Source organism: Achromobacter sp. EG18 (genome assembly GCF_059759395.1).
The window spans coordinates 3150192-3203832 of sequence record NZ_CM186213.1 but is presented as its reverse complement, the minus strand read 5'-3'; the positions used below and the strand labels follow the sequence as shown (position 1 = coordinate 3203832).

At 68.9% G+C, this 53641-nt stretch carries 58 protein-coding genes (2 of these 58 only partly in view); 27 read left to right on the top strand and 31 right to left on the bottom strand.

The features are described from left to right. A protein-coding gene (locus AC6CR5_RS14585; protein ID WP_150101785.1) for a lytic transglycosylase domain-containing protein crosses the window boundary here: on the top strand, window positions 1–619 show its 3' portion. The gene continues 200 nt to the left of window position 1, outside the view; 619 of the gene's 819 nt are visible here — the last part of the coding sequence; its start codon lies beyond the left edge, outside the window; its stop codon occupies window positions 617–619. A 30-nt stretch (window positions 620–649) separates the two neighbouring features. On the opposite strand, the gene AC6CR5_RS14580 is transcribed toward AC6CR5_RS14585, so the two are convergent. The 3 genes from AC6CR5_RS14580 to AC6CR5_RS14570 form a co-directional block, all read right to left on the bottom strand. Next, window positions 650–1759 carry a hypothetical protein gene (locus tag AC6CR5_RS14580; RefSeq protein ID WP_498084648.1) on the bottom strand — a complete coding sequence of 370 codons (1110 nt, stop codon included), beginning with the start codon at window positions 1757–1759 and terminating at the stop codon, window positions 650–652. A gap of 318 nt (window positions 1760–2077) precedes the next feature. After that, the gene (locus AC6CR5_RS14575) at window positions 2078–2371 is read right to left on the bottom strand and encodes a hypothetical protein (protein WP_047993278.1); all 294 of its coding nucleotides are present in this window, start codon (window positions 2369–2371) and stop codon (window positions 2078–2080) included. A 218-nt stretch (window positions 2372–2589) separates the two neighbouring features. Continuing rightward, complete coding sequence (locus tag AC6CR5_RS14570) at window positions 2590–3750, bottom strand: pyridoxal phosphate-dependent aminotransferase (protein WP_020926685.1); 1161 nt, start codon at window positions 3748–3750, stop codon at window positions 2590–2592. A 44-nt stretch (window positions 3751–3794) separates the two neighbouring features. Between AC6CR5_RS14570 and AC6CR5_RS14565 the strand changes: the two genes are divergently transcribed. The 4 genes from AC6CR5_RS14565 to AC6CR5_RS14550 all read left to right on the top strand — a co-directional run bounded on the left by AC6CR5_RS14565 (window position 3795) and on the right by AC6CR5_RS14550 (window position 8799). Continuing rightward, on the top strand, window positions 3795–4691 hold the full coding sequence (locus AC6CR5_RS14565) for an FAD-binding protein (protein ID WP_150101787.1): 897 nt from the start codon (window positions 3795–3797) through the stop codon (window positions 4689–4691). Between the two features lie 139 nt (window positions 4692–4830). After that, window positions 4831–7119, top strand: coding sequence for an NADP-dependent malic enzyme (locus AC6CR5_RS14560; RefSeq protein WP_498084647.1), 2289 nt, complete (start codon window positions 4831–4833; stop codon window positions 7117–7119). Beyond that, window positions 7100–8335: a patatin-like phospholipase family protein gene (locus AC6CR5_RS14555; RefSeq protein WP_020926688.1), complete on the top strand. Its 1236-nt coding sequence runs from the start codon at window positions 7100–7102 to the stop codon at window positions 8333–8335. Before AC6CR5_RS14560 ends, AC6CR5_RS14555 begins: the two co-directional genes overlap by 20 nt. Next, window positions 8332–8799: a barstar family protein gene (locus AC6CR5_RS14550; protein ID WP_006385613.1), complete on the top strand. Its 468-nt coding sequence runs from the start codon at window positions 8332–8334 to the stop codon at window positions 8797–8799. The genes AC6CR5_RS14555 and AC6CR5_RS14550 overlap by 4 nt, the downstream gene beginning before the upstream one ends. A 27-nt stretch (window positions 8800–8826) precedes the next feature. On the opposite strand, the gene AC6CR5_RS14545 is transcribed toward AC6CR5_RS14550, so the two are convergent. After that, window positions 8827–9558 carry a 16S rRNA (uracil(1498)-N(3))-methyltransferase gene (locus AC6CR5_RS14545; protein WP_047993268.1) on the bottom strand — a complete coding sequence of 244 codons (732 nt, stop codon included), beginning with the start codon at window positions 9556–9558 and terminating at the stop codon, window positions 8827–8829. Window positions 9559–9662: 104 nt separating this feature from the next. Next, entirely contained in the window at window positions 9663–10163 is a 501-nt protein-coding gene (locus AC6CR5_RS14540; RefSeq protein ID WP_024070159.1) for a hypothetical protein, read from the bottom strand. 259 nt (window positions 10164–10422) lie between these two features. Here AC6CR5_RS14540 and tkt point away from each other — a divergent pair, with 259 nt between their 5' ends. From tkt to AC6CR5_RS14525, 3 genes are all read left to right on the top strand, one after another. Next, complete coding sequence (gene tkt, locus AC6CR5_RS14535; RefSeq protein WP_006385609.1) at window positions 10423–12459, top strand: transketolase; 2037 nt, start codon at window positions 10423–10425, stop codon at window positions 12457–12459. A gap of 15 nt (window positions 12460–12474) precedes the next feature. Next, window positions 12475–13485 (top strand): type I glyceraldehyde-3-phosphate dehydrogenase, encoded by a 1011-nt coding sequence (gap, locus tag AC6CR5_RS14530; protein WP_006385607.1) that lies wholly within the window; start codon window positions 12475–12477, stop codon window positions 13483–13485. Between the two features lie 97 nt (window positions 13486–13582). Beyond that, window positions 13583–14776: a phosphoglycerate kinase gene (locus AC6CR5_RS14525; protein ID WP_172999864.1), complete on the top strand. Its 1194-nt coding sequence runs from the start codon at window positions 13583–13585 to the stop codon at window positions 14774–14776. Between the two features lie 88 nt (window positions 14777–14864). On the opposite strand, the gene AC6CR5_RS14520 is transcribed toward AC6CR5_RS14525, so the two are convergent. Then, window positions 14865–15848, bottom strand: a complete 984-nt coding sequence (locus AC6CR5_RS14520; protein ID WP_020926695.1) for a Bug family tripartite tricarboxylate transporter substrate binding protein — start codon at window positions 15846–15848, stop codon at window positions 14865–14867. 297 nt (window positions 15849–16145) lie between these two features. Between AC6CR5_RS14520 and AC6CR5_RS14515 the strand changes: the two genes are divergently transcribed. Then, window positions 16146–17837 carry a SulP family inorganic anion transporter gene (locus AC6CR5_RS14515; RefSeq protein ID WP_498085730.1) on the top strand — a complete coding sequence of 564 codons (1692 nt, stop codon included), beginning with the start codon at window positions 16146–16148 and terminating at the stop codon, window positions 17835–17837. 29 nt (window positions 17838–17866) lie between these two features. Here the strand turns inward: AC6CR5_RS14515 and fabI are convergent, their stop codons facing one another. The 8 genes from fabI to AC6CR5_RS14475 all read right to left on the bottom strand — a co-directional run bounded on the left by fabI (window position 17867) and on the right by AC6CR5_RS14475 (window position 25506). Further along, window positions 17867–18640 carry an enoyl-ACP reductase FabI gene (gene fabI, locus AC6CR5_RS14510; protein WP_006385602.1) on the bottom strand — a complete coding sequence of 258 codons (774 nt, stop codon included), beginning with the start codon at window positions 18638–18640 and terminating at the stop codon, window positions 17867–17869. Next, the gene (locus tag AC6CR5_RS14505) at window positions 18637–19821 is read right to left on the bottom strand and encodes an acetate/propionate family kinase (RefSeq protein WP_026385196.1); all 1185 of its coding nucleotides are present in this window, start codon (window positions 19819–19821) and stop codon (window positions 18637–18639) included. The genes fabI and AC6CR5_RS14505 overlap by 4 nt, the downstream gene beginning before the upstream one ends. A 77-nt stretch (window positions 19822–19898) precedes the next feature. Next, complete coding sequence (locus AC6CR5_RS14500; protein WP_024070154.1) at window positions 19899–20843, bottom strand: phosphate acetyltransferase; 945 nt, start codon at window positions 20841–20843, stop codon at window positions 19899–19901. Next, window positions 20840–23242 (bottom strand): DUF3141 domain-containing protein, encoded by a 2403-nt coding sequence (locus AC6CR5_RS14495; protein WP_054438508.1) that lies wholly within the window; start codon window positions 23240–23242, stop codon window positions 20840–20842. The genes AC6CR5_RS14500 and AC6CR5_RS14495 overlap by 4 nt, the downstream gene beginning before the upstream one ends. A 184-nt stretch (window positions 23243–23426) precedes the next feature. Then, window positions 23427–23828, bottom strand: a complete 402-nt coding sequence (locus AC6CR5_RS14490) for a VOC family protein (protein WP_148319232.1) — start codon at window positions 23826–23828, stop codon at window positions 23427–23429. A 19-nt stretch (window positions 23829–23847) separates the two neighbouring features. Continuing rightward, a complete protein-coding gene (yfcF, locus tag AC6CR5_RS14485) occupies window positions 23848–24483 on the bottom strand; it encodes a glutathione transferase (protein WP_020926702.1) in 636 nt (211 codons plus the stop codon). Between the two features lie 158 nt (window positions 24484–24641). After that, the gene (locus AC6CR5_RS14480) at window positions 24642–24971 is read right to left on the bottom strand and encodes a DHCW motif cupin fold protein (RefSeq protein WP_053499157.1); all 330 of its coding nucleotides are present in this window, start codon (window positions 24969–24971) and stop codon (window positions 24642–24644) included. Between the two features lie 49 nt (window positions 24972–25020). Next, entirely contained in the window at window positions 25021–25506 is a 486-nt protein-coding gene (locus AC6CR5_RS14475; RefSeq protein ID WP_035181972.1) for a GNAT family N-acetyltransferase, read from the bottom strand. 190 nt (window positions 25507–25696) lie between these two features. Here AC6CR5_RS14475 and AC6CR5_RS14470 point away from each other — a divergent pair, with 190 nt between their 5' ends. From AC6CR5_RS14470 to AC6CR5_RS14460, 3 genes are all read left to right on the top strand, one after another. After that, window positions 25697–26647, top strand: coding sequence for a DnaJ C-terminal domain-containing protein (locus AC6CR5_RS14470; protein WP_035181969.1), 951 nt, complete (start codon window positions 25697–25699; stop codon window positions 26645–26647). A gap of 2 nt (window positions 26648–26649) precedes the next feature. After that, on the top strand, window positions 26650–26967 hold the full coding sequence (locus AC6CR5_RS14465) for a chaperone modulator CbpM (protein ID WP_327761660.1): 318 nt from the start codon (window positions 26650–26652) through the stop codon (window positions 26965–26967). 124 nt (window positions 26968–27091) lie between these two features. Continuing rightward, a complete protein-coding gene (locus AC6CR5_RS14460) occupies window positions 27092–27706 on the top strand; it encodes a glutathione S-transferase family protein (protein WP_006385592.1) in 615 nt (204 codons plus the stop codon). Here the strand turns inward: AC6CR5_RS14460 and AC6CR5_RS14455 are convergent, their stop codons facing one another. The 4 genes from AC6CR5_RS14455 to AC6CR5_RS14440 form a co-directional block, all read right to left on the bottom strand. Continuing rightward, on the bottom strand, window positions 27707–28354 hold the full coding sequence (locus tag AC6CR5_RS14455) for a DsbA family protein (protein WP_020926706.1): 648 nt from the start codon (window positions 28352–28354) through the stop codon (window positions 27707–27709). A gap of 99 nt (window positions 28355–28453) precedes the next feature. Beyond that, complete coding sequence (locus tag AC6CR5_RS14450; protein WP_006385590.1) at window positions 28454–29929, bottom strand: inorganic phosphate transporter; 1476 nt, start codon at window positions 29927–29929, stop codon at window positions 28454–28456. A 155-nt stretch (window positions 29930–30084) separates the two neighbouring features. After that, window positions 30085–30210: a hypothetical protein gene (locus AC6CR5_RS14445; RefSeq protein WP_020926707.1), complete on the bottom strand. Its 126-nt coding sequence runs from the start codon at window positions 30208–30210 to the stop codon at window positions 30085–30087. Window positions 30211–30253: 43 nt separating this feature from the next. Further along, window positions 30254–31378, bottom strand: coding sequence for a D-alanyl-lipoteichoic acid biosynthesis protein DltD (locus AC6CR5_RS14440; protein ID WP_024070150.1), 1125 nt, complete (start codon window positions 31376–31378; stop codon window positions 30254–30256). Window positions 31379–31642: 264 nt separating this feature from the next. Between AC6CR5_RS14440 and mog the strand changes: the two genes are divergently transcribed. The 3 genes from mog to AC6CR5_RS14425 are packed head-to-tail and all read left to right on the top strand — an operon-like array spanning window position 31643 to window position 33561. Next, window positions 31643–32290 carry a molybdopterin adenylyltransferase gene (gene mog / locus AC6CR5_RS14435; protein WP_006385588.1) on the top strand — a complete coding sequence of 216 codons (648 nt, stop codon included), beginning with the start codon at window positions 31643–31645 and terminating at the stop codon, window positions 32288–32290. A 39-nt stretch (window positions 32291–32329) separates the two neighbouring features. After that, window positions 32330–32677 carry a hypothetical protein gene (locus AC6CR5_RS14430; protein WP_006385587.1) on the top strand — a complete coding sequence of 116 codons (348 nt, stop codon included), beginning with the start codon at window positions 32330–32332 and terminating at the stop codon, window positions 32675–32677. Continuing rightward, window positions 32677–33561, top strand: coding sequence for a peptidoglycan DD-metalloendopeptidase family protein (locus tag AC6CR5_RS14425; protein WP_020926709.1), 885 nt, complete (start codon window positions 32677–32679; stop codon window positions 33559–33561). Before AC6CR5_RS14430 ends, AC6CR5_RS14425 begins: the two co-directional genes overlap by 1 nt. A 14-nt stretch (window positions 33562–33575) precedes the next feature. Here AC6CR5_RS14425 and AC6CR5_RS14420 read toward each other — a convergent pair whose 3' ends face one another. The 5 genes from AC6CR5_RS14420 to AC6CR5_RS14400 all read right to left on the bottom strand — a co-directional run bounded on the left by AC6CR5_RS14420 (window position 33576) and on the right by AC6CR5_RS14400 (window position 36225). After that, the gene (locus tag AC6CR5_RS14420) at window positions 33576–33902 is read right to left on the bottom strand and encodes a hypothetical protein (protein ID WP_006385585.1); all 327 of its coding nucleotides are present in this window, start codon (window positions 33900–33902) and stop codon (window positions 33576–33578) included. Between the two features lie 162 nt (window positions 33903–34064). Next, entirely contained in the window at window positions 34065–34328 is a 264-nt protein-coding gene (gene infA, locus AC6CR5_RS14415) for a translation initiation factor IF-1 (protein WP_006385584.1), read from the bottom strand. Window positions 34329–34845: 517 nt separating this feature from the next. After that, the gene (locus AC6CR5_RS14410) at window positions 34846–35385 is read right to left on the bottom strand and encodes an SRPBCC family protein (RefSeq protein WP_498085729.1); all 540 of its coding nucleotides are present in this window, start codon (window positions 35383–35385) and stop codon (window positions 34846–34848) included. After that, window positions 35382–35741 carry an ArsR/SmtB family transcription factor gene (locus AC6CR5_RS14405; RefSeq protein WP_006385582.1) on the bottom strand — a complete coding sequence of 120 codons (360 nt, stop codon included), beginning with the start codon at window positions 35739–35741 and terminating at the stop codon, window positions 35382–35384. Before AC6CR5_RS14405 ends, AC6CR5_RS14410 begins: the two co-directional genes overlap by 4 nt. A 52-nt stretch (window positions 35742–35793) precedes the next feature. Next, window positions 35794–36225, bottom strand: coding sequence for a GFA family protein (locus AC6CR5_RS14400; RefSeq protein ID WP_047993260.1), 432 nt, complete (start codon window positions 36223–36225; stop codon window positions 35794–35796). Between the two features lie 198 nt (window positions 36226–36423). Here AC6CR5_RS14400 and phnC point away from each other — a divergent pair, with 198 nt between their 5' ends. From phnC to phnE, 3 genes are all read left to right on the top strand, one after another. Then, window positions 36424–37266, top strand: a complete 843-nt coding sequence (gene phnC / locus AC6CR5_RS14395; protein ID WP_006385580.1) for a phosphonate ABC transporter ATP-binding protein — start codon at window positions 36424–36426, stop codon at window positions 37264–37266. Window positions 37267–37295: 29 nt separating this feature from the next. After that, complete coding sequence (phnD, locus tag AC6CR5_RS14390; protein ID WP_006385579.1) at window positions 37296–38276, top strand: phosphonate ABC transporter substrate-binding protein; 981 nt, start codon at window positions 37296–37298, stop codon at window positions 38274–38276. A 77-nt stretch (window positions 38277–38353) separates the two neighbouring features. Continuing rightward, window positions 38354–39148 carry a phosphonate ABC transporter, permease protein PhnE gene (phnE, locus tag AC6CR5_RS14385; protein ID WP_026383187.1) on the top strand — a complete coding sequence of 265 codons (795 nt, stop codon included), beginning with the start codon at window positions 38354–38356 and terminating at the stop codon, window positions 39146–39148. A gap of 33 nt (window positions 39149–39181) precedes the next feature. On the opposite strand, the gene AC6CR5_RS14380 is transcribed toward phnE, so the two are convergent. Genes AC6CR5_RS14380 through AC6CR5_RS14370 form a run of 3 tightly spaced genes read right to left on the bottom strand, consistent with a single transcriptional unit; the run spans window position 39182 to window position 42530 of the window. After that, window positions 39182–39673, bottom strand: a complete 492-nt coding sequence (locus tag AC6CR5_RS14380; RefSeq protein ID WP_006385577.1) for a GAF domain-containing protein — start codon at window positions 39671–39673, stop codon at window positions 39182–39184. Continuing rightward, entirely contained in the window at window positions 39670–40641 is a 972-nt protein-coding gene (locus AC6CR5_RS14375; RefSeq protein WP_498085728.1) for a Bug family tripartite tricarboxylate transporter substrate binding protein, read from the bottom strand. Before AC6CR5_RS14375 ends, AC6CR5_RS14380 begins: the two co-directional genes overlap by 4 nt. Window positions 40642–40697: 56 nt before the next feature. Then, entirely contained in the window at window positions 40698–42530 is a 1833-nt protein-coding gene (locus AC6CR5_RS14370) for a gamma-glutamyltransferase family protein (RefSeq protein ID WP_498085745.1), read from the bottom strand. Between the two features lie 107 nt (window positions 42531–42637). Between AC6CR5_RS14370 and AC6CR5_RS14365 the strand changes: the two genes are divergently transcribed. After that, on the top strand, window positions 42638–43597 hold the full coding sequence (locus tag AC6CR5_RS14365) for a LysR family transcriptional regulator (protein ID WP_498085727.1): 960 nt from the start codon (window positions 42638–42640) through the stop codon (window positions 43595–43597). 41 nt (window positions 43598–43638) lie between these two features. Here the strand turns inward: AC6CR5_RS14365 and phnN are convergent, their stop codons facing one another. The 4 genes from phnN to phnF form a co-directional block, all read right to left on the bottom strand. Next, on the bottom strand, window positions 43639–44217 hold the full coding sequence (phnN, locus tag AC6CR5_RS14360) for a phosphonate metabolism protein/1,5-bisphosphokinase (PRPP-forming) PhnN (RefSeq protein WP_006385572.1): 579 nt from the start codon (window positions 44215–44217) through the stop codon (window positions 43639–43641). Further along, window positions 44214–44957, bottom strand: a complete 744-nt coding sequence (locus AC6CR5_RS14355; protein ID WP_498085726.1) for a DUF1045 domain-containing protein — start codon at window positions 44955–44957, stop codon at window positions 44214–44216. Before AC6CR5_RS14355 ends, phnN begins: the two co-directional genes overlap by 4 nt. Window positions 44958–44959: 2 nt before the next feature. Then, window positions 44960–46156, bottom strand: a complete 1197-nt coding sequence (locus AC6CR5_RS14350; RefSeq protein WP_020926717.1) for an alpha-D-ribose 1-methylphosphonate 5-triphosphate diphosphatase — start codon at window positions 46154–46156, stop codon at window positions 44960–44962. Between the two features lie 97 nt (window positions 46157–46253). Next, on the bottom strand, window positions 46254–46976 hold the full coding sequence (gene phnF, locus AC6CR5_RS14345) for a phosphonate metabolism transcriptional regulator PhnF (RefSeq protein WP_006385569.1): 723 nt from the start codon (window positions 46974–46976) through the stop codon (window positions 46254–46256). A gap of 184 nt (window positions 46977–47160) precedes the next feature. Between phnF and phnG the strand changes: the two genes are divergently transcribed. The 8 genes from phnG to AC6CR5_RS14305 all read left to right on the top strand — a co-directional run bounded on the left by phnG (window position 47161) and on the right by AC6CR5_RS14305 (window position 53506). Then, a complete protein-coding gene (phnG, locus tag AC6CR5_RS14340) occupies window positions 47161–47631 on the top strand; it encodes a phosphonate C-P lyase system protein PhnG (protein ID WP_054438527.1) in 471 nt (156 codons plus the stop codon). Between the two features lies 1 nt (window position 47632). Then, a complete protein-coding gene (gene phnH / locus AC6CR5_RS14335; protein WP_049054887.1) occupies window positions 47633–48250 on the top strand; it encodes a phosphonate C-P lyase system protein PhnH in 618 nt (205 codons plus the stop codon). Window position 48251: 1 nt separating this feature from the next. Further along, window positions 48252–49367: a carbon-phosphorus lyase complex subunit gene (locus AC6CR5_RS14330; protein WP_020926721.1), complete on the top strand. Its 1116-nt coding sequence runs from the start codon at window positions 48252–48254 to the stop codon at window positions 49365–49367. Then, window positions 49364–50254, top strand: coding sequence for an alpha-D-ribose 1-methylphosphonate 5-phosphate C-P-lyase PhnJ (locus tag AC6CR5_RS14325; protein ID WP_020926722.1), 891 nt, complete (start codon window positions 49364–49366; stop codon window positions 50252–50254). Before AC6CR5_RS14330 ends, AC6CR5_RS14325 begins: the two co-directional genes overlap by 4 nt. Beyond that, the gene (phnK, locus tag AC6CR5_RS14320) at window positions 50251–51027 is read left to right on the top strand and encodes a phosphonate C-P lyase system protein PhnK (protein WP_498085725.1); all 777 of its coding nucleotides are present in this window, start codon (window positions 50251–50253) and stop codon (window positions 51025–51027) included. The genes AC6CR5_RS14325 and phnK overlap by 4 nt, the downstream gene beginning before the upstream one ends. A 2-nt stretch (window positions 51028–51029) precedes the next feature. Further along, on the top strand, window positions 51030–51746 hold the full coding sequence (gene phnL, locus AC6CR5_RS14315) for a phosphonate C-P lyase system protein PhnL (RefSeq protein WP_026383179.1): 717 nt from the start codon (window positions 51030–51032) through the stop codon (window positions 51744–51746). 2 nt (window positions 51747–51748) lie between these two features. Beyond that, window positions 51749–52954 carry an alpha-D-ribose 1-methylphosphonate 5-triphosphate diphosphatase gene (locus tag AC6CR5_RS14310; RefSeq protein WP_026383178.1) on the top strand — a complete coding sequence of 402 codons (1206 nt, stop codon included), beginning with the start codon at window positions 51749–51751 and terminating at the stop codon, window positions 52952–52954. Window positions 52955–53071: 117 nt separating this feature from the next. Beyond that, window positions 53072–53506: a hypothetical protein gene (locus AC6CR5_RS14305; RefSeq protein WP_020926725.1), complete on the top strand. Its 435-nt coding sequence runs from the start codon at window positions 53072–53074 to the stop codon at window positions 53504–53506. A gap of 112 nt (window positions 53507–53618) precedes the next feature. Here AC6CR5_RS14305 and AC6CR5_RS14300 read toward each other — a convergent pair whose 3' ends face one another. Next, a protein-coding gene (locus AC6CR5_RS14300; protein WP_035199918.1) for a dicarboxylate/amino acid:cation symporter crosses the window boundary here: on the bottom strand, window positions 53619–53641 show its final stretch. 1276 nt of this gene lie beyond the right edge of the window; the window shows 23 of its 1299 coding nt (coding positions 1277–1299); its start codon lies beyond the right edge, outside the window; the stop codon is at window positions 53619–53621.

Sequence of the window (53641 nt, the reverse complement as noted above, 5' to 3'; positions counted from 1 at the left end):
ATCCATGCAGACCGGCGTCGAATCCGAAGCCGGGTCCGAACTCGGCGCCGATTCCTCGTCGGCGATCGCCATGGCCGTTCCCACCGCGCCGTCCAGCAATGCGACCGGCATGCTGGGGCCTGCCCGCGCGGCGCCCACCGCGCCCAAGAAGCCCGCCATGGTCGCCACCGGCCCGCAGGCCGAAGCGTTGCGCAACTATATTTCGCGCAAGTACAAGGTCGCCTATGACGCGACCGGCCCGCTTCTGAACACCGTGTACAAGGTGGGCCGCGAGAAGCAGCTGGATCCGCTGCTGCTGCTGGCCGTGATCGCCATCGAATCACGCTACAACCCGCTGGCCGAGAGCCACGTCGGCGCGCAAGGCCTGATGCAGGTGATGACGAGCGTGCACCAGGACAAGTTCGATGCCGTGGGCAAGAACCCGCTGGACCCGGGCGCCAACATCGCCGTGGGCGCGACCATCCTGCGCGACTGCATCAACCGGCGCGGCTCGGTCGATGGCGGCCTGGCCTGCTATGTCGGCTCGACCGGGCCGGACGACAACGGCTACGGCGCCAAGGTGCAGGCCGAGCGCCGGCGCCTGGCGCTGGCATCGGGGATTGCGTTGGCCCGCGACTGATCGCGCTGGTCCGTGGAGCGGGGCCGGGGATCAGCGAAAGGTCACGAGTATCGTGACTTGCTGGCTGAATGTCCCCGGCACCAGCGCCGCGCCGGTCTTCATCAGTTCCGCCGAGTAGTACAGGTTTATGGGATGCTGGGCAACGGTCAATGACTCGGTCGCGCGCCATTCATTGAAGGCGATCGGAATGGCGCCGTTTTCCTTGACTCGCAGCGCAAGGCCGTTCGGCGTGCCGTCGGTGTTTTTCAGCTCGATGTTCTGGTTTTTGGACGTCAGCACCGCGCCGCCTTCGGGCTGGAACTTGATCTGCAGTGGAACCACTATGTTGCCGAGGTCGATGACGCGGAAGCCGCCATCGCAGGCTTCGTCGAAATCCGCGGCGATGGTGAACTGCGTGGGCGCCGGCAGCGGCAGATTGCCCACGCTGTATGCCCTGCCCAGGTGAACCGTGCCGGGCGTCGAGATTTTGGCGATGCATGTCGGGATCAGGCTTATGGCCGTGCCGTTGCTGGAGCCGATCTCGATGTGATTCGTATTGATGAATGCGTAATGCATCCTGACCAGGTCGGCGTACGGGGGGAAGTAGGCCCTGACGGGTTTGGTCGGAGGCGTGACGGTGACCAGTTGCAGCCTGCCGAGCAGCAGCCCTGCCGCCGTGAGTGTGGGGTCTGTCGCGGACTTGGGGGCGTAACGCTCGGCGCTCAAGCGGAATCTGTCGTCGGTGGTGCTGCCCGTGGGTTCCCAGTCCGGGTAACCGTTGATCTTGATGATGAGTTTCAGTCCAGCCCTGCGCAACTCGTTCAGTACCGAGACCATGTTCCCTCCGGACACCAGGAAAGGCGCCGTGCTCGCACTGCTGTTGCTGACGCACACCCAAGGCACGGGCGGCAAGGGGGCATCGTAGACGACCGTGCCGGGCGGATTGGACTTGTCCAACGTCAGGAGCGTTGGCGCGAATTGCCCGGGCGCGGCCTGCGTTCCCATGTCCTGTGTGTAGTTGCCGGCCTGCTTCGGGTCGAGCTGGCACCCGGGGCCCAGCGCATGGGCGACAACGGGCAGCAGGCAGGCGAATAGGCTTCCCGCCACCGCCAGCGCGCCACGCCGGGGGCGGCGGACCATCGTCGCGATCCGCTTGATCATGAATTGACTCCTGGATAGGCGCGGCCGGGCCGCGCGGCGGCTGGCCGGATTGCGGAAAAGTCCTCGGGGAATATAGGTGGCCACGCGCGGAAAATGCCGCGCCGCGATGGGCGTGGCTATTGGTTCCGGGCGATTTCGGCGGGCGCGAAGGCCCTGCCATGGCTGTCGGGATTCACCGGGGCGTGGCACGGAGGCCGTGACGCCCGGCGAGTTTGCATGGCAAGGATTATCTGAACGTTAACTTCTCGTCAGATGCCTGGGGGGCGGCGGGCGGGGTGCCTCGCGAACGCGCGGCGCTGCCGCGCTATCTTGCGATGTTCACTGAAAGGTCACCTGGATGGTGACCTGCTGGCTGAATTCGCCCGGCACCATCGGCGTACCGGTTTGTCGCAATTGCGCCGCGTAGTACAGGGGTAATGGCCGATTGAACGTCGTCAGTGAGGTGCCGACGTTGCGCCATTGGTTGAATTCGATGGGAATGGCGGCATCCTCTCTGATCTCGAGCGCAAAGCCGTTGGGCTGCCCGTCGCTGTTCTTCAATACGATTGCGTTGTTGAGCGGAACAAGCTCCTGGTTGTCCTCGGGCCGGAACCTGACCTTGAGCGGCACCACTAGCGGGCCCAGGTCCGCGATTTTGAAACCGCCGTCGCAACTTTCGTCGAAATCCGCATGGAGTGTGAATCCCTGAGTGTGAATCCCTTCTTGGGAGGCAGTGGTAGACGCACACGGTTGGCTATTGAGTCGGGAAAGGTCTGGACGGATTGGAAATACCGGTCCGGCAATCCAAAATCAACGGGCGAGGGGAAGGGGCAGGACGGCCTGGCCGCGCGTCAGCGGCCCAGCAGCTTGCCCATGCGGGCCACGGCTTCTTCCAGCCGGTCCAGGCCGGTGGCATAGGAAAAGCGCATGGTGTGGCGGCCGTGAGCGGGGCCGAAGTCCAGGCCGGGCACGGCGGCGATGCCGGCTTCGAGCAGCAGGCGTTGCGAGAAGGCGGCGCTGTCGTTGGCCAGGTCGCTGATGTCGGCGTAGATGTAGAAGGCGCCATCGGGCTTGACCGGCACCTTCAGGCCCAGGCGTTCGAACTCGGGCAGCAGGTAGTCGCGGCGCTGCTTGAAGGCTTCGCGGCGGTGTTCGAAGGTGCGCAGGGCGTCGGGGGTGAAGCAGGCCAGGGCGGCGTGCTGCGCCAGGGTGGGAGCGCAGATGGCGAGGCTGCCGGCGATCTTCTCGACCGCGGCCACCATGGCCTCGGGCACGATCATCCAGCCCAGGCGCCAGCCGGTCATGTGGAAATACTTGGAGAAGCTGTTGATGACGATGATGTCGTCGTCCAGCGTCAGCGCGGAGCGCGGCTGACCTTCGTACGACAGGCCCAGGTAGATCTCGTCGACGATGGCGAAGCCGTCGCGGGCGCGGACTTCGGCCAGCAGCCTGGCCAGTTCGCCATGGTCGATGGAGGTGCCGGTGGGGTTGCTGGGCGAGGCCACCAGCACGCCCTGGGTGGCCTCGGTCCAGTGCGCGGCGACGTCCTGCGCCGACAGCTGGAAGCGCTTGTCGGCCGAGCTGGGGATCAGGCGCGGCCGGCCGCCGGCCGCCAGCACGAAGTTGCTGTTGGCGGGGTAGGAGGGGTCCGGCATCAGCACTTCGGCGCCGGTGTTGACCAGGGCGGCGCAGGCCAGGGTCAGGGCGCCGGAGGCGCCGGCGGTGACGATGACGCGGCGCGGATCGATCCTGGCGCCGAACTGTTCGTGGTAGAACCGGGCGATGGCTTCGCGCAGCGGCATCAGGCCGGCCGGGGCGCTGTAGCCGCTGTGGCCGGCCTGCGCCGCGCGCTGCAGCGCTTCCACGACCTGGGGCGGCGCGGTAAAGTCCGGTTCGCCGATGCCCAGGCTGATGATGTCCTTGCCCGCCGCCTGCAGCGCTTGCGCCTGCTTGAATAGTTCAACCACCTGGAAGGTCAGGAAATCGTTGGTACGGGCGGCAAGGCGGGGCATCGGAATCTCGAAGGCGATTTGAAGCGGAAAAAAGGATTGTAGTCATGCAGCCATCGCGGCGCGCTTTCCTCCTTGGCCGACGGCCGGTCCAGACGCCCTGGGCCACTTTCCTGCAACGGCTGGCGCTGTTGTGCCAGGGGGCCGTGCGCGACCTGGGCGAGGCGCCGGTCCTGGGGCCGCGCGCCATGCTGGCGCCGCAGCGCGAGGCCGACGTGGCCCATGCGCGCGCGCTGTGCGCCGAGTATGGCGTGGTGATGGCGCTGGACGAGGCGCAGGGGCCGTTCGCGCCGGTGAGCGGGCCGCTGCTGACGGTCGATCCGGGCCGCCTGGCGGGGCTGGCGCGGTTGGCGGGGCCGACTCCGCGCTGGCGCGCCCAGCCGGGCGTGCCGCTGGCCGCCCTGGCGCAGGCGGGCCTGCGGCAGTTCGACGGGCTGCCGGGCAGCATGACCCTGGCGCAATGGCTGGCGGCCCCGGCGGCGTGGCCGATGGGACGCTGCGCCGATTCGGGCGTGCTGGCCGTGGACCTGCTGCTGGCCGATGGGGTGGAGGAAACCCTGGGCCCCTTTGGCACGGACGACGTGCAGCCGCTGCGGTCGGCGACGGTGCAACGGCTGGTGCCGGCGCTGTTCCAGTTGGCCGCAGGCGAACTGGCCAGCGCCTGCCGCGCGGCGCCGCGCTGGGGCGCGCGCTACCGCCTGGATGCGCTGGCGCCCGAGGCGCCCGCCACCGTCAACCTGGCGCATCTGGTGCTGGGACACGGCGGCACGCTGGCCTGGGTGCAGGGGGTGACGCTGGCCATCGGGGCGGCGCCGGCCGATTCCGCGTCGGGCGACGCCGCGCCGCCGCAGGCCGCCGCGCTGCGGGCGCGGATCAAGGCGCTGTTCGATCCGTATGGGCGTTTTCCCGAATTGGCGGCGCGCCCGGATGGCGACAATTTGTAAGCCGGGGGTAAGATGGGCGGCGCCGCGGCCATGGCGGCCGTGCACGCCGGCGGCCCCCTGCGGGAACGTTTCGTCCGGCCCGTCATCGGAATAGAATTGCCCCCTTTCGTGTTCCTCACTCTAGCCAGTAGCCGCCCCTATGGATGCCAACCTCCGCAAAGCCGCCCTTGAATACCACGAGCACGGCCGTCCCGGCAAAATCTCCGTCACGCCGACCAAGCAGCTCTCCAACCAACGCGACCTGGCCCTGGCGTACTCGCCCGGGGTGGCGGCGGCCTGCGAGGAAATCGTGGCGGACCCGGCCAATGTGTTCCGCTACACCGGCCGCGGCAACCTGGTGGGCGTGATCTCCAACGGCACCGCGGTGCTGGGCCTGGGCAATATCGGCGCGCTGGCCTCCAAGCCGGTGATGGAAGGCAAGGCGGTGCTGTTCAAGAAGTTCGCCGGGCTGGACGTGTTCGACATCGAGATCAACGAGACCGACCCGGACAAGCTGGTCGAGATCATCGCCGGCCTGGAAGCCACCTTCGGCGGCATCAACCTGGAAGACATCAAGGCGCCGGAATGCTTCACCGTCGAGCGCAAGCTGCGCGAGCGCATGAAGATCCCCGTCTTCCATGACGACCAGCATGGCACCGCCATCACCGTTTCCGCCGCCTTCATCAACGGCCTGAAGGTCGTGGGCAAGGACATCGACAAGGTCAAGGTGGTGACGTCGGGCGCTGGCGCGGCCGCGCTGGCCTGCCTGGACCTGATGGTGGACCTGGGCCTGCCGCTGGAAAACATCTGGGTCACCGACATCGAAGGCGTGGTCTACGAAGGCCGCACCGTGCTGATGGACCCGGACAAGGCGCGTTTCGCGCAGAAGACCGACGCCCGCAAGCTGGCCGAGGTGATCGAGGGCGCGGACGTGTTCCTGGGCCTGTCGGCCGGCGGCGTGCTCAAGCCCGAGATGGTGGCGGCCATGGGCCCGCGCCCGCTGATCCTGGCGCTGGCCAATCCCACGCCCGAGATCCTGCCCGAACTCGCCCATTCCGTGCGCGACGACGTGGTGATGGCGACGGGGCGTTCGGACTACCCGAACCAGGTCAACAACGTGCTGTGCTTCCCGTACATCTTCCGCGGGGCGCTGGACGTGGGCGCCACCACCATCACCCGTGAAATGGAAAAGGCGGCGGTGTACGCCATCGCCGAGCTGGCCGAGGAAGAGCAGAACGAGGTGGTGGCCGCCGCCTACGGCACCTTCGATATCTCGTTCGGCCCCGAATACCTGATTCCCAAGCCGTTCGATCCGCGCCTGATCGTGCGCATCGCGCCGGCAGTGGCCAAGGCCGCCATGGAAGGCGGCGTGGCCACGCGTCCGCTGCCAGACCTGGAAGCCTACGAAGAGCAGCTGCAGCAGTTCGTGTACCACTCCGGCGCCTTCATGAAGCCGCTGTTCTCGGCCGCCAAGCGCATCGTGCGCGAAGGCGGCCCGGCCCGCATCGTGTTCGCCGAAGGCGAGGACGAGCGCGTGCTGCGCGCGGTGCAGGTAGTGGTGGACGAAGGCCTGGCCCGTCCCATCCTGGTGGGCCGTCCCTCGGTGCTGTTGACCCGCATCGAGAAACTCGGCCTGCGCCTGCGCCTGGGCGAGGACGTCGAAGTCACCAACCCCGAATACGACGAACGCTTCCATCAGTACTGGACCACGTACTGGGAGCGCATGTGCCGACGTGGCATCACCAAGGAAATGGCGCGCGTGGAAATGCGCCGCCGCATGACCTTGATCGGCGCGATGATGGTGCACCTGGGCGATGCCGACGGCATGGTCTGCGGTTCGGTCGGCGCCTATCACGACCACCTGCGCTTCATCGACGAAGTGATCGGCCGCCGGCCGGGCCGCAACGTCTACGCCGCCATGAACATCCTGCTGCTCAACGAGCGCACGGTGGTGCTGGTGGACACGCACGTCAACGACGAACCGACGGCCGAGCAGATCGCCGAGTTCACCATCGCCGCGGCCAAGGAAATGCAGCGCATGTTCCTGGCGCCGAAGGTGGCGCTGCTGTCGCGCTCGAACTTCGGTTCGGGCAGCTCGGCCTCGGGCGCCAAGATGCGCCGCGCGCTGGAACTGGTGCGCCAAGCCGAGCCGGAGCTGGAGATCGACGGCGAAATGCACGGCGACTGCGCGCTGGATGAAGCGCTGCGCCTGCGGATCCTGCCGTCCTCCACGCTCAAGGGCGAGGCCAACCTGCTGGTGTGCCCGAACGTGGACGCCGGCAATATCGCCTACAACCTGCTCAAGACGGCGGCCGGCGGCAACGTGGCGGTGGGCCCGTTCCTGCTGGGCGCCAATGCGCCGGTGCACATCCTGACCTCCAGCTCGACCGTGCGCCGCATCGTCAACATGACCGCGATGACGGTGGTGGATGCCAATACCCCGCGTTGAAGTCACCAATGGCGGTCCGGCGTGCCCGCGCACGCCGACCGGCCTGGTCCTGACAGGCGGCGGCGCCCGCGCCGCCTACCAGGTGGGCGTGCTCAGCGCCATCATGGAGCTGCTGGACCCCGACTGGCATTCGCGTTTCAAGAATCCCTTCGACATCATCTGCGGCACGTCCGCCGGCGCCATCAACGCCGCCGCGCTGGCCTGCCGGGCCGAGCGTCCCCACCTGGGCGTACGGCGCATCCGGCGCCTGTGGTCGTCGCTCAACACCGACATGATCTACCGGGCCGACGCGCCCGGCCTGATCCGCACGGGCGTGCGCTGGCTGGGGCTGCTGTCGCTGGGGTGGATGTACTCCGGCCTGACGCGCAAGCGGCCGCAGTCGCTGCTGGACAATAGCCCGATGCAGGCGCTGCTGGCGCGGGTACTGGATTTCGACCACCTGCAGTCCAGCCTGGAAAGCGGCGCCCTGTCGGCGCTGGCGATCACGGCCTCGGGCTACACCAGCGGCGAGCACCTGACCTTCTACCAGGCGCACACGCCGATCGAGCCCTGGCACCGCTACCTGCGGCTGGCCATCCCGACGCCGATCACGGTCGATCACCTGATGGCGTCGTCCGCCATTCCCTTCGTCTTCCCGGCCCGGCAGATCAAGGTGCACGGCAAGGGCGAGTGGTGCGGCGACGGTTCCATGCGGCAGCTGGCGCCGATCAGCCCCGCCATCCACCTGGGCGCGCACCGGGTGCTGGTGATCGGCACCGGCTTTCGCGACGACACCCATCCTGAACACCGCGAGGATTCCCCGCCGTATCCCTCCCTGGCCCAGGTGGGCGGGCATGCCCTGTCCAGCATTTTCCTGGACGGCCTGTCGATGGACGTCGAGCGCCTGGAGCGGATGAACTACCTGGTCGACCAGGCCGTTCCACGCGATGGGGGCGAGCCGGTCACCGTGCGCCGCATCCAGGTGCTGACCATCACCCCGAGCCGCTCGCTGGATTCGCTGGCGCTGGAGCACCTGGGCGACATGCCGGCGCAGGCCCGTGCCCTTTTCCGCGTACTCGGTGTATCGTCCGACCCAGGCCGTCCCGGGGGCGGTGCGCTGATGTCCTACCTGTTGTTCGAGTCCAGCTACACCAAGCGATTGATCGAACTGGGTTATGCCGATACGATGCAGCGTAACGATGAAGTGATCGCCTTTTTCAAGGAGGCACAGGCATGACGCGCAATGCCCAATCTACCCTGCACAAGCAGTTGAAGCGAGGTGGAGCGCTGGCCCATGACGGGCTGGACAAAAAGGCCGTGGTCGACGCCGCGCACGAGCTCGGCCTGGCACTGTTCGTGGCCAATTGCGACCCGGCCCGCAGCCGTTCCGCGGTGCTGCGCGCCATCGTCAAGGCGGTCGATTTCCCCGAGTATTTCGGCGGCAACCTCGACGCGCTCTACGACTGCCTGTGCGACACCGTGCTGGATCACAAGACCGGCGTGGTGCTGTGGCTGTACAAGCTGCATTCCGGCGACCCGGCGCTGGAGGAAGACGCCGCCCGCATCGAGTCGGTGTGCGCCGACGCCGCGGAGTTCGCCCACGAAAATGGTCGCACCTTTGCGTATGTGGTGGAGCACGCGGGCAAGCACCCGGACCCCGAGCCCGGCGTGGCCGCCGCGCCCTACGGCGAGAACGACTGAAGTTCCTGGCGGGCGGCATTCGCGCCGTTACCAGCCCAGCAGCGCCCCGGCGGCTGAGATCAAGGCCAGGCCAGCCGTTTCCGTGCGCAGCACGCGCGGGCCGAATCTGACGGCCTGCACGCCGGCCTCGCGCGCCAGGGCCAATTCCTGGTCCGACCAGCCGCCCTCGGGGCCGACCAGCAGCGTCAGTGAAGCCAGGCCGGGCGTGGCGCCGAGCAGGCCGGCCAGGTCGGTATCGGCCTGCGGGTGGCACAGCAGGCGCAGGCCATCGGCGGGCCGCGCCAGCCAGTCGGCCAGGGCCATGGGCGCCTCGACCGCCATGAGGCGATTGCGGCCGCACTGTTCGGCGGCCGACTGCGCGATGCGCTGCCAGTGGGCCACCCGCTTTTCCAGCCGCGGGCCGGCCAGTTGCAGCACGCTGCGCTGCGCGGCGATGGGACAGACATGGGCGGCGCCCAGCTCCACGGCTTTTTCCACCACCCAGTCCATCTTGTCGCCGGCGGGCAGGCCCTGTACCAGGGTGATGCGGCCGGCCAGCTCGGCTTCGCGCGGATCGAACGCGCCCAGCTGGGCGAAGCCGGTCTTGCCCTCGATTTCCAGCACCGCTGGATATTCGCCGCCCTGGCCGTTGAACAGCACCATGGGTTCCCCCGCGCGCAGCCGCAGCACGCGGATGGCGTGGTGAGCCAGGGCCTCCGGCAGGACGATGCGGGCGCCGGCGGAAAGGGGAGCGTCGCAGAAGAAGCGGGGAGCGGACATGGGTAACGCGGTGGCGGACGGAAAGCGGACGTGGGGCCGGGCGCAGACCCGGGGCGCGGCACGGGCAGCGGCCCGGCGACTCAGGGGCCAGGCTCGTCGCCCGGTCACCTGAGCGCGTAGCCTACCATCTTGATGCCCCAGTCGATCAGGGTGGGAGCGCTGGACGCCAGTTGCAGCGTCAGCAGGGTCAGGAAACCCACGGTCATTTTCTTGTCCAGCCGCAGGAGGTCGTGGCGTACCTCGGCCAGGTCTTCGTGGGTGGCGAAACGCTTGAGTTCTTCGCGGGTGGGCAATTGCTTGAGTTCCTCGCGGGTGGGCAATTGCGCGACGATTTCGACGAGTCTGTCGAATTGTTCCTGGGCGGCGCGCTTGGCGATGTCGCGTTCGAGCTCGGCGCGTTCGCGGGCGAAGTCGACGCGTGACAGGGCATAGGCCTGGAGTTCGGCGCGTGCTTCGTCCTGCGAGCGCTTGAGCAGGTCGGCCTCGCCCTGCAGGCGGGCGTGTTCCAGCGCCTGCGCCACCGCGATGGCGCGTTCCTCGCCGAGCGCGTTGCGCAGGGCCAGGATGCCGGCGGCGGGGATGGTGAAGCTCAACATGGCAATCATGATACGGAATCCAGCAAGGGAGGATGCCGGTCCATCATGAATCTCGGACCGGCCCGCCGCAATTGTGGGAACTACGCCATACCATTGCGGTTTCCGCCCCGGGGGACCGCGTTTTCCCCAGGGGGTATCGTCCATCTGGCGGACCCCGCCGCCAGCCGCCGGCCGGCTCATCCCCAGGTGTTAAAATCGTCTGCTTCGCAACCTACTCAACTGGCCCCCATTTCCTGCGTGGGCGCGCCAGCCTCAAAGAGCCTTCCGAATGAGCAATCCGACCGCCCCTAAACTTGCCTTGGCGGATGCCATCCGCGCCCTCGCGATGGATGCCGTGCAACAAGCGAACTCCGGGCACCCGGGCGCTCCCATGGGCATGGCGGAAATCGCCCAGGCCCTCTGGATCGGCAACCTGCGCCACAACCCCAAGGATCCCGCCTGGGCCAACCGCGACCGCTTCGTGCTGTCCAACGGCCACGGCTCGATGCTGATCTACGCGCTGCTGCACCTGACCGGCTACGACCTGCCGATCGAAGAACTGAAGAACTTCCGCCAGCTGCATTCCAAGACGCCGGGCCACCCCGAAGTGGGCATCACCCCGGGCGTGGAAACCACCACCGGCCCGCTGGGCCAGGGCCTGGGCAATGCCGTCGGCATGGCGCTGGCCGAAGCGCTGCTGGCCGCCGAGTTCAACAAGCCCGGCCACACCATCGTCGACCATCACACCTATGCCTTCACCGGCGACGGCTGCCTGATGGAAGGCATCTCGCACGAAGTGTGCTCGCTGGCCGGCACGCTCAAGCTGTCCAAGCTGGTGGTGCTGTATGACGACAACGGCATCTCGATCGACGGCCACGTCGAGCACTGGTTCGCCGACGACACCGCCAAGCGCTTCGAGGGCTACGGCTGGAACGTCATCCGCGGCATCGACGGCCACGACGCCGCCGCCGTGGACGCCGCCATCAAGGCCGCCCGCGCGCAATCGGAAAAGCCCACGCTGATCGTCTGCCGCACCGTCATCGGCAAGGGTTCGCCCAACATGGCCGGCACCCACAACGTGCACGGCGCGCCGCTGGGCAAGGACGAGATCGCCGCCACCCGCGCCGCGCTGGGCTGGTCGGCCGAGCCGTTCCAGATCCCGCAGGACGTCTACGACGGCTGGGACGGCCGCAAGGCCGGCGCCGCCGCGCAGGCCGAATGGCAATCGGCGTTCGACGCCTACGCCGCCGAATTCCCGGCCGAGGCCGCCGAGTTCACGCGCCGCATGAAGGGCGAATTGCCGGCCGGCTACGCCGACCAATTCAAGGCGTTCCTGAACGCCACGCTGGAAAAGGCCGAAACCGTCGCCACCCGCAAGGCTTCGCAGTTCGCGATCACGGCGCTGGCCGCCGCGCTGCCCGAAATGCTGGGCGGCTCGGCCGACCTGACCGGCTCGAACTTCACCGACTGGAAGGGCGTGGGCGCCGTGCGCGCCGGCGACAAGGGCATCCAGTTCGGCCGCCACATCAACTACGGCGTGCGCGAATTCGGCATGGCCGCCATCATGAACGGCGTGGCGCTGCATGGCGGCTACCTGCCGTTCGGCGGCACCTTCCTGACGTTCTCCGATTATTCGCGCAACGCCATCCGCATGGCCGCGCTGATGAAGCAGCGCGTGGTGCACGTGTTCACGCACGACTCCATCGGCCTGGGCGAAGACGGCCCGACCCACCAGTCGATCGAGCACGCCGCCAGCCTGCGCCTGATCCCCAACCTGTCGCTCTGGCGCCCGTGCGACACGGCCGAAACCGCCGTGGCCTGGAATGCCGCCGTGACGCGTCCTGCCAGCATCGGCATGGACGTGCATGACGGCGGCCCGACGGCCCTGTTGCTGTCGCGCCAGAACCTGCCGTTCGTGCAACGCGATGCCGCCACCGTGGACGCCATCGCCCGCGGCGGCTACGTGCTGCGCGACGCCGATGGCGCCCGCGCCGTCATCATCGCCACCGGTTCCGAAGTCGCCATCGCCCTGGACGCGCAAGCCCAGCTGGCCAAGGAAGGCATCGCGGTGCGCGTGGTGTCCATGCCGAGCACCGACGTGTTCGACAAGCAGGACGCCGCCTGGAAGCAATCGGTGCTGCCCAAGGGCCTGCCGCGCGTGGCCGTCGAGGCCGGCGTGACCGCCTTCTGGCACAAGTACGTGGGCCTGGAAGGCGCCGTGGTCGGCATCGACCGCTACGGCGAATCGGCCCCCGCGGGCGCGCTGTTCAAGTTCTTCGGGCTGACCGCCGACAAGGTGGCCGAGACCGTCAAGCAAGTTCTGTAAAAAAGGAGCCTAGTCATGACCATTCGCGTCGCCATCAACGGTTACGGTCGCATCGGCCGCAACATCCTGCGTGCCCACTATGAAGGTGGCAAGAAGCACGATATCGAAATCGTCGCCATCAACGACCTGGGCGATCCCAAGACCAACGCCCACCTGACCCGCTACGACACCGCCCACGGCAAGTTCCCGGGCACCGTCGACGTCGACGGCGAGTACATGGTCGTCAACGGCGACAAGATCCGCGTGCTGGCCAACCGCAACCCGGCCGAACTGCCCTGGGGCGAGCTGAAGGTCGACGTGGTGCTGGAATGCACGGGCTTTTTCACGACCAAGGAAAAGGCCGGCGCGCACATCAAGGGCGGCGCCAAGAAGGTCATCATCTCGGCCCCGGGCGGCAAGGACGTTGACGCCACCGTCGTCTACGGCGTCAACCACGGCGTGCTGAAGTCGACCGACACCGTCATCTCGAACGCGTCGTGCACCACCAACTGCCTGGCCCCGCTGGTCAAGCCGCTGAACGACAAGCTGGGCCTGGAAAACGGCCTGATGACGACCGTCCACGCCTACACCAACGACCAGGTCCTGACCGACGTCTACCACGAAGACCTGCGCCGCGCCCGTTCGGCCACCATGAGCATGATCCCGACCAAGACCGGCGCCGCCGCCGCGGTCGGCCTGGTGCTGCCGGAACTGAACGGCAAGCTGGACGGCTACGCCATCCGCGTCCCGACCATCAACGTGTCGATCGTCGACCTGTCCTTCGTGGCCAAGCGCGACACGACCGTCGAGGAAGTGAACGGCATCCTGAAGGCCGCCTCGGAAGGCGAGCTCAAGGGCATCCTGGACTACAACACCGAACCCCTGGTCTCGGTGGACTACAACCACAACCCGGCCTCCAGCACCGTTGACGCGTCGCTGACCAAGGTCTCGGGCCGCCTGGTCAAGGTTTCGTCCTGGTACGACAACGAGTGGGGCTTCTCGAACCGCATGCTCGACACCACCGTCGCGCTGATGTCGGCCAAGTAAGCATCGCTGTCGGATCGAAGGGGACGAACAGGTTTTCCGCCACGGCGGAAAGCGGGTTCGTCCCCTTCGTTCGCCAACTCTAGGAGACGCAAAGCATATGTCCAAGGTCAATACCCTGTCCGCGCTGGCCAAGGCCGGCGCCCTGTCCGGCAAGCGCGTGTTCATCCGCGCCGATCTGAACGTGCCGTTCGATGACGCCGGCCGCATTTCCGAAGACACCCGCATCCGCGCCTCGGTGCCCGGCATCCGCCTGGCGCTGGATGCCGGTGCCGCGGTGATGGTCACCTCGCACCTGGGCCGCCCGAAAGAGGGCGTGCTGACCGAGGCCGATTCGCTGGCCAAGGTCGGCCAGCGCCTGTCCGAGCTGCTGGGCATGCCCGTGCCGCTGGTGCGGGACTGGGTCGACGGCGTCAAGGTCGAGCCGGGCCTGGTGGTGCTGCTGGAAAACTGCCGTGTCAACGTCGGCGAGAAGAAGGACGACGAAGCGCTGTCGCGCAAGATGGCGGCGCTGTGCGACGTCTACGTCAATGACGCCTTCGGCACGGCGCACCGCGCCGAGGCCACCACGCACGGCATCGCGCGCTTCGTGCCGGTGGCCTGCGCCGGCCCGCTGCTGGAAGCCGAGCTGGACGCGCTGGGCCGCGCGCTGCACGAACCGAAGCGCCCGCTGGTGGCGATCGTCGGCGGCTCCAAGGTGTCGACCAAGCTGTCGATCCTGCAATCGCTGGCCGACAAGGTCGACCAGCTGGTGGTCGGCGGCGGCATCGCCAACACCTTCATGCTGGCCGCCGGGCTGCCGATCGGCAAGTCGCTGGCCGAGCCGGACCAGGTGGAGCAGGCGCGCGCCGTGATTGAGCTGATGAAGCAGCGTGGCGCGGACGTGCCGATCCCGGTGGACGTGGTGTGCGCCAAGGCGTTCGGCGCGGACGCCGAGGCCACCGTCAAGGCGGCCGATGACGTGGCCGCCGACGACATGATCCTGGACATCGGCCCGCAGACCGCGCAGCAGCTGGCCGAGATCCTCAAGCAGGCCGGCACCATCGTCTGGAACGGCCCGGTCGGCGTGTTCGAGTTCGACCAGTTCGCCAACGGCACCAAGGTGGTGGCGCAGGCGATCGCGGATTCCGAGGGCTTCTCGATCGCGGGCGGCGGCGACACGCTGGCCGCGATCGCCAAGTACGGCATCGGCGAGCAGGTCGGCTACATCTCGACCGGCGGCGGCGCGTTCCTGGAATTCCTGGAAGGCAAGACGCTGCCGGCCGTGGCCGTGCTGCAGGAGCGGGCCCAGTAATCTTTCCGCCCGCGCGATGAAAAAGCCGCTCCGAAAGGAGCGGCTTTTTTTTCATGGGCCGGAGACCACATTGTCCGCCGCGGGGCATTTATTCCATCTTCGCGCCCGACAGCTTCACGATGCCGCCGTAGCGGTCGACCTCGGCGCGCATGAAATCACCGAAGGCCGCGGGCGTCTGGCCGGCGGGGACGATGGCGCCCATGGATTCCATGCGCTGGCGCATGGCCGGGTCGCTGGTGATGGCGTTGATGTCGCGGTTCAGGCGGGCGACGATGTCGTTGGGCGTGCCGGCCGGGGCGACGATGCCGTACCAGGCCGAGGCATACATGTCGCTGACGCCCACTTCGGCAAAGGTGGGCACGTCCGGCAAAGCGGGCAGGCGCTGGCGCGAAGCGACGGCGAGGGCGCGCAGGGCGCCGGCCTGGACCTGGGCCAGCGAGCCGGTGTCGATCATCATGTCGACCTGGCCCGCGAGCAGGTCGGATACGGCGGGGCCGCTGCCTTTGTAGGGGATGTGCAGGATGTCGACGCCGGTACGCGCCTTGAACATGGCGCCAGCCAGATGCTGCGACGAGCCGACGCCGCCCGAACCGTAGTTGAGCTTGCCGGGCGCGGCCTTGGCGGCGTCCACCAACTGCTGCACCGACCGGTAGGGCGACTGCTTGGGCACTTCCAGGATGTTGGGAATCTCGGCGACGAAGGCGACGGGCGTGAAGTCCTTGACCGGGTCGAAGCCCAGGCGCGCATACAGGTGCGGGTTGGCGGCGTTGGTCGAGCTGGTGGCGACCAGCAGGGTGTAGCCGTCGGGTTTCTCGCGCACGAATGCGGCCGTGCCGATGTTGCCGCCGGCGCCGGCCTTGTTGTCGACGATGACGGTCTGGCCCAGGCGTTCGGTCAGGCGCTGCGCCAGCATGCGGCCCAGGGCGTCGGTGGCGCCGCCCGGAGGCCATGGCACGACCAGCTTGATGGGACGGTCGGGGTAGGCCTGGGCGTGGGACAGCGCGGGGAAGGCGGCAAGTGCGGCGAATGCGAGCGCGGCGCCGGCGGCGCGGCGCAGGAATGCGTGGGGCATGCTGGGGTCTCCTGGCGCGCGGTCCATGGGTTCGGCCGCGCTCTTGTTCAAGGGCCGCTGGACGGCCCCGTGAGCGGCCGCGAGGCCGCATCTGTTGTGCCCCAGACTCTACGCAATCCCCAGATTGATAAAAAGGGATAAATATTTAAGGAAGTCGATTCCTTTTTGGAATGAAGGCGCATTTACGGCTGATCGGCGCTTGATTCTCCCCCGGTTTGGGGGACGCGGACTGGTGTAGGCTTGGCGCTCGCCCGCGTTCCGCGGTATCCGTCCACGTTTCGCCTGCCCCGCAGCACCATGAACCTACGTTTTCTTCCTGGCCTGAACAATTTCCGGGGCATGACCCGGGAGTCCGCGGGCCGCGATATTGCCGCGGGCCTGAGCGTGGCCGCGGTGGCGCTGCCGGTGGGGCTGGCGTATGCCGCGATGATGGGCGTGCCACCGGTGGCGGGGCTGTGGGCGGCCATCGCGGGCATGCTGGGGTACGCGCTGTTCGGGTCGTCGCGCACCTTGATCGTGGGGCCGGACACGGCCACCTGCACGCTGATCGCGGCGACGCTGACCGGCATGGCGCTGACCTCGCCCGAAGACCGCCTGGTGGCGGCGACCGGCATTGCGCTGACCGTGGGGGTGGGCTGCCTGATCGCGCGGCTGCTGCGGCTGGGCGTGCTGGCCAACCTGCTGTCGCGGCCGGTGCTGATCGGCTACATGGCGGGCGTGGCGGTGACGCTGGCGCTGTCGCAACTGAGCGGCCTGACCGGCGTGGGCCTGCGCAACAGCGGGCTGGTGCATCCGTTCCTGGAACTGTCGCGGCGCGTATCGGAGATCCGCATTCCGACGCTGTGCCTGGGGCTGGCGTCGTGCCTGCTGCTGGTGGCGATCAAGCGCTGGCGGCCGACCTGGCCGGGGCCGATCATGCTGGTGGTGGGCGCCTGCCTGCTGTCGTGGCTGTTCGATTTTCCCAGCCTTGGCATCGCGGTGGTGGGCGAGGTGCCGGCGGGCCTGCCGGCGCTGCGCCTGCCGGTGCGGCTGGACGGCGTGGACAACATCCTGCTAGGCGCGGCGGGTGTGCTGGTGGTGAGTTTTTCCAGCGGCATCGTGACGGCGCGCAGCTTTGCCGCGCGCACAGGCGAACACGTCGATCCGAACCGCGAGCTGGTCGGTTTCGGCGCGGCCAACGTGGCGGCCGGGCTGTTCCAGGGCTTCGTGGTGACGGGGGCCGATTCGCGCACGGCGGTGGGCCTGGCCGCGGGCGGCTCGTCGCCATTGGTGGGAGTGAGCGCGGCGGTGGCGCTGGCCGTCGTGGTGGGCCTGCTGAGCGCGCCGCTCTATTGGCTGCCGCAGGCGGTGCTGTCGGCGATCCTGCTGCTGGCGGCCGCCAGCCTGTTCGACGGCCAGGCCTTCATGCGGCTGGCGCGCATTTCGCGCATCGAGCTGGCCTTCGGCATCCTGGCGGCCGTGGGCGTGGTGGGCTTCGGCGTGCTGCAGGGCGTGGCGGTGTCGGTGGGCGCGACCCTGCTGTACGCCATGTACGTGTCCGGCAATCCGCGCGATGCGCTGCTGGGGCGGCTGCCGGGCGAGTCGGTGCTGGGCAAGATGCACCTGAACCCGCAGGCGCAGCCGGTGCCGGGCGCGGTGATCTGGCTGTTCGAGTCGTCGGTGTGGTTCTTCAACGCGGACGCTTTCCGCCGGCGCGCGCGCGAAATCATCGAGCAGGCCGGCGATGTCACCTGGTTCGTGCTGGACGCCGAAGCCATGACGCAGGCCGATGCCGACGCCATCGAGGCGCTGTACGAATTGCGGCGCGAGTTGCGCGACCGCGGCATTGTGCTGTTGGTGGCGGGCGGCCACGGCCAGTTCCGCATGGCGCTGGAGCGCTCGGGCCTGGCCGAGCGTATCGGCCGTGACAAGATCTTTGCGTCGCCCGAACAGGCGGTCGAGGCCATCGAGCGCTGGCGCCAGGGGCCGGCGCCAGCCACGCTCTCCTGATACTTGGCGCGGGCCGTGGCGCCCGCGCCTCAATCGATGATGTGATAGCCGCCGTCGATATACAGCGTCTGCCCGGTCATGCGGCGGGCGGCGTCGGTGGCGAGCCAGGCGGTGGCCTCGCCGACGTCGTCGATCGACACCAGGCTGCGCGCCGGCGCCTTGGCCTGGGCGCGGTCGAGCAGCGCGTCGAACTCGGCAATACCCGAGGCGGCGCGGGTCTTGAGCGGTCCGGGGGAGATCGCATGCACGCGGATGCCCTGCGGGCCGAGCTCGGCCGCCAGGTAGCGGGTGGCCGATTCCAGCGCGGCCTTCACCGGGCCCATCATGTTGTAGTGCTCGACCACCATCTGCGAGCCGTAGTAGCTCATGCAGAACAAGGTGCCGCCGGTCGGCATCAGCGGCTCGGCCAGCTTGGCCATGCGGATGAACGACCAGCACGACACGTCCATGGCCGTCAGGAAGCCGGCGCGCGAGCAGTCGGTGACGCGGCCGTGCAGGTCGTCGCGCGGGGCGTAGGCGATGGAATGCAGCACGAAGTCCAGGCCGCCCCATTCGGTGGCGATGCGCTCGAACACCGCCTCCAGCTCGCCCTCGCGCAGCAGGTCCAGCGGCATCAGCAACGGCGCGTCGACCTGGCGCGCCAGCGGCTCGACGTGCGGGCGGGCCTTGTCGTTCAGGTAGGTCACGGCCAGTTCCGCGCCCATGGCGCGGAACGCCTTGGCGCAGCCCCAGGCGATGGAGTCGGCGTTGGCGATGCCGGTGACCAGGCCGCGCTTGCCGGCAAGAGGCAGGGCGGCGCTCATCGTTGCTTCACCAGGGCCAGCGTGTGCTGCGCGATGATCAGTTCTTCATTGGTGCGCACCACGTACACGCCGATGCGGCTGTCGTCGCTGGAAATGCGCGGCCCGTGATGCGCATTGCGCTCGGGATCCAGCTTGATGCCGAGCCAGCCCCAATGCTCGCTGATGGCCTGGCGGATCTCGGCCGAGTTCTCGCCGACGCCCGCGGTGAAGACGATGCCGTCGATGCCGTTCATGGCGCAGCCCAGGCCGATCATGCCTTCGGCCACGCGCCAGGCGAAGTACTTGAGCGCCAGCCTGGCCGACGGCGCGTCGCTGGCCAGCAGCTCGCGCATGTCGTTGCTGATGCCCGACAGGCCCTTCATGCCGCAGTCGTGGTACAGCACATGTTCGATGTCGTCGTGCGACATGCCCTGTTCCATCATCCACAGCACCACGCCGGCATCCAGGCGTCCGGGGCGCGTGCCCATGGGCAGGCCCTCCAGCGCGGTGAATCCCATGGTGCTGTCGACGCTCCTGCCCTGGTGCATGGCGCAGGCCGACACGCCCGAGCCCAGGTGCGCCGCGATGATCTTGCCCATCGCGATCTCGGGCAGCGCCTGGCGCAGCCGCTGCGCGATGTACTCGTACGACAGGCCGTGGAAGCCATAGCGGCGCACGCCCTGCTGGTAGAGGTTCTCGGGCAGGGCGTAGCGGTCGGCCACGTCGGAATGGCTGCGATGGAAGGCGGTGTCGAAGCACGCCACCTGCGGAATCCACGGGCGCCGCTCGCGGATGACGCGGATCGGCGCCAGGTTGTTGGGCTGGTGCAGCGGCGCCAGCGGCGTGAAGGTGTCCAGCTTGGCGAGGATGGCGTCGTCGATCAGCACCGGCTCGGACAGGTCGGGGCCGCCATGCACCACGCGATGGCCCACGGCCAGCGGCGCGCCGCCCAGGTGGCCGCTGAGCCAGGTGCCGACCACTTCCTGGCCGTTGGGCACGTCGGGCGCGTGGCTGGGCGCGATGTCGCGTTCCACCAGCGTCTGGCCGGCGGCGTCGCGCACCCGCAGGCGCGGATGGCTGGTGCCGATGCCTTCGAGCTGGCCGCCCAGGCGCGGCGCCAGGGCCTGCTTGCCGTCGATGTCGTACAGGTAGAACTTGATGCTGGAACTGCCGGCGTTGATGACGAGAATGGTGTCGGACATGAAGTCGATCGCCTCTTGATGCAACGGACAAGGCGGGGCCGGGGCCCCGCCGCTCATTCACGGCCTGTCGGCCGGCCCTAGGCCAGCGGGCGCGCCTGCTGCGCGGCCAGGTGGTGCGCGTAGATCGCCGCCACCGCGCACGACGCCAGGCGCGAACGCGGGCTGTCGGCGCGGCTGGTCAGGATGATGGGCACGCGCGCGCCCAGCACGATGCCGGCGGCCTCGGCGTTGGCCAGGAAGGTCAGGTTCTTGGCCAGCATGTTGCCGGCTTCCAGGTCGGGCACCACCAGCACCTGGGCCACGCCCGCCACCAGCGAGCGGATGCCCTTGATGCGGGCGGCGTCGGGGCTGATGGCGTTGTCCAGCGCCAGCGGGCCGTCGAGCACGCCGCCGCTGATCTGGCCGCGGTCGGCCATCTTGCACAGCGCGGCGGCCTCGATGGTGCTGGGGATGCTGGGCGTGACCTGTTCCACCGCCGACAGGATCGCCACGCGCGGCTCGCCCAGGCCCAGGCCGTGGTGCAGGTCGATCACGTTGCGGATGATGTCGGCCTTGGTTTCGAGGTCCGGAAAGATGTTGATGGCCGCGTCGGTGATGAACAGCGGCTCGGCGTAGGTCGGCACTTCCATGATGAACACATGGCTGATGCGCCGGCCGCTGCGCAGGCCGGTGGCGCGCGCCACCACCTCGTGCATCAGTTCGTCGGTGTGCAGGCTGCCCTTCATCAGCAGCGAAGCCTCGCCGCCGCGCACCAGCGCCACGGCGGTCTCGGCCGCGGCGTGGCTGTGCGGCGCATCGACGATGCGGGCGTCGCCCAGGTTCAGCTTGTGCTGCGCGGCCGTGTCGCGGATCTTGAGTTCCGGCCCCACCAGGATGGGGCGCAGCAGGCCCAGGTCGCGCGCTTCCAGCGCGGCCGACAACGACGGTTCGTCGCAGGGATGGGCGATGGCGCAGGCCGCGGGCGCCAGGGTCTGGGCGCGCGCGATCAGTTTGTCGTAGTGCGTGGAGGTGGGCAGGCTCATTCCGGCTTGGCCTTGGCGGTGGCGGGTTTGCGGACGCGCGCGGGCGCGGCTTCCTTCTTGCGGGCGGCGGCCTTGACCGCGGCCTGCGGCGTGGACTTGGCGGCGGCCGCCGTGGCGGCGCGGCGCGCACGGGCGGCGGGCGGCGCCGGCGGCGACGGTTGCAGTTTCGCGGTGGCGGCGCGCACGGCCTTGCGCGCGCCCGGCGCCGGCTCATGCTTTTGCGCGCGGCGCGCGGCGGTCTCGAAGATCCGTTCCATCTCGGCCAGGCTGTCACGCGCCGCCGGACTCAGGGGCTGGGCCGCCTCGAGCACGTGTTTCATGGCCTCCAGCGCCTCGCGGATGGCGGCGGGCGACGAGCCTTCCAGCAGCTTCGGCATGGTCTGCAGCACGGCCGCGGAATCGAGCCGCATCATCATGGCCTGGTCGCGGGTGATGTCCTTGAATTCCTGCAGCGTCATGGCGTTGCCGGCCTCGGCCCGCATCTTGCGGATCAGCGCGAAGCTGCGTTCGTCCAGGCCGCCCTCGGCGCCGGCCACGTACAGCAGCATGCGGATGGCGGCCACGCGCAGGCCGCCTTCCTGCAGCAGCGAGCGCAGTTCGGCGGCGCGTTCTTCCATGAAGCGGCGGTGTTCGGGCGACACGCCGGGGTGGCGGCGCGGCTGGCCATCCTTGCCGCCCAGCCCGGCCAGGTCCTGCACCAGCGGCGAGCCGTAGACGCTCATGAAGGTGCGCTCGTCGGCCGAATCGCGCAGTTCCTGGAAGATGTTCAGGCTGGTCTCGACCAGCTTGGAAAACATTTCCTGGGCCAGCAGGAACGGGTTGTCGGGCGACACGGGCTGGCGATGTTCGCGCACCTGCTCGGCCACCTGGGCGATGGGCGCGATCAGCGGGTTGCGGTCGGACACCAGTTCGTAGGGCAGGCGCAGCGGATGCAGGCGCTGGCTCCATTCGGCCGATTGCGGCGTCACCAGGGCGCGCACCCAGGGCTGCACGAAGCTGCGGTACATGCCCAGGTTGATGTCGGAGATGCGGGCCACGGCGGCAAAGCGCAGGTCGTCGTCTTCCTTGCGTTCGACGATGGCGCGCACGTCGTCCATGCGGCGCTGCTCGAACGACAGCACGTAGTTGCCATAGGCCAGGTCGGCGTTGGGCGTGTCCGGCGTCTTGTCGGCGATCTCGGCCTGGTAGATGCCCGGCGGCAGCACATCGATCATGTCGATGTTGGAGGTGAATTCCTGGTGTTCCTTGCGCGCCACGCTGCCGGACACGAAGATGCCCAGGTGGCCGATGCTTTCATGCACGGCGTAGACGATGGTCTGGTCGTGCGCCAGCACCTCGGCGTCGTCCTGGTACAGGTCGGGAATCCAGCCCAGCGCCTGCGGCGGCGGGGTGATGTTGTCGCCCTTGGAGCAGAACACCACGATGGGCGAGCGGATGTTGCGCAGGTCGATGCGGATGCCGTCCGACGTGACCAGCCCGGCGGTCGACAGCCGGTTGCCGACGAACAGGTTGTCGACGATGTACTGGATTTCCGGCCCGTTCAGGAACACGTGGCCGCCCCACCATTTCTCGAAGCTCAGGTAGCGGCCGGCTTCGGTGTCGACCTTGGAATACAGGTTGTACTGCTTGGACCAGAGCGTGTTGGCCGGGTTGAGATTCTCGAAGTTCTGCACCAGCCAGGCGCCGTCGAACTTGCCGTCGCCCAGGTCGCTGGTCAGGGCGGTGAGCCAGCTGCCGCCCAGCAGGCCGCCGGCGTAGCGCATCGGATTCATGCCGCGCCAGCCCGCCCAGTAGGACAGCGGCGCGCCGGCGATGATGATGGGGCCGAACAGCTCGGGACGCACGGCGGCGGTCATCATGATCTGCCAGCCGGCCTGGCAGTTGGCCACCACCACCGGCTTGCCTTCGGCGTCGGGGTGGCGCGCGATGATCTCTTCCAGGAAATGGGCCTCGGCCTTCATCACGTCTTCGACGGTCTGGGTGGGCACGGGCTGCGGCAGGAAGGTGGCGAAATAGCAGGGATGGCCGGCGCGCACCGCCACGCCGATCTCGCTCTCGGGCTTGAAGCCGCCGATGCCGGGGCCGTGGCCGGCGCGCGGATCGACCACCAGGAAGGGGCGCTTGATCGGGTCGACCGTCACGCCCTCGGGCGGCTTGATGCGCAGCAGGCCGTAGTTGACCGGCCTGGGCAGTTCGCGGCCGTCCAGCACCAGTTCGTACTCCATGCTGAGCACGTTGGGGGCCCGCTTGGCCATGTGGTCGTGGTACTGGTTGCCGCGCTGGCGCATCACATCGGCGTACAGCACGCCGCGCTGCCAGGCGTCCACAGCGTATTCATAGGCGGCCGTCCAGGGGTTGAAGGACGGGGCGGGGACGCGATCGTTGCCGGATCCGGCCATGGCGATCTCCTATAGGTAGCACCCGGCAGCGGGTGCTACCGGACCGGTTCCTCAAGTGGAACCAGCTGACTTGACCCCCCCATTACACCTGAATGGATGTTGCATCGCAACATGGGGACGGTTGATGCAGGTCAAACGTCGGGGACTATCCGTCCCTGCTTGTTCGCGGCAGCCGCGCCCGGCCTCACGGCGCGTCGTGGCAAACGGCTTCGATACGGTTGCCGGATGGGTCCGACAGAAAGGCGGCGTAGTAATGCGGGTGGTAGTGGGGGCGCGGGCCTGGGGCGCCTTCGTCACGCCCGCCGTGGGCCAGCCCGGCGGCATGGAACGCATCCACCGCGGCGCGGCTGGCGGCCTTGAAGCACCAGTGGCGGCGCGCCGGCGCGCTCGGCGACGCGACCGGATCGGCCTGCACGCTCAGGTAGGTGTGGCCGGAATCGCCGGGGCGGCAGCGTTCGCCGTAGCCCAGCGCGTCGGCGTGGTCGTAGACCTTGGCCGCGCCCAGGGCGGCCATGACGGCGTCGTAGAAGGGCCGGGCGGTGTCGAGCCCGGCGACGCTGATGGAGACGTGATCCAGCAATTGCATGGCGGCTCCGGGTGGTGGATCAGGCGCGGGCGGCCGCGTTGTGATCCAGCCATTTGCGCACCGAGGGCCGCTGCCATTGGATCTCGACATACTCGCGCAGCGGGTCGGGCAGGCCGTCCTGCCACAGGCGGCGCAGCGCCACCGCCAGGTCCAGGTCGGCGATGCACCAGTCGTCGAACAGGCTGGCCTGGCCCGCGCCGATCAGGGCGCCGGCCACGTGGATCAGCTTGGCCGCGGCCGCATGGCCGGCGTCGGACAGGGGTTGTCCGGCGTCGCCGTAGAACACCGATTCGGTCGGCCGTTCCTGGCGCAGGGCGCCCAGGTCGCTGCGCAGCCAGGCCTGCAGCTGGCGGGCGCGGGCGCGCTCGCGCGGCTGGGCCGGGTACAGGGCGGTACAGGCCGGCGCCGGATGCAGGTCTTCCAGGTACTCGGTGATGGCGGTCGATTCGGTCAGGTTGAAATCGCCGTGGGTGAGGGCCGGCACGCGCGCGGTCAGGGCGCGGCACTGGTAGGGCTGCATGCGCTGTTCGCCCGCGTCCAGATCGATCAGGCGGACCTCGAAGGGCAACTGTTTTTCGGCCAGCGCCACATAGGCCGACATGGCGTAGGGGCTGAGGAACTGGGAATCGACGTACAGCGTAAACGGGGCGCCCAAGTGGATCTCCGGTCAGGCGATTGAAAAAACTCCAACGTTGCGCCTTCGGCTTGCTGCCCCGGAAAAGGGGCTTTCATCTCGAGGCGGCGCGGCGTTGAAAAAGGGGTGCGTAGCGCAAAGCGTAACGCAACTGAAATTTCGCGTGTCGCGCCGGCGCGTCAGTCGACGATGAACAGCCTGGCGCCGGTGGTGGTGGACGAGCGATGCGGCTCGGCCTGGTCGGCCACCTGGTAGCTCATGCCGGGCGTCAGCACGAAGGTGCGACCGTCTTCCAGCTCGGTATGCAGCTCGCCTTCCAGGCAGAACAGGATGTGGCCCTTGCTGCACCAGTGGTCCGCCAGGTAGCCCGGCGTGTATTCGACCATGCGCACGCGCAGGTCGCCGAACTGGCGGGTGCGCCAATAGGCCATGCCGGTGTCGCCGGCATGTTCTGTGGCTTCGACCTCGGACCAATCGGTGGTGCCGAAGGGGATGTTGCTCATCTTCATGTGTTTTTCCCTTGGGGGCGGCGCGCCCCGCGCGCCGCGAATGGAGGACTCAGGCGGCCAGCTTCTTCTGCCAGAACATGGCGCGGCCGGTGTCTTCGTCCAGCGAATAGCCTTCGTAGCCCAGCTTGCGGTACAGGCCCTGGGCCACGTCGTTGCCTTCCAGCACTTCCAGCGTGATCTTGCAGCAGCCCAGCCGGCGGGCGCGGTCTTCCAGCGCGGCCAGCAGCTGCTTGCCCACGCCCTGGCCCTGGAACCGGGGCGACACGCCCAGGTCGTGCAGGTTGACCAGCGGACGGCAGGCGAAGGTCGAAAAGCCCTCGATATAGATGGCCACGCCGGCCGCCTCGCCGTCGACCCGCGCCAGCAGGGCGCGCGCCGTCGGCCGCTTGGCCAGTTCCGGAATCAGGTTGCGCTGGGCGTACTCGGGCAGGGGCGTGTTGCCGCCCATGGGGCCGCTGGCGTATTCGTTGAGCATGGCCAGCACCTGCCGGCCGTGTTCCGGGTTGTTGAAGTCGACGTCGATGATTTCCAGCACGATCGGTTCCTGTTCATTGGCGATGGCCTGCCGCGCCCGGCGGCGGGCGCGGCAACCGTCCATTATGCGCGAAGCCGCGCGGCTGACGAAACGCATTGAAAAATCGCACCGCAACCCCTATCTTCTTTCCATTCAGGGCCGAATCCGGCGCGAGCCGCCTTTGGCTGCAACCCTTACCATGGGCTGGGAAATGGAGTTCAAGGACTACTACAGCATTCTTGGTGTGGAGCGCGGCGCCTCCGAAGACGAGATCCGGCGCTCCTACCGCAAGCTCGCCCGCAAGTACCACCCCGACGTCAGCAAGGAAAGCGACGCCGAGGCGCGCATGCGCGACGTCAATGAAGCCTACGACGTGCTGCGCGACAAGGAAAAGCGCGAGGCCTACGACAATCTCGCCGCCGGCGTGTCGCCGGGCGGGGGCTTTCAGCCGCCGCCGGGATGGGACGAGGGCTTCGAGTTCCACCGCGGTCCGGCGTCGGGCGAAGAGGCCCAGTTCAGCGAGTTCTTCTCGTCGCTGTTCGGCGGCCGCGGCCGCCGCGGCGCGCCGGGCCAGGGCCACCAGCAGGAATTCCGCGCCCGTGGCGACGACCACCACGCGGCCATCGAGGTCGACCTCGAAGACGCTTTGCAGGGCGCCACCCGCGACATCAGCCTGCGCTCCATGACGGTGGACGACCAGGGCCGCCCGCAGGTGCAGACCCGCACGCTCAGCGTGCGGATCCCCGCGGGCGTGCGAGAGGGCCAGTTCATCCGCCTGGCCGGGCAGGGCATGCCGGGCTACGGCGGCGGCGAGAACGGCGATCTGTACCTGGAGGTCCGCTTCAAGCCGCACGCCCGCTACCGCGCCGAAGGCCGCGACCTGTACATGACGCTGCCGGTGGCGCCCTGGGAGGCGGCGTTGGGCGCCAAGGTCAATGCGCCGACGCCGGGCGGCACGGTCGAGGTTTCGGTGCCCGCGGGGTCCGGCAACGGCCGCAAGCTGCGGCTGCGCGGCCGCGGCATTCCGGGCGATCCGCCCGGCGACCTGTACCTGGTGCTCGAGCTGGCGCTGCCGCCGGCCGACACCGAAGCGGCCAAGGAGGCCTACCGCAAGATGCAGCACGACCTGCCGTTCAACCCGCGGCGCCACCTGGGGGTCTGATCATGAAGAAAGTCGTCATCAGCAGCGCCACCGTGGTGGGCAAGTCGCAGCCGCTCAGCGCCGACGACCTGGCCCGCGCCTGCGGCGCCGAAGTCGAATGGGTCGCGCAACTGGTCGAGGTCGGCATCGTCGACGCCAGCGGGCCGCGTCCGGCCGAATGGCGCTTCTGCAGCGTCGACCTGCAGCGAGCGCTGGATGCGCGCCGCCTCGAGCGCGACTTCGGCGCCGGCCTGGATGCCGTGGCGCTGATCCTGGATTTGAGCCAGGAAGTGCGCCGCTTGAAGGCGCAACTGCGCGCGCTGGGCGCGACCGGCGAATAGGGCGGACGGCGGACAGGGCGACCGGCGGACAGGCGCCTGGTCGCCGGTGACGGTACTGGCCGCGGCTGGGCGGCCTGCGGCACAATGGCCGCAGGGGCCGCGCCCCGGAACCAGGAGACCGCCCATGCTGACCCTCTATCACGCCCCGCGCTCGCGCTCTTTCCGCATCCTCTGGCTGCTCGAAGAGCTGGGCGTGCCCTACGACACCGAGATGGTGTCGATCCGCCGCCGCGACGGCTCCGGCCATATCCCGCCCGACTACATCGACATCCACCCGCACGGCAAGGTGCCGGCGCTGGTGCACGACGGGGTGCCGGTGTTCGAAACCCCCGCCATCGCGCTTTACCTGACCGACCTGTTCCCCCAGGCCGGCCTGGGTCCGGTCATCGGCGATCCGCAACGCGGTCCCTACCTGACCTGGCTGGCCTACTCGACCGGCGTGTTCGAGCCCGCCATGACCGAGCGGGTGTTCAAGACGGCGCACCAGCAGGGCACGATGGGGTGGGGCTCGGCCGACGAGGTCGAACAGGTCGTGACCCGGGTGCTGCAGGCCCGCCCGTATTTCCTCGGCGAGCATTTCAGCGCCGTCGACATCGTGCTGGGCGGCACCTTGCAGTTCATGATGCAGATGAAGGTGATTGCCGAAAACCCGGTGTTCTCGGCCTATGCCGAGCGGCTGGCGGCGCGTCCGGCGATGCACCGCGCCTTGCAGCGCGACGGTGACATCGGCGAAGGCTGACTACCCGAGCCGGGCGCGCAGGTCCGCCTGCCATTGCGACGGGCGGCCCAGGAAGCGCGACGGTTCCAGCAGTTCGCAGGCGCCGTCGCGCTCCAGCGCCAGCGTCGGAAAGCCCGAGCCGCGCAGCCGCCCGAGCAGCGCGCGGCTTTCGGCAATGTGGCGATCGGTGGCCGCGCCTTCGGTGGCGGCATAGGCGTCCTGGAAGGCGGCGCCATCCAGGCCGGCGTCTTGCGCCAGGCGCCGCAGTTCGGCCGGGTCGGCGATGCGCCGGCCCTCGACGTAATGGGCCCGTTGCAGGCGTTGCAGCAGGTCCAGGCCACGGCCGCCCAGCAATTGCGCCGCCAGGATGGCGGTGGTGGGCGGGGCCGAGTCGAATACCGCGCCGCTGTCGCGCAGCAGGCCGTCGAAATAATCCGGACCGAACTGCTGGCCGGTCAGGCCGGCGATGCGTTCGTCATGCGGCATGACGTAGCGCCGCAGCGCGTCGGTGACCGGCTGGCGGTTGCCGCCGGTCATCATGCCGCCGCCGTGCAGCGCAATGGCCAGGCCGTCGATGCCGCGGGCGGCCTGCACCAGCGGCGCGGCGCCATAGCACCAGCCGCAGAGCGGGTCGTAGATGTAATGCAGGATGGGGAAAGGGGTAGCCATGGCGCCATGGTAGGGGCGCGTCCGCGCGGGACATAGCCCGCCGCGGTAGCCACTGTGTTGCGCCGGCCGCGCAGATCGTTCGCGCGGCCGGTGGCGGCGTCAGCCGGCGATCTGCACGCCGATCCAGAACAGGCCCGCCGCCAGCAGCATCGAGGCGGGCAGGGTCAGGACCCAGGCCAGCAGGATGTTGCGCACCGTGCCGCCCTGCAGGCCGCTCTTGTTGGCGATCATGGTGCCCGCCACGCCCGAGGACAGCACGTGGGTGGTGGAGACCGGCAGGCTGAAGACGTTGGCCAGGCCGATGGCCCCGACCGCGGTGAGCTGCGCCGACATGCCTTGCGCGTAGGTCATGCCCTGCTTGCCGATCTTCTCGCCCACCGTCAGCACCACGCGGCGCCAGCCGACCATGGTGCCGGCGCCCAGCGCCAGCGCCACCGCCACGATCACCCAGAAGGGCGCGTATTCGGTGGTGGCGGTCAGGTCGGCGCGCAGGCGCTGCAGGTCGGTGCGTTCACGCGCCGGCAGGCCCTCGATGCGCGCCACCTTCTTGGCGGTGTCGTCCAGGCACAGCAGGTAGCGGCGCACGTCGATGCGCTTGGCGGCGGACAGGTCGGCGTAGTTGCTGACGCCGCGCAGGTCGGCCTGCAGCGCGTCGATGGTGGCCAGGGTCAGTTGCGGGTCGCAGCGGAAATTGCGCGGCAGGTCCGAGGCGGAGCCGGCGCGCTTGAGCGCCAGGAAGTCGCCCAGCATGGCTTCGTTGCGCTGGTAGAAAGCGCTCAGGTGGGTGGCGGCGTCGCGGGTGCGCTCGATCTGGTAGGTGGTGCTGTTGGTGTCCAGCACGAAGTTGGCCGGCACGATGCCGATCAGCACCAGCATGATCAGGCCGATGCCTTTCTGGCCATCGTTCGAGCCGTGCACGAAGCTCACGCCCATGGCCGACAGCACCAGCACCAGGCGGTTCCAGAACGGCGGGTGTTTCTTGTTGTCGATGGCGCGGCGCTGTTCCGGCGTCTTGTGCATCTTCGACAGCGGCAGCCAGCGCTTGAGCGCCAGCAGCAGGCCGCCGGCCACCAGGAATCCGGCCACCGGCGACACCACCAGCGAGGCGCCGATGTCGATCGCCTTGCCCCAGTTCACGCCATCGGCCAGCGGCAGGTCGGTGATCAGCGCGTTGGCCAGGCCCACGCCCAGGATCGAGCCGATCAGCGTGTGCGAGCTGGAGGCCGGGATGCCGAAATACCAGGTGCCCAGGTTCCAGGCGATGGCGGCGGCCAGCATGGCGAACACCATGGCCAGCCCGCGGCCGGTATCGACGTTGATCAGCAGTTCGACCGGCAGCAGGTGGACGATGGCATAGGCCACGCCCACGCCGCCCAGCAGCACGCCGAGGAAGTTGAAAATGCCCGAGAGCACCACCGCCAGGTGGGGCGGCATGGCCTTGGTGTAGATGACCGTCGCGACGGCGTTCGCCGTGTCGTGGAAGCCATTGATGAATTCGAAGGCCAGGACGAACGTCAGGGCCAGGACGAGGCTGAGGCCGACCCAGAGATCTAGGCCGTGGAAGAGGGAGGGCATGGGGGGGCGGGGAGAGGTTCCGGCGAGCCCAGATTATTACAGATTTGTGACCTGTCCCCGGTTGCTGGGGGCAATTTTCTCGACGCCTTTCCGACGGGGCTCCCGCCGCGCGGGGCCATGGCGGGCTGGCCGGGGCCCGGGCGCCGGCCAGCCCGCTAGAACTTCTGGTACTGGAACTCGATTTCCAGCGGCTTGCCCAGATTGGCCGACGTGTCGGCCTGGATCATCATGACCGCCAGCAGGCCCAGGTAGAGCAGGCACAGCCACAGGGTTTTTCTCATCGCGCGGCGTCCTTGGCCAGGGAAGGGGTATCGGGGAACGGGTTCACGGGCGGAAGACCTCGGCGATGCGCTGGTTGACACGCAGCCAGCCCAGTTCGCCCAGGTGCTGCACGTCGCGCAGGGTGCCGATCTCGTAGGGGGCGTCGTACATGTTCATGCAGGCCATGGCGTAGCGCGCGCACAGCGCGTCGACCTGGCGCTGGATCGGGGCGAAGCGGTCCAGGTCCTTGAACACCAGCGGGTGCAGCGGCTGCATCACGAACAGCGCGTTGACGCCATGGTTGCGCAGCAGCCGCATCAGCGCCTCCAGTTCGCGCAATTCGTCCTTGCCGGTCAGCGGCCGCGGCAGGAAGGCGGTCTTGCCGCCGGCCGGGACGGCCTGCAGGTATTTGTCGAAGAAATCGTCGCGCACGGCGTAGCGGTTGCGCGCCATCCGCGCCTGTTCGGCTTCCTGCGCCTCGCGCGCCAGGGCGTCCCAGTCGACCACCCGGGCGGCCGCCGCCGGGCCCGCCGCTTCGGTCTCGGGCGCCGGGGCGGCATGGGCCGGCGTCCACAGGTCGACCAGCCGCTGGCGGAACACATAGGCCTGCTCGGCGGCCATCGACCACGCCACCCGGGCATCGCCCTTGTCGCGCAGCCAGCGCGCCAGTTGCTCGCGGCCCTCGGGCTGGCGCACCAGGCGCGGCAGCAGGGGGTTGGCATGTTCGCGGAATTCGTCCGGCCCCAGGCCGCCGTCGCCGTCGAACCAGCCGGGCGACACCATGATCACCACGCGCGAGGCCGGCGACAGGTCGTCGGCCAGCGCCGCCAGCACCAGTTGCATGCCGAGCGACTGGAAGCCCGAATGGCCGTAGGCCATGACCGGCATGCGCAATTCATCGGCCAGGAAACGGTACGGCACGAAGCGCAGGTCGGTGCTGGTGAGTTCCGACGACCCCATCACCACCAGCCGGTCGCCGGTGCGCAGCGCCTGGCTCAGGCGCGACAGGTTGCGGGTCTGGTCCTGCAGGGTATTGCCGAGGTTATGGATGTAGACGCCCGTTGCCGCGTCCGGCGCCGGGCCGGTGCGCAGGGCCAGCCCGTGCCAGGCGCCCAGGCCCGCGGCCAGCGCGACCGTCAAGGCCAGCGCCGCCGCCAGCGCATGTTGCCCGAGTGTGCGTTTGAACATGAGGAACCAGGAGGCGCGGCGCGCGGGTCGGGGTGGAAGGGAAGATTGTGAGCGGATGTTATCCAGCGCCCATGACCGATACAAGCGCGCAAACCCGGGGATTCCCCTTTTTGCCACAGGGACGGCAGGCCCGTCCGCGGGCCCAAGGCGGGAGAATGCGCTAGCATCCTTGTCTGGCGGACCCCTGGATTACCAGGATTGACCGCGTCCCGGCCGCCGGGACGGTGGTTGCCGCCATCCGCCCAATCCACGCCCCGCCTGCCCATGACCGCCCCTGCCCGCATCGCCCGCCGCCACCCAGACGAACTGATCATCGGCCTGGTGTCGATTTCCGACCGCGCCTCGGCCGGCGCCTACCAGGACCAGGGGTTGCCGGCGTTGCGCGAATGGCTGGGCGGGGCGCTGGCTTCGCCGTGGCAGGCCGTGGAGCGGCTGATTCCCGACGAGGCGGGGCGCATTTCCGACACCCTGATCGAACTGGTCGACACCTGCGGCTGCGACCTGGTCCTGACCACCGGCGGCACCGGCCCGGCGCGGCGCGATGTCACGCCCGAGGCCACGCTGGCGGTCGGCACCAAGGAAATGCCGGGCTTCGGCGAACAGATGCGCCAGATCAGCCTGCGCTTCGTGCCCACGGCGATCCTGTCGCGGCAGGTCGCCGTCATCCGCGAACGGCCATCGCACGCCGCCCTGATCGTCAACCTGCCGGGCCAGCCCAAGGCGATCCGCGAAACCCTCGAGGGCCTGAAGGCCGATGACGGCACGGTGCTGGCGGCGGGCATCTTCGCGGCCATTCCCTACTGCATCGATCTGATCGGCGGCCCCTACGCCGAGACCCATCCCGAGGTCATCGCGGCCTTCCGCCCCAAGTCGGCGCGCCGTCCGCAACCGTCGCCGGACGCTGCGGTATAGTTGGCCGCCTCTTTCCATTCATTGCCAGAGAGTCCCGATATGAAGGTCCGTACCGCCTTGTCCCTTGCCGCCGCCGTGCTTGCCGTGTCGGCGTGCGCCAACGTCAAAGACGTCCGCCAGCGTGATCCGGTGTTCTACGGCTCGACCCAGCGCACGGCCGAGGACTACACCAACTGCGTGGCCGACGCCTGGAAGAGCCTGGACGTGAATTTCGAACGCAAGACGGTGCGCAACGGCTTCGAGCTGATCCAGTCGGACAGCCTGGGCGTCGAGGCGGTGCTGACCACCACCACCTGGAAGGGCAAGACCGAGGCCCGCCTGTCGACCCGCATCGCGCGGCGCGACCAGACCTTGATCGAACCCGCCAACCTCTGCCTGCAACAGTGATGCCGCAACGCCGAGACATGCTGCGGCTGGGCCTGGCCGCGGCGGCGGTATGCCTGGCGCTGCCGGCCCGCGCCAGACAGGCGCCCGCCGCGCAGGCGGGCGGCTACATCAGCCGCAAGCTCAACGCACCGGTGCCGGGCGGCGTGGCCGTGCTGGCGCTGGGCGACGCCGCGACGGCGCCCGAGGTCACCTACCGCGACCGCCGCGTGCTGGTGGTGCGCGAAGACGGCAAGCAATGGATCGCCGTGGTCGGCATCCCGCTGGCGGTCAAGCCCGGCCCGCAGGAGGTCACCGTGCGCGACGCTGGCGGCTCGCGCCAGTTGTCCTTCACGGTGGGCGCCAAGGAATACGTGGCCCAGCACATCACGCTGAAGAACCCGCGCCAGGTCAATCCCGATCCCGACGACATGAAGCGCATCGAGCGCGAAATGGCCGAGCAGAGCGCGGCCAACCGCGCCTACCGCGCGGGCGTCACGCCCAGCAACGTGCTGCTGGACCGGCCGGTCAGCGGCGGCCGCCTGTCCAGTCCGTTCGGCCTGCGCCGCTTCTTCAACGGCGAAGAGCGCAATCCGCATTCCGGGCTGGATTTCGCGGTGCCGGCCGGCACGCCGATCAAGGCGCCGGCCGCGGGCGTGGTGTCGCTGGTGGGGGATTACTTCTTCAACGGCAAGACCGTCTTCCTGGACCATGGGCAGGGCTTCGTCAGCATGTTCTGCCACATGTCGGCGATCGACGTGAAGGTTGGCGATAGCGTCGCGCGGGGCGGCGTGGTCGGCAAGGTCGGGGCCACCGGCCGCGCCACGGGGCCGCACTTGCATTGGAATGTCAGCCTGAACGATGCGCGGGTCGATCCCGCGATCTTCATCGGCGCCTTCAAGCCCTGACGGGGGCGCCGTCCTCAGGCGGGGGCGGCGGCCTGCTCGGGCCGCAGCGCGGCGGCATCCTGCGACTGCTGCAGCGCGATGCGATGCAGGATGTACTGGTGCATGCGTTCGGCGTAGCGCATCTTTTCCAGCATGTCGTGCAACTGCACTTCCTGGTCATCCAGGCAGTTGTCGTACTTGGTCTTGGCTTCGGCGTAGGTCAGGCCGGTATTGCGCAGGCTGTTGATGAACGCTTCGCGCGACTGATGCAGCAGGCGCAGGCCTTCTTCCCCCTTGGCGAAGCGTCTTCGCGTCAGGGAGAGCTGGTCGGCGGCTTCCTTCAGTTCCTGGGTCAGATCCATCTTGCTGCGTATGCGTTGCCGCCGGGCCGGGCGCCGGGCGGAGCGCCATTCTTTCACGAACCGGGGTCTTGCGCATTACTACGGCAGCGCGCGGGCGGGCTTAAGGCCGCGTGGCGCGCCAGGGCGGGGCGGAAAGCCGGCGCATGCCGGCCCCGCGGTTTCTCAGCGGCGATGCTGCTGGGGACGGCTCGGGGCGGGGCCGCGCTCATCCTTGTGGCGGAAGTTGATGCGGCCCTTGGTCAGGTCGTACGGCGACATTTCCAGGGTGACGCGGTCACCGGCCAGGATGCGGATGCGGTGCTTGCGGATGCGGCCGGAGGCGTAGGCGCCCACTTCGATGCCGTTATCCAGGGTGACGCGGTAGCGGCTATCGGGCAGCACTTCGTCAACGATGCCATCCAGTTCGATGAGTTCTTCTTTAGCCATTCTCTACTCCTTGATCAATACGCGCCGCCATGCCGTCGGCATGGCGCGCCACCGGGGCGGCGAGCGCGTCGGACTCTGATAGCCAGGTCCAGCGGTTGAACGTAAAACGTCCGGGCAAGCGCGGGTATGGGCCACGGCATCCCGAGTGGATGTCTGAAATGACGGATACTCGCGCCGCGAGGGCAGTGTGCGCGCGATGCGCAGCTTGGTCGCGGGTCGGCGCTTGTGGCGCGTCGCCGGAAGAAGCGGGTTGGAGTGTCTGCTGCAACGGCGCGCGGCGCGGGTTGCGCCATGGGCCAGGGGCAGGTTTCACCCAAGAAAACCGGTTGCAGCGTCGCAGGTATGCCAGGCGAAAGTCCGGCATGGCCCGTAGTAACTGCGGGTAGGCGCTCGACGTGAACGAAGCCCGGTTTTTGCGGAAAAATCACGCACTTATGTTACTGCAAAGCGCAATGATTAGCCAGTTTTTATCCGGCTTCGTGGCGTGATAGTTGCTATTGAACGACTGACCGGCTTTTCATTGCGCGGGGATGCGCGCCTGGTAGTCGGCTTCCCAGCGCAGCAGCGCCGACCAGAAGGGACCCGGTTCGCGCCCGGCCAGGCGGGCCGACAGCACTCCCAGATGCGTATGCCAGCCGCCGGCCACGTCGACCATGCCGGCACGCGAAGCCAGTTTGCGATGGGTCAGCACCAGGCGGGTGTCGTCCCCTTGTGGGGACAGTTCGAACGTCACTTCGGACGGTTCGCCGGGCGAGCCTCCCCAGGTGAATGCCAACAGCCGCGGCGGCTCGCAACGCGTGATGACGCCGTGGGTGGTGACGCCGTTCTCGTACGGCCTGTATGGCTCGGGGGTGGGCTCGGCCACGGACGACAGGTCGGCATGGACGAAACGCAGCGTAACGCCGCCGCCTTCGCGCAATTCCATGTCGCCGGTCGCCAGCCACAGGCCGCGCTTGTCGGATTCGGTCAGGAAGGCCCAGACCCGTTCGACGCTGGCTGGCAGCACGCGGGTAAAGCAGAGGGACGTGGGGCTGGTGACGACACCGTATTCACTCATGTTGGCTCTCCGGGGGAGTCCGGCCGGGGCGCATGGGCGGCCAGCGCGGCTTCAAGCGCGTCCAGCCTGCCCGACCAGAAATGTTCGTAGAAACGCAGCCATTGCATGGCTTCGGCCATGGGGGCCGGCTCGAGGCTGCACACGTGGCTGCGGCCCTTGACGGTGCGCCGCAGCAGGCCGGCCCGTTCCAGCGCCTGCACGTGCTTGGAGGCGCCGGCGAAACTCATGCGCAGGGGCGCGGCCAGTTCACCGATGGTCCGGTCTCCGCCCGCCAGGCTTTGCAGCATGTCGCGGCGCGTGGGGTCGGCCAGCGCGCGAAAGACGGCATCGAGGGAGGAAGGCATTGATTCAACCATAGGGTTGAATATAGCCTGCCTTTCATATTGAATTCAACTGTTTGGTTGAATTTTATGTAACCGCGTGGGGCAGGGTCGCTTCGGCATCTTCATAGGCCCCCGGATAGCGCGGCAGGTTGTCGGTGATGTCGAACCACGGCGCCTTGCTGGCGACGTGGCAATGCGCGGCCGGCTTGATGCCCGGGTCGTCGTCCAGGGCGCCCAGCGGCAGCCCGTAGATGTCGGGCGTCTGGTCGAAGCGGCTGAGCAGCGGCGTGCCGCAGGCCTCGCAGAAGCCGCGGTAGTTGCCGGGCGACGAGCAGTACCAGGTGACGTGGTTTTCCCCCTTGGTCCAGGCGAAGTCCGCGGCCTGCACCGTGGCGCGGCTGCGGAACGCGGCGCCGTGCGACTTGCGGCACATGGCGCAATGGCAATTGAGGGCGTCGGTGAGCGGGCCGGTGATCTGGTAGGCAACGCGGCCGCAGAGGCAGGAACCGTTGAGCATGATGACCGCCTGTCGGGAAGAGGGGATGCCTTGAATATACCCGGGGCCCGCGACAGCGGCGCGGCCATATATGACGGATGTCTTTCAGTTGGTTGCCATGGCCCCTATTTTCCGCCAAATGATTCGATCCCCGGGTCATCGCGTTGTCATGCCGCGAAAACAGAATGCGCGAATGAACCAGACCAAGGGGATTCAACGATGACCTACGCCATCGAAGTACAGGGGCTGAGCAAGTCCTTCCATCCCGGCGCGCGGGCGCTGGACAACGTCGACCTGCGCGTGGCCGACGGCGAGATGGTGGCATTGCTGGGCGCCTCGGGCTCCGGCAAGTCCACTCTGCTGCGCCACCTGGCCGGCTTCGTGGTCGGCGACGCCGGGCAGGGCAGCGTGACCGTCAATGGCCAACTGATCCAGCGCCACGGCCGCCTGTCGCGCAATGTGCGCGGCGCCCGCGCCGGCATCGGCTTCGTGTTCCAGCAATTCAACCTGGTGGGCCGCCTGCCGGTGATCACCAACGTGCTGACCGGCCTGCTGCCGCGCGTGCCGATGTGGCGCAGCCTGACGCGTGTGTTCCTGCGGGCCGAAGTGCGCCAGGGGCTGGATGCGCTTGCCCAGGTTGGTATAGACGACTACGCATTTCAGCGCGCTTCGACGCTGTCCGGCGGCCAGCAGCAGCGCGCCGCCATCGCTCGCACCCTGGTGCAGAACGCCCGCGTGATCCTGGCCGACGAGCCGATCGCCTCGCTCGATCCGGAATCGTCGCGCCGCGTGATGGACACGCTGGCGCAGATCAATCGCAGCCGCAAGGTGGCCGTGGTGGTCTCGCTGCATCAGGTCGACGTGGCGCTGCGCTACTGCCCGCGGGTGGTGGCGCTGCGCCATGGCAAGGTGGTCTACGACGGTCCCTCGGCCGAGCTGACGCCGGCCATGCTGCGCGACCTGTACGGCTCGGAATTGAGCGAGCTGCTTCCCGAATACACGCCGCAGGTCCTGCCCATGCCGGGCCTGGCGCCGCTTTCCCGACAGGCCTGCGCGGCCTGACCTTACCCGTTCCCTACCCGGAGCTTTCCATGCTACGCAGAACCTTTGTTGCCCTGATCGCCGCTGCCGCCTTGTCCACGCAAGTCCATGCGCAAGAGGCCAAGCCGTTGAACTTCGGCATCATTTCGACGGAGTCGTCGACCAACCTGAAGTCGGTGTGGCAGCCCGTCATCGACGACCTGAGCCGCGCCATCGGTGTGCCGGTCAAGCCGTTCTTCGCTTCCGACTACGCCGGCATCATCGAAGGCATGCGCTTCAACAAGGTGCAGCTGGCCTGGTACGGCAACAAGTCGGCGATCGAAGCCGTGGACCGCGCCAGCGGCGAAGTGTTCGCCTCGGTGATCGACAAGGACGGCAACCCCGGCTACTGGTCGCTGCTGATCGTCAACAAGGACAGCGACATCAAGAGCCTGGACGACCTGCTCAAGCGCCGCGGCCAGCTGACCTATGGCGCCGGCGATCCCAACTCGACCTCGGGCACCGCCGTGCCCGGCTACTACCTGTGGGCCGCCAACAAGATCGAGCCCAAGACCTTCTTCAAGGCCGTGCGCGTCAGCAACCACGAGACCAACCTGCTGTCGGTGATCAACAAGCAGGTCGACGTGGCCGTCAACAACACCGAGGCGCTGGAGCGCTATCGCCTGAGCACCGGCAAGGACGCCAACGACAGCGTGCGCATCCTGTGGAAGTCGCCGCTGATCCCGGCCGATCCGCTGGTCATGCGCACCGACCTGCCGGCCGACATGAAGGCCAAGATCCGCGACTTCTTCGTCAACTACGGCAAGGGCAAGGACGCCGCGCGCGAGATGGCCAACCTGAAGGCGCTGACCTACCAGGGCTTCCGCGCCTCGGACAACCAGCAACTGGTGCCGATCCGCCAGATCGAACTGGCGCGCGAGAAGGCCAAGATCGAAGCCGACGCCACCATCGGGCAGGCCGAGAAGCAGAAGCAGCTGGCCGAGCTGGACGCCAAGCTGGCCAGCCTGGGCCAGCCGACCGCCAAGCAGTAACGATGCCACGCGGCGCCGGCGCTTGCCCGTCAAGCGCCGGCGCCGCGTCCATCCGATTTTTCTATTCCGGAATCCCCATGACCCTGGCCGTGCCTTCTTCCCGTTCCCCCGCCGCGCCGCGCTCGTCGCTGCCGCTCCTGCTCGTATGGGCCTTCGTGCTGGCGCTGCTGGTGATGTCCTGGCGCGGCGCCGACATGCGGCCGCTGGACCTGTTGCGGGACTCGGGCAACATGGCCCAGTTCGCGGCCGACTTCTTTCCGCCCAATTTCCGCGACTGGCGCATGTACCTGGACGAGATGATCGTGACGGTGCAGATCGCGGTGTGGGGCACGTTCCTGGCGATCGTGGTGGCCGTGCCGCTGGGGCTGCTGTGTTCGTCGAATATGGTGCCGGCCTGGGTCTACCAACCGATGCGGCGCCTGATGGACGCCTGCCGCGCCATCAATGAAATGGTGTTCGCGATGCTGTTCATCGTGGCGGTGGGCCTGGGGCCCTTCGCCGGCGTGCTGGCGCTGTGGGTGCATACCACCGGCGTGCTGGCCAAGTTGTTTTCCGAGGCGGTAGAGGCCATCGACCCGCGCCCGGTCGAGGGCGTGCGCGCCACCGGTGCCAACGCGCTCGAAGAGATCGTTTATGGCGTGATCCCGCAGGTGCTGCCGCTGTGGATTTCGTATTCGCTGTACCGCTTCGAGTCGAACGTGCGCTCGGCCTCGGTGGTGGGCATCGTCGGCGCTGGCGGCATCGGCACGGTGCTGTGGGAAATCATCCGCAGCTTCCGCTATGCCGAAACCTGCGCGGTGATGATCATCATCGTCGGCTTCGTGATCGTGATCGACATGGCGTCGGCCCGCATCCGCCGCGCGTTGATCTGAAGGCCGGGGCGCGCCGCGACGCGCCCCTTTGGCTCAGTCGGCCGGCGTGAGCGCCAGGAAGGCGGGCAGGGCCAGCAGTCCCGCCAGCCGGGCGGCGGCGATGTCGGCCGGCGCCAGCGCCGCGCGCGGCATCAGGAAGTTGACGGTGCCCAGGCAGGCGCCGTCGAACACCACCGGCACGTTGATCACCGAGCGCAGGCCGAGCGCCTGGATGGCGTCGTGATCGTCGAAGAACTCGCGGATCGCGTCGCTGCCCTCGCCGATGAAGACCTGGCGTTCGAGCAGGACGTGGCGGCCCCAGGCGGTGCCGCGCTTGTCCTTGCTGCCGCCGGGCGGATAGGCGGTGGGGTTCGAACTGTACAGCCGCACCACCCGCATGCGTTCGGCGTCATGGCGGTTGATGGTGCAGAGCGTGTGCCCCAGCGTGGCGTGGGCGTGCGCGTCGAGCGCGGCGAAGGCCGCCGGGGCCGAGGCCGCGTCATAGGCTTGCGCGAGGCGCTCGACGGTGTCGGACGTGATGCTCATTCGGCGGTGATTCCCAGTTCCTTGATGAGCCTGCCGTACTTGTCGGCATCGCGCGCCAGCACCTGGCCGAACTGCTCCGGCGTAGTGTCCAGCAGCAGCACGCCCATGTCGCCCATCTTCTTGACGACGTCGGGCCGCTTGAGAATCTTGTTGATCTCCTGGTTCAGCCGCGTCGTCAGTTCCGGCGGCATGCCGGCCGGGCCGAAGGCGCCGTACCAGACCGACAGTTCGTAGCCGGGCAGGGTCTCGGCCACGGTCGGCGCCTCGGGCAGCAGCGGCGAACGCTGTTCTTCGGTGACGGCCAGCAGCTTGAGCTTGCCGGTCTGCACATGCGGCAGGGTCTGCGTGCCGGCGCTGAACAGCACCTGGGTGCGGCCGGCCACCGTGTCCAGCACCGCCGGCGCGCCGCCGCGGTAGGGAATGTGCATCATCTTCACGCCCGCGGCCTTCTCGAACAGCGCGGCGCTCAGGTGGTTGGTCGAGCCCTGGCCGGCCGAGGCGTAGGCCACCTTGTCGGGGTTGGCCTTGACGTAGTCGATGAATTCCTTGACGTTGGCAGCCGGCACCGAGGGATGCACCACCATGGTGTTGGTGACCAGCGCCAGTTCGGCGATCGGCGTGAAGTCCTTGACGCCGTCGAACGGCATGTTGCCGTAGAGCGCCTGGTTCATGGTGTGGGTGCTCATCGAGCCGACCAGCAGCGTGTAGCCGTCGGGCTTGGCGCGCGCGACGAAAGTGCTGCCGATGTTGCCCGAGGCGCCCGAGCGGTTCTCAACGATGACGGGCTGGCCGAGCGATTGCGTCAGGCCTTCGGACAGCACGCGCGCCAGGATGTCGGTGGAGCCGCCGGCGGCCCACGGCACGATCAGCGTGATCGGCTTTTCGGGCCAGGCGGCCTGCGCCAGCGCGGGCGCGGCGCACGCCACGGTGAGGGCGCAGGCGCGCAACAGTCGTCGGATGGTTTTCATGGTGTTTACCCCTTGCGATAAGGCCGGTCTCGTCGCCGGCTGGATGGAAAATCGGTTCATCGGCCGACCGCGTAGCCCTGCATGCCGCGCGGGTTGGCGGCGGCGCGCAGCAGCAGGCCGCCGCCGGCCGCGGGCTCGCGGGTGCAGGCGCTGATGCGGCCTTCGGACCAGTCGGGGCCGACACGCAACTCGTGGCCGGCCTCGCGCAGCGCTTGTTGCGTGGCTTCGGGCAGGCGGCCCTCGACCGTCAGGCGGTTCAGCGTCAGCGAGCGCGGCCAGAACGAGCCCGGGAAATGATCGATGTGCCAGGACGGCGCATCGATCGCCTCCTGCAGGTTCAGGCCCATGGCATGGCGCAGGAAGAAGGCCACCGTCCACTGGTCCTGCTGGTCGCCGCCGGGCGTGCCGAAGGCCATGTAGGGTTGGCCGTCGCGCAACACCAGGCCCGGCGACAACGTGGTGCAGGGCCGCTTGCCGGGTTGCAGCTGGCCGGGAACGCCGTCGTCCAGCCAGGTCATCTGCAATCGCGTGGTCAGCGGGAAGCCCAGCGCCGGCACCACCGGGCTGGACGACAGCCAACCGCCGGACGGCGTGGCCGCGACCATGTTGCCGTCGCGGTCGATGACGTCGATCTGGCAGGTATCGCCGACGAAGATCTCGCGCGCGGCCCATTCAGCCACCGGCGGCAGCGCCGCGAAGGTCGGCTCGCCCACGCCGAAGCGCGTGTCCGAGGCAGCCAGCGTGCGGGCGGCGGCCTCCAGGTCGGGCAGGCGCGGCGCCCGGCCCGCGGGAGAGCCGGGTTGCAGCGTGGCGGCGGCGCGGGGGCCGATGCCGCTGGCGCGCGCCCGGGCGTAGTCGTCGCTCAACAATGCGGCCAACGGCACGTCGACGAAATCGGGATCGCCGTACCAGGCGGCGCGGTCGGCGAAGGCCAGCTTGGCGGCTTCGGCCACGCGGTGCACGAACTGCGGCGAGGCCGGGTCCAGGCCGTCCATCTCCAGGTGGCGCAGCAGCGCCAGCTGTTGCAGGTGCACCGGGCCTTGCGACCACACGCCGCACTTGGCCACGGTGTAGCGGCCGTATTGCAGCGTGACGGGATCGTCGTAGCGCGCGCGCCAGTCGGCCAGGTCGGCCTTGCGCAGCAGGCCGCGATTGCGCTGGCCGGTGGTGTCGCGCACCGCTTCATGGGTGTAGTAGGCGTCAATCTCGTCGGCCACGAAACCGCGGTACCAGATGGCCAGCGCGGCGTCGATGCGGCCATTGCGGTCGGTTGCCGCCGCGTGCGCCTCGTCCAGGATGCGGGTGTAGGTGGCGGCGATGGCCGGCGTGCGCAGCAGCGCGCCGGGCGCGGGCACCTTGCCGTCGGGCAGCCAGACGGCGACCGAGCTGGTCCATTCGTCGCGGAACAGGGCCTGCACCGCCAGGATGGCCTGCGAGATGCGGGGCACCAGCGGGAAGCCGTTGCGGGCGTAGTCGATGGCCGGGCGCAACACGTCGGCCAGTTCCCAGGTGCCGTAGTCGCGCAGCATCGTCAGCCAGGCGCCGAAAGCGCCGGGCACCGTGGCGGGCAACAGGCCGATGCCGGGCACCAGGTCCACGCCGAGTCCGCGAAAGTAGGCCGGCGTTGCCTGCGCCGGCGCGGGCCCCTGGCCGCACAGCGCGCGCATGCGGCCTTCGCGTTCGCTCCACAGCAGGATCGGCACTTCGCCGCCGGGGCCGTTCAGGTGCGGCTCGACGATCTGCAGCGTGAAGCCGCCGGCCACCGCGGCGTCGAAGGCATTGCCGCCGCGCTCCAGCACGCCCATGGCGACCTGCGAGGCCAGCCAGTGGGTGGACGAGACGACGCCGAAGGTGCCGCGGATTTCCGGACGGGTGGTGAAGGTGGACATGGGCGGTACGGGCAAGGATGGGTTTCGTCGCAGTATAGGAGCCTGAAATAACTCAGGAAGCCATTGTTGGCATAATTGAATAACCAATCAGTTATAGGAATGCGCCCGTGATCTGGGATGCCGCCCGACTTGCCAACCGCCTGCGTCAACGTCACCTGGTGCTGCTGGAAAACATCGCCCGCCACGGCACGCTGACGCGCGTGGCGGCGGCCACCGGCATCAGCCAGCCGGCGGCCACGAAGGCGCTGGCCGAGCTGGAGGCCATTTTCGGCGCGCCGCTGTTCCTGCGCACCGGGCGCGGCATGCAGCCCACGCCGCTGGGCGAACTGGCGCTGGTGCGCGCCCGGCGCATGCAGAGCGACCTGGACCTGTGGGCGCGCGAGGTCGAAGCGCTGCACGATGGCCGGGCCGCCCATCTGCACGTGGGCGTGGTGCCGTATGTATCGAGCGCGCTGCTGACCGCGGCCATTGGCCGGCTGCACCAGCGCCATGGCGTCACCCTTACGCTGCACCGGGCGACGACGGATCACCTGGTGCCGATGCTGCGGCGGCACGAACTCGACTGCATCATCAGCCGCGCCACGTCGACGATGGCGCAAGATGACCTGGACCATCGGGTGCTGTACCGGCAGCGGCCGCGCGTGATCGCGCACAGCCGCCTGGCGCAGCGCCTGGCGCGGCGGGCGCCGGACTGGGCGCAACTGGCGGGGATGGACTGGGTGCTGCCGGCGGTGAACACGCCGACCCGGCAATTGATCGTCGAACACTTCATCCGCGCCGGCCTGCGCTCGCCATCGCCGGTGCTGGAGGCCTATTCCACCGACGTGATCGAAGGCATGCTCAGCGCCAACCCCGCGCTGGTGTCGGTGGTGCCGGAAGACATCGCGCGCGAGCTGTGTCAGCGCGGCAAGCTCGGCATGGTGCCGTGGGATTTCGGTTGGGAGCTGCCGCCCATCAACCTGATCCGCCGCCGGCGCGAGCAGGCGCTGGCCGCCGAGGAATGCTTTTCGGACATCCTGCTGGAGTTGTGCGCGGACCTTGGCCAGGACGCGCGGCCGCGGGCTTGAGGCGTGTGGTCGCGCCCGGGTTGCCTGGCGCTGCGCGCGGTCTATGCGATGAGGCGGCCGCGGGCGATATCCAGCAATTCGGCGGCGGCGGCTTCCGGCGCGCCGTTGTTGGCGACGCGCAGCAGGCGGCAACCGTCGGGGACCGGGAAGTCCTGCGCGGCGCGCAACAGGCGCTGGCTGATCTGTTCGGGGGATTCGCGGCCGCGCGCCGCCAGCCGCTGCGCTAGCCGCGCGGGATCGACGGTGATCTCCACCGCCGTCAGCGCCGGATAGCGCCGGTGCGCTTCGGCCAGGTGGGCGCGCGAGCCGTTGACGATGACGGCCGCGCCGCCGTCCAGCCAGGTATCGACCTCGATGCCGATGCCGTAATGCAGGCCGTGGCTGGCCCAGCGCAGGGCGAAGCAGCCCAGCGCGGCGCGGCGCGCGAATTCATCGACGCTCAGGCGCAGCGCGTCCTCGCTGGCGCCGCTGTCGCGGGTGATGTAGCGGTGCGCCACCAGCACCGGTTCGTCGCCGCGCAGGCCGGCGCGCAGCAACCGCAGCAGGGTGTCCTTGCCGCTGCCGGACGCGCCCATCAGGTAGACCAGGCGTTCGCCGCTGGCGGGAACGGGCGGGTTCATGCCGCGGCCGGTCCTTCCAGGTAGGCCGCGCCCGCCGCGTCGACCTGACCGCCGTCGAAGCGGTAGTGGCGCGCCGCGATGAAGTCGGCGCCCGCTTCCGGCTGTACATACACGCTCACGCCGGGCACCGGCATGGGCTGGCCGCGCAATGGGTCGGCGAAGGCGGCGATGCCTGCCCGGGCCTGTTCCAGCGCTTCGCCGTCGAGTTTGCCGGTCAGCGTGATGTGGAAGGTGAAGGTATCGAACACGTAGGGGTAGCCCCAGCGCGCCAGCATGGCCTGCTGTTCGGGCGATAGCGCATGCGTCTGGCGCCGGGCCAGTTCGTCGGCGCCGGGCGCGGCGCGCAGGTCGTCCAGGCCGCGCACGGCGGCGGCGGCCAGGGCGTTGATGCGGGCGCGGCCGTCGGCGTCGGAGGATGCGATGCGCCAGGCCAGGAAGCCGCGCAGCGGCTCGCATTCGAGCTGGATGCCGAAGGCGCCGTGGCTGGCGGCGAGCCGGCGCGCGGCGGCGTCCACATCCCGCGGCGTGGCGCCCGCGCGCAGCCGGAAGGGCGGCTTCAGCGTGGCGTGCAGGCCGTAATGGCGCGGCGCCGCGGTCCAGTCGCGCGCGGCCTCGGGCTGGCCGGGCAGCGGCGGCATGGCCGCGCCGGTGTCGGCGCAACGGCCCAGCCAGCGGCTGCCCAGCTCACGCCAGGGGCCGGTGGGGGCGAGATACAACGCGTAGCGGTGGGCCGACGGCATGGTCAGGCCGCCATGCGCTGGTGGCGGTCGTCGCCGAAGGCGCGGGTGGCGTAGCGCAGCTCGCCGCCGACGATGGCGGCGCAGACGCGCGGCAGTCCGGGCACCTGGTCGTCGACCACGATGGCGTCGGCGATCAGGCCGGGCGCCAGCATGCCGCGATCCTGCAGGCCGGCGGCGCGCGCCGGGTTCAGCGACACCAGGTTCCAGGCCTGCTCCAGCGGCAGCACGCCGTCGTTCACCAGGCGCAGCGCCGCCGCCAGCGGCGCGGGGTAGTAATAGTCGGAGGTCAGGATGTCGCACAACCCGGCGCGGACCATTTCGGTGGCGCTGGGGGCGTTGGTGTGGCTGCCGCCGCGCACCACGTTGGGCGCGCCGAACACCACCGAGTTGCCCAGGTCGCGGGCCACGCTGGCGGCGTCGCGCGTCAGCGGGAATTCCGCCACGCCGCAACCCAGTTGGTGGTAGTAGCGGCGGGTGGCGGCGTCGGGATCGTCGTGCGAGGCGACCCGCAGTCCGGCCGCCTGCGCGCTGGCGGTCAGCTCGCGCATGGCGTCGGCCACCGAGTCGGCCGCGCCCATGGCGCGGCGGATGCGCTCCTGGAAGGTGTCCAGGTCGCATTCGGCGCGGTCGGCGTATTGCAGCAGCTTGCGGTCGTCGCCCAGGCGGCGCGCCATGCTGGGCAGGTGGTCATTGAGGGCGACAAAGCGCACGCGGCCGTCGCGGATCCATTGCTGGGCGGTCTCGACGCCGCCGACGTGGTGGGTCTCGAAGCGCAGATGCACGTAGTGGCGCGCGCCCATGAGGTGCCGCATGCGTTCGAGCGCGGCGAACATGCGCTCGGCGTAGGCCTCGCCGCGCAGGCCGCCTTCCCACGACAGCGTGACGCCGTGGAATTCGGTGGTGATGCCGTTGGCCAGCAACTGGCGGTCGACGTCGAACAGCGCGCCGTCGTAGGGGAAGGTGACGCTGGGGCGCGGCATGATGGCGCGCTCGAAGGCATCGCCGTGCAGGTCGACGATACCGGGCAGCACCAGCAGGTCGCCGGCGTCGAACCAGGCCGCGCCGCGCGCGGGCGTGCCGCCGGCGTCGTCGATCAGTCCGGCGTGGAATCGCAGGCTGGCGTGCTCGATGCCGCGCGGGGTCAGGATACGTTGGCCTGTGACACCGGCCAGGGGCGAGGGGGCGTGTGCTTGGTTCATGAAGGGAAGTTAGCGGTGTTGCATTACAACCAGATGTCTAGATGAGTGAAATCGCCGTGCCACCCGCGCGGCCGCCGGAAAGCGGCCGCAGCCGCGCTCAACTGTCGTCCGCCACCATGAGTTGCACCAGGTCGCCCACGAAGCGGGTGATGCTGTATTGCAGCGGCGCGCCGGCCTGGTCGACGTTCAGGGCTTCCACCTGCAGGATCGGGCGTGTCTTGGGTTGGCCCAGGATGCGCGCCACCTCCGGCGACGGCAGGGTGGCAGTGATGCGCGACCACTTGCGGGTGTAGTCGCCGATGCCGTAGTGGGCGTAGACCTTGGACACCGAGCGCAGGGTGTTCATGCGCTCGATGAAATCGGGGAAGCGCTTTTCGTCGAAGTAGTGTTCCGAGGCGCTGATGGGGCGGTTCTCGGCCTTGCCGACCATCTGCACCCGCAGCAGCGGGGCGTTGCGCGCCAGGCCCAGGTGTTTGGCGATCTCGGCCGCGCGCAGCGTCTGGCTGCCCAGCGCTTCGAGGTGGCCCAGCATGCCCTGGCTGCGCAGGTTCTCGGAAAAGCGCGTGCGCTTGCCGATGGCGTAGTCGATGGCGTGTTCCTGCACGAAGGTGCCGCGGCCCTGCTCGATGCGCACCAGTCCGCTCTGTTCCAGTTCGCCCATGGCGCGCCGGATGGTGTGGCGGTTGACGGAGAACTTGGCGGCCAGTTCCGGTTCGGAGGGCAGTTGTTCGCCCGCCGTGTACAGCTTGTTGCGGATGTCGTCCGCCAGGGACTCGCCAATCTGTCGCCACACGGCGATGCCGGAACCTCTTTCGACCATGGAATGTGCTCGTGCTGTCATATCAGCTTCATCAGGAATGGCTGTGATTGTGCACCAAGCGGCGGGCGGGGGATAGGCGATGCGTCCCTGCCGCAACTGTCATCAAAAATTCACGCCAGGCTGTTGAACTTGCTTCTGAACGCGATCATACTCCATCCAGTCGTCTAGACGTTTAGAGGAAATAATGGACCATCCACAAACAGCGCAGGGCGGAATCCAGGCGCAACGGACCGCCTGGATGCGGGTGTTGGCGCTGGCCGATCCGGCCATGCTGGAAGGGGCCTTCGGCTCGCTCGGCGGGCTGCCGCCGCACCAGATGCTGCGCCCGGCGCAGACCGGCATGGCCATGGTGCGGGCCCGCAGCGGCGGCACCGGGGCGCGTTTCAACCTGGGTGAAATGACGGTGACACGCTGCGCCGTCAGCCTGGACAACGGCGTGGTCGGCATCGCCTACGTGCAGGGCCGCTCGTTGCGCCATGCCGAGCAGGCCGCGGTGGCCGACGCGCTGCTGCAACTGCCCGACTGGCACGACACGGTGCAGGCGCAGCTGATCCAGCCGCTGGCGCGCGAACGCGCCGAGCGCATCGAGCGCCAGGCGCGCGTGGCGGCGCAGACCAAGGTCGAATTTTTCACGATGGTGCGAGGCGAGGACTGACATGCATCAAGAACTTCTTGGCGCCGCGGCCGCCAGCCGCCGGCTGTTGCCGGGCTTCGCGGATCCGGTGAACGATGCGCAGGCCACCTTCCGCACCGCGCTCGATGCCATGGCGCATCCGGGCCGCGTGTACGACGTGGCCGCCACCTGCGGCGTGCCGGCCGGCCTGTCGCCGGCGCTGACCGCGCTGTTGCTGACGCTGGTGGACGTGGACACGCCGCTGTGGCTGCCGCAGGGCCTGGACGCCGGCGTGCTGGACTTCCTGCGTTTCCATTGCGCCTGCCCGGTGGTGCCGTCGGCCTCGCTGGCGCGCTTTGCCGTGGTGCCGGCCGGTAGCGCGGCGCCGACGCTGGCGTCCTGCCACCCGGGCGACCCGGCCTATCCGGACCTGTCCACCACGCTGCTGATCGAGGTCGCATCGCTGGACGCCGGCGCCGAAGTGTCGCTGGCCGGTCCCGGCATCCAGGGCCGCCAGGCGCTGCGCGCCGCCGGCCTGCCGGAAGGCTTCTGGCGCGACTGGCGCATCAATCATCAACGTTTCCCGCTGGGCGTCGACGTGTTCCTGACGCACGGACGGCAACTGTGCGCGCTGCCCCGCAGCACGCGCGTGGAGAGCTGACATGTACGTGGCCGTCAAAGGGGGCGAACGCGCCATCCTCAATTCCTACCGCATGCTGGACGACTACCGGCGCGGCGACCGGGCCTTGCCCGAACTGAGCCTGGACCAGATCCGCGAACAGATGCCGCTGGCGGTGTCGCGCGTGATGGCGGAAGGCTCGCTCTACGATCCGCAACTGGCGGCGCTGGCGCTCAAGCAGGCCGCCGGCGACGTGATCGAGGCGGTGTTCCTGCTGCGCGCCTACCGCACCACGCTATCGCGCTACGGCTACACCCAGCCGATCGACACCGGCGCCATGCGCCTGCAGCGCCGCATCTCGTCGACCTTCAAGGACGTGCCGGGCGGGCAGATCCTGGGGCCGACCTACGACTACACCCAGCGCCTGCTGGACTTCTCGCTGGAAGCCGAGCGCGAGGCCGACGCCCTGCCGGCGGCCGGCGAGCCGCTGGACAGCGCCATGCCGCGCGTGACGGACCTGCTGGCGCACGACGACCTGATCGACGCCGAGCCGGTGCCCGAAGGCGATCCCGAGCCCTTCGACCTGACGCGCCAGCCGCTGGACTTCCCGGCCTCGCGCGCGGCGCGCCTGCAGAACCTGGCGCGCGCCGACGAAGGCTTTCTCTTGTCGATGGGCTATTCCACGCAGCGCGGCTACGGCAACACGCATCCGTTCGCCGCCGAGATCCGCTACGGCTCCCTGGAAGTCGAGATGCACATCGAGGAACTGGGTTTCGCCGTGACGGTGGGCGAGATCGAGATCACCGAATGCCAGATGGTGAGCCAGTTCTCCGGCAATGCCGAGGAAGGCCCCAAGTTCACCCGCGGCTATGGCCTGACCTTCGGCTACGGCGAACGCAAGGCCATGTCGATGGCGCTGGTGGACCGCGCCCTGAAGGCGCGCGACCTGGGTGAACGCGCCGATGCGCCGGCCAACGACCATGAGTTCGTGCTGTACCACAGCGACAACGTCGAGGCCTCCGGCTTCGTGCAGCACTTGAAGCTGCCGCACTACGTGGACTTCCAGGCCAACCTGGAACTGCTGCGCCGCCTGCGCGCCGAACGCGCCGCGCCGGCCCCCGAGACAACCCGCCAGCTGGACGAGGCCGTTGCGCCATGAAAACTTCCCATACTCCCGGCGCCGCGGTCGAACGCGACGACCACTACAACTTCGCCTACCTCGACGAGTCCACCAAGCGCATGCTGCGCCGCGCGCTGCTCAAGGCGGTGGCGATTCCCGGCTACCAGGTGCCGTTCGGCAGCCGCGAGATGCCGCTGCCCTACGGCTGGGGCACGGGCGGCATCCAGGTGACGGCGTCGATCATCGGCCCGGGCGACGTGCTCAAGGTGATCGACCAGGGCTCGGACGACACCACCAACGCCATCAACATCCGCCGCTTCTTCGGCCGCGTGACCGGCGTGGCCACCACCGAATCGACCCGCGACGCCAGCATCGTGCAGACGCGCCACCGCATTCCGGAAACGCCGCTGCAGGCCGACCAGATCATGGTGTTCCAGGTGCCGATCCCCGAGCCGCTGCGCTGGCTCGAACCGAGCGAGACCGAGACCCGCACCATGCACGCGCTGGCCGAATACGGCGGCATGCATGTCAAGCTGTACGAGGACATCGCCCAGCACGGCCACATCGCCACCACCTACGACTATCCCGTGATCGTCAACGACCGCTACATGATGCGGCCGTCGCCGATTCCGAAGTTCGACAACCCCAAGCTCGACAACAGCCCGGCGCTGATGCTGTTCGGCGCCGGCCGCGAAAAGCGGGTCTACGCGGTGCCGCCGTACACCCGGGTCAAGAGCCTGGACTTCGAGGACCATCCCTTCACCGTGGAGAAGTGGTCGGAATGCTGCGACCTGTGCGGCTCGCGCGACAGCTTCCTGGACGAGATCATCCTGGACGACGCCGGCACGCGCCGCTTCGTCTGCTCCGATACCGAATACTGCAACGACCGCCAGGCCGCGCAAGCCGAAAAGGAAGCCACCGCATGAACGTCCAACCCTTGCTTTCCGTGCGCGGCATGACGCGCACCTGGGACGGCGTGCACGGTTGCCGCAACGTCAGTTTCGACCTGTTCCCCGGCGAGGTGCTGTGCGTGGTGGGCGAATCCGGTTCCGGCAAGAGCACGCTGCTGTCGGCCGTGTCGTACCAGACCGCGCCCGACGCCGGCAGCGTCTGGTACGACACCCGCGACCAGGGTTTCACCGACCTGGCCGCGCTGTCCGGCGCGCGCCTGCGGCTGCTGGCCCGCACCGACTGGGGCTTCGTGCGCCAGAACGCCCGCGACGGCCTGCGCATGCAGGTCAGCGCCGGCGCCAACATCGCCGAGCGCCTGATGGCGGTGGGCGACCGCCACTACGGCGAGTTGCGCCAGGCCGCGGGCAGCTGGCTGCAAAAGATGGAGATCGACGCCGGTCGCCTGGACGACGCGCCGGCCTCGTTCTCCGGCGGCATGCAGCAGCGCCTGCAGATCGCCCGCAATCTGGTGACCCATCCGCGCCTGGTGTTCATGGACGAGCCGACCGCGTCGCTCGACGTGTCGGTGCAGGCGCGCCTGCTGGACCTGCTGCGCCAACTGGTGACCGACCTGGGCCTGGCCGCGATCGTGGTGACGCACGACCTGGCGGTGGCGCGCCTGCTGGCGCATCGCACGCTGGTGATGCGCGGCGGCGAGGTGGTCGAAAGCGGCCTGACCGACCAGATCCTCGACGACCCGCAGCATTCCTACACCCAGTTGCTGGTGTCTTCCATTTTGCAGAGCTGACCATGACCGTTGCGACTCCCATGATCGAGGTGCGGGGCCTCGGAAAGATGTTCACCCTGCACAACCAGGGCGGCATTCGCCTGCCGGTGCTGGAGGCGGTCGATTTCGACGCCGCCGCCGGCGACTGCCTGGTGCTGGCGGGCCCCTCAGGCACCGGCAAGAGCACCTTGCTGCGCTGCCTCTACGGCAACTACCTGGCCACCGAAGGCAGCATCCGCGTGCGCGCCGGGGACGACTGGGTCGAACTGGTCGGCGCGCCCGAGCAGCGCATCCTGGCGCTGCGGCGCGACGTCATCGGCTACGTCAGCCAGTTCCTGCGGGTGATCCCGCGCGTGTCGGCGCTGGACGTGGTGGCCGAGCCGCTGCGCATGGCCGGCATCGACGCCGGCGAGGCGCGCGAGCGCGCCGCCGCCATGCTGCGCCGCCTGAACGTGCCGCAGCGGCTGTGGGGGCTGGCGCCCGCCACGTTCTCGGGCGGCGAACAGCAACGGGTCAACATCGCCCGCGGCTTCATCGCCCGGCATCCCATCCTGCTGCTGGACGAGCCGACCGCGTCGCTGGATCCGGACAACCGCGCGGTGGTGGTGGCGCTGATCCGCGAAGCGCGCGCCGCCGGCCGCTGCCTGCTGGGCATCTTCCACGATGAAGAAGTGCGCGACGCGGTGGCGTCGCGGGTCCTGGCCCTGCGTCCCGCGCAGGCCGCCGTCGAATTGGAGTGAGCATGACCAGCACCTACCTGACCCACGCCCGCGTCGTCTTGCCCGACCGCGTGCTGGAAGACAGCGCCGTCCTGATCGACGACGGCGTCATCGCCGCCATCGCGCCCGATGGCGCCGCGGCCGACCGCGAGATCGACCTGCGCGGCCTGACGCTGGTGCCGGGCCTGGTCGACCTGCATTGCGATGCCATCGAAAAGGAAGCCGAGCCGCGTTCGAAAGTGCTGTTCCCGCTGGATTTCGCGGTGGCGCAGGTGGATCGCCGCAACGCCGCGGCCGGCATCACCACGCCCTATCATGCGCTGTCGTTCGCCAACAGCGAATGGGGCGTGCGCAACAACGACACCGCCGCGCAGGTGGTGCGCAGCGTGCGCGCCTTCCGCCAGCACAGCCTGGTCGACAACCGCGTGCACTGTCGCTACGAAGTGACCGACGCCACCTCGGTGCCGGTGTTGCGGCAGCTGATGGACGAGGGCGCGGTGGACCTGCTTTCGGTGATGGACCATTCGCCGGGCCAGGGCCAGTTCAAGACGCTGGAGTCATACCTGCAATACATGATCGGCAACCACGCCATGAGCCGCGAGCAGGCCGAGGAGGCCGCGCATGCCAAGGCGCGCGCCAAGGATGGCGCGGTGCAGCGTGTGGAAACGCTGCTTGCGCATGCGCGCGACCGGGGCATCCCCACCGCCAGCCATGACGACGATTCGATCCATCGCATCGCCACCATGCGCAACCTGGGCGTGGCGATGAGCGAGTTTCCGATCACGCTCGATACCGCCCGCGCCGCGGTGTCCTGCGGCCTGCCCACCATCCTGGGCGCGCCCAACGTGCTGCGCGGCAAGAGCCAGAGCGGCTCGATGCGCGCCATCGACGCGATCCGCGCGGGCGTGGCCAGCTGCCTGTGCTCGGACTACCAGCCCTCGACCCTGATCGCCGCGGCCTTCGCGGTGACGGCGCAGACCGACCTGACGCTGCCGCAGGCGATTGCGCTGGTGACGGCGAATCCGGCCGACGCCTGCGGCCTGGCCGATCGCGGCCGCATCGCCGTGGGCCAGCGCGCCGACCTGGTGGCCGTGGCGCAGGTGGGCACGTTGCCGCTCATCAGCCATACCTGGAGCGCCGGCCGCCTGGTGTTCTCGACCCACTATGCGCCGGCGCGCGCGCCGACGCCCGCGCGCGCGGCCGAGGCCGACGGCCTGGTGGCGGCCTGAGAAACCGTCAAACCTTGTCGCCGGACAAGCGGGCGGCACGCGCATCTGGTTAAATGGGCGGACGAGGACGCCGCCAGCGGGCGGGCGGCCCGTCTGCCTTATTTTCCGGAGCACGTGATGGCACGATTCAATTTCACCCAGGACCCCGAAGAACCCGATCTCTGGGCCGCCGAAAACGTGCCCGTGGGCGAAGGCCGTCCGCCCATCCACGTGATGGTGCAGACCGACGGCGAGGAACCGTCCGGCGCGGCGTCCAAGGTGGTCAAGGCCATCATCGACAACCTCGATGAGCAGGTCCTGGCCGCGGCCGACTTCCTGCTGGACAACTACTCATACGAACATTGCAAGAAGCTCGGCATCGAGGACGACCAGCTGCTGGGCGAGGAAACCGCCGAGGCGATGGCCGGGAAGGCCGTGCTGCGCGCCCTCTGGCTGTTCGACGAGGACGGCGACGGCTACGAACTGTGGTTCACGCTGCCGTGGGACCCGGTGCACACCTACGACGTGGAATTCGAGGACGGCGCGCCGGTGTCGTGTTCGGTCAACGACTGAGTCAACGCGGTGGCCCGGGCGGGCCGTCGGATCGACCGACCCATGAAAAACGGGCCCCGCATTCATCGCGGGGCCCGTGCTTGCGGTTCTGGAACGAGTCGGCGCGCCTGGCTCAGGCCTCGCGCGAGGCCGTGC

Bases quoted from the DNA above. Each gene is read 5' to 3' on its own strand.
- AC6CR5_RS14580 (WP_498084648.1), bottom strand. From the start codon at position 1,759: ATGATCAAGCGGATCGCGACGATGGTCCGCCGCCCCCGGCGTGGCGCG.
- AC6CR5_RS14570 (WP_020926685.1), bottom strand. From the start codon at position 3,750: ATGCCCCGCCTTGCCGCCCGTACCAACGATTTCCTGACCTTCCAGGTG.
- AC6CR5_RS14565 (WP_150101787.1), top strand. From the start codon at position 3,795: ATGCAGCCATCGCGGCGCGCTTTCCTCCTTGGCCGACGGCCGGTCCAG.
- AC6CR5_RS14560 (WP_498084647.1), top strand. From the start codon at position 4,831: ATGGATGCCAACCTCCGCAAAGCCGCCCTTGAATACCACGAGCACGGC.
- AC6CR5_RS14555 (WP_020926688.1), top strand. From the start codon at position 7,100: ATGCCAATACCCCGCGTTGAAGTCACCAATGGCGGTCCGGCGTGCCCG.
- AC6CR5_RS14550 (WP_006385613.1), top strand. From the start codon at position 8,332: ATGACGCGCAATGCCCAATCTACCCTGCACAAGCAGTTGAAGCGAGGT.
- AC6CR5_RS14545 (WP_047993268.1), bottom strand. From the start codon at position 9,558: ATGTCCGCTCCCCGCTTCTTCTGCGACGCTCCCCTTTCCGCCGGCGCC.
- AC6CR5_RS14540 (WP_024070159.1), bottom strand. From the start codon at position 10,163: ATGATTGCCATGTTGAGCTTCACCATCCCCGCCGCCGGCATCCTGGCC.
- tkt (WP_006385609.1), top strand. From the start codon at position 10,423: ATGAGCAATCCGACCGCCCCTAAACTTGCCTTGGCGGATGCCATCCGC.
- gap (WP_006385607.1), top strand. From the start codon at position 12,475: ATGACCATTCGCGTCGCCATCAACGGTTACGGTCGCATCGGCCGCAAC.
- AC6CR5_RS14525 (WP_172999864.1), top strand. From the start codon at position 13,583: ATGTCCAAGGTCAATACCCTGTCCGCGCTGGCCAAGGCCGGCGCCCTG.
- AC6CR5_RS14520 (WP_020926695.1), bottom strand. From the start codon at position 15,848: ATGCCCCACGCATTCCTGCGCCGCGCCGCCGGCGCCGCGCTCGCATTC.
- AC6CR5_RS14515 (WP_498085730.1), top strand. From the start codon at position 16,146: ATGAACCTACGTTTTCTTCCTGGCCTGAACAATTTCCGGGGCATGACC.
- fabI (WP_006385602.1), bottom strand. From the start codon at position 18,640: ATGAGCGCCGCCCTGCCTCTTGCCGGCAAGCGCGGCCTGGTCACCGGC.
- AC6CR5_RS14505 (WP_026385196.1), bottom strand. From the start codon at position 19,821: ATGTCCGACACCATTCTCGTCATCAACGCCGGCAGTTCCAGCATCAAG.
- AC6CR5_RS14500 (WP_024070154.1), bottom strand. From the start codon at position 20,843: ATGAGCCTGCCCACCTCCACGCACTACGACAAACTGATCGCGCGCGCC.
- AC6CR5_RS14495 (WP_054438508.1), bottom strand. From the start codon at position 23,242: ATGGCCGGATCCGGCAACGATCGCGTCCCCGCCCCGTCCTTCAACCCC.
- AC6CR5_RS14490 (WP_148319232.1), bottom strand. From the start codon at position 23,828: ATGCAATTGCTGGATCACGTCTCCATCAGCGTCGCCGGGCTCGACACC.
- AC6CR5_RS14480 (WP_053499157.1), bottom strand. From the start codon at position 24,971: ATGAAGATGAGCAACATCCCCTTCGGCACCACCGATTGGTCCGAGGTC.
- AC6CR5_RS14470 (WP_035181969.1), top strand. From the start codon at position 25,697: ATGGAGTTCAAGGACTACTACAGCATTCTTGGTGTGGAGCGCGGCGCC.
- AC6CR5_RS14465 (WP_327761660.1), top strand. From the start codon at position 26,650: ATGAAGAAAGTCGTCATCAGCAGCGCCACCGTGGTGGGCAAGTCGCAG.
- AC6CR5_RS14460 (WP_006385592.1), top strand. From the start codon at position 27,092: ATGCTGACCCTCTATCACGCCCCGCGCTCGCGCTCTTTCCGCATCCTC.
- AC6CR5_RS14455 (WP_020926706.1), bottom strand. From the start codon at position 28,354: ATGGCTACCCCTTTCCCCATCCTGCATTACATCTACGACCCGCTCTGC.
- AC6CR5_RS14450 (WP_006385590.1), bottom strand. From the start codon at position 29,929: ATGCCCTCCCTCTTCCACGGCCTAGATCTCTGGGTCGGCCTCAGCCTC.
- AC6CR5_RS14445 (WP_020926707.1), bottom strand. From the start codon at position 30,210: ATGAGAAAAACCCTGTGGCTGTGCCTGCTCTACCTGGGCCTGCTGGCG.
- AC6CR5_RS14440 (WP_024070150.1), bottom strand. From the start codon at position 31,378: ATGTTCAAACGCACACTCGGGCAACATGCGCTGGCGGCGGCGCTGGCC.
- mog (WP_006385588.1), top strand. From the start codon at position 31,643: ATGACCGCCCCTGCCCGCATCGCCCGCCGCCACCCAGACGAACTGATC.
- AC6CR5_RS14430 (WP_006385587.1), top strand. From the start codon at position 32,330: ATGAAGGTCCGTACCGCCTTGTCCCTTGCCGCCGCCGTGCTTGCCGTG.
- AC6CR5_RS14425 (WP_020926709.1), top strand. From the start codon at position 32,677: ATGCCGCAACGCCGAGACATGCTGCGGCTGGGCCTGGCCGCGGCGGCG.
- AC6CR5_RS14420 (WP_006385585.1), bottom strand. From the start codon at position 33,902: ATGGATCTGACCCAGGAACTGAAGGAAGCCGCCGACCAGCTCTCCCTG.
- infA (WP_006385584.1), bottom strand. From the start codon at position 34,328: ATGGCTAAAGAAGAACTCATCGAACTGGATGGCATCGTTGACGAAGTG.
- AC6CR5_RS14410 (WP_498085729.1), bottom strand. From the start codon at position 35,385: ATGAGTGAATACGGTGTCGTCACCAGCCCCACGTCCCTCTGCTTTACC.
- AC6CR5_RS14405 (WP_006385582.1), bottom strand. From the start codon at position 35,741: ATGGTTGAATCAATGCCTTCCTCCCTCGATGCCGTCTTTCGCGCGCTG.
- AC6CR5_RS14400 (WP_047993260.1), bottom strand. From the start codon at position 36,225: ATGCTCAACGGTTCCTGCCTCTGCGGCCGCGTTGCCTACCAGATCACC.
- phnC (WP_006385580.1), top strand. From the start codon at position 36,424: ATGACCTACGCCATCGAAGTACAGGGGCTGAGCAAGTCCTTCCATCCC.
- phnD (WP_006385579.1), top strand. From the start codon at position 37,296: ATGCTACGCAGAACCTTTGTTGCCCTGATCGCCGCTGCCGCCTTGTCC.
- phnE (WP_026383187.1), top strand. From the start codon at position 38,354: ATGACCCTGGCCGTGCCTTCTTCCCGTTCCCCCGCCGCGCCGCGCTCG.
- AC6CR5_RS14380 (WP_006385577.1), bottom strand. From the start codon at position 39,673: ATGAGCATCACGTCCGACACCGTCGAGCGCCTCGCGCAAGCCTATGAC.
- AC6CR5_RS14375 (WP_498085728.1), bottom strand. From the start codon at position 40,641: ATGAAAACCATCCGACGACTGTTGCGCGCCTGCGCCCTCACCGTGGCG.
- AC6CR5_RS14370 (WP_498085745.1), bottom strand. From the start codon at position 42,530: ATGTCCACCTTCACCACCCGTCCGGAAATCCGCGGCACCTTCGGCGTC.
- phnN (WP_006385572.1), bottom strand. From the start codon at position 44,217: ATGAACCCGCCCGTTCCCGCCAGCGGCGAACGCCTGGTCTACCTGATG.
- AC6CR5_RS14355 (WP_498085726.1), bottom strand. From the start codon at position 44,957: ATGCCGTCGGCCCACCGCTACGCGTTGTATCTCGCCCCCACCGGCCCC.
- AC6CR5_RS14350 (WP_020926717.1), bottom strand. From the start codon at position 46,156: ATGAACCAAGCACACGCCCCCTCGCCCCTGGCCGGTGTCACAGGCCAA.
- phnF (WP_006385569.1), bottom strand. From the start codon at position 46,976: ATGGTCGAAAGAGGTTCCGGCATCGCCGTGTGGCGACAGATTGGCGAG.
- phnG (WP_054438527.1), top strand. From the start codon at position 47,161: ATGGACCATCCACAAACAGCGCAGGGCGGAATCCAGGCGCAACGGACC.
- phnH (WP_049054887.1), top strand. From the start codon at position 47,633: ATGCATCAAGAACTTCTTGGCGCCGCGGCCGCCAGCCGCCGGCTGTTG.
- AC6CR5_RS14330 (WP_020926721.1), top strand. From the start codon at position 48,252: ATGTACGTGGCCGTCAAAGGGGGCGAACGCGCCATCCTCAATTCCTAC.
- AC6CR5_RS14325 (WP_020926722.1), top strand. From the start codon at position 49,364: ATGAAAACTTCCCATACTCCCGGCGCCGCGGTCGAACGCGACGACCAC.
- phnK (WP_498085725.1), top strand. From the start codon at position 50,251: ATGAACGTCCAACCCTTGCTTTCCGTGCGCGGCATGACGCGCACCTGG.
- phnL (WP_026383179.1), top strand. From the start codon at position 51,030: ATGACCGTTGCGACTCCCATGATCGAGGTGCGGGGCCTCGGAAAGATG.
- AC6CR5_RS14310 (WP_026383178.1), top strand. From the start codon at position 51,749: ATGACCAGCACCTACCTGACCCACGCCCGCGTCGTCTTGCCCGACCGC.
- AC6CR5_RS14305 (WP_020926725.1), top strand. From the start codon at position 53,072: ATGGCACGATTCAATTTCACCCAGGACCCCGAAGAACCCGATCTCTGG.